This window comes from Micromonospora sp. CP22 (assembly GCF_009712475.1).
Classification (GTDB): Bacteria; Actinomycetota; Actinomycetes; order Mycobacteriales; family Micromonosporaceae; genus Micromonospora.
In genome coordinates this window covers 360,407-413,959 of the sequence record NZ_VCJO01000005.1, presented here as the reverse complement: position 1 = coordinate 413,959, position 53,553 = coordinate 360,407, and the positions used below count along the sequence as shown (strand labels likewise).

50 protein-coding genes, 1 pseudogene and 1 riboswitch are annotated in these 53,553 nt (G+C 71.2%); of the genes and pseudogenes, 21 read left to right on the top strand and 30 right to left on the bottom strand.

Annotated features, from left to right (window positions below):
• On the top strand, positions 1-490 hold a 490-nt coding region (locus FF096_RS12730), incomplete at its 5' end, for a transposase (RefSeq protein WP_155217541.1).
• A 199-nt stretch (positions 491-689) separates the two neighbouring features.
• A complete protein-coding gene (locus FF096_RS27280; RefSeq protein WP_155217539.1) occupies positions 690-2,306 on the top strand; it encodes an SGNH/GDSL hydrolase family protein in 1,617 nt (538 codons plus the stop codon).
• 145 nt (positions 2,307-2,451) lie between these two features.
• Here FF096_RS27280 and FF096_RS12720 read toward each other — a convergent pair whose 3' ends face one another.
• Positions 2,452-5,136 (bottom strand): LuxR family transcriptional regulator, encoded by a 2,685-nt coding sequence (locus FF096_RS12720; protein WP_155217537.1) that lies wholly within the window; start codon positions 5,134-5,136, stop codon positions 2,452-2,454.
• 142 nt (positions 5,137-5,278) lie between these two features.
• Here FF096_RS12720 and FF096_RS12715 point away from each other — a divergent pair, with 142 nt between their 5' ends.
• Genes FF096_RS12715 through FF096_RS12705 form a run of 3 tightly spaced genes read left to right on the top strand, consistent with a single transcriptional unit; the run spans position 5,279 to position 7,592 of the window.
• Positions 5,279-5,932, top strand: coding sequence for a hypothetical protein (locus FF096_RS12715; RefSeq protein ID WP_155217535.1), 654 nt, complete (start codon positions 5,279-5,281; stop codon positions 5,930-5,932).
• A gap of 56 nt (positions 5,933-5,988) precedes the next feature.
• A complete protein-coding gene (locus FF096_RS12710) occupies positions 5,989-6,558 on the top strand; it encodes an SdpA family antimicrobial peptide system protein (RefSeq protein ID WP_155217533.1) in 570 nt (189 codons plus the stop codon).
• A complete protein-coding gene (locus tag FF096_RS12705) occupies positions 6,555-7,592 on the top strand; it encodes a sporulation-delaying protein SdpB family protein (RefSeq protein ID WP_155217531.1) in 1,038 nt (345 codons plus the stop codon). Before FF096_RS12710 ends, FF096_RS12705 begins: the two co-directional genes overlap by 4 nt.
• Before the next feature lie 128 nt (positions 7,593-7,720).
• Here the strand turns inward: FF096_RS12705 and FF096_RS27070 are convergent, their stop codons facing one another.
• Positions 7,721-8,185 (bottom strand): MarR family winged helix-turn-helix transcriptional regulator, encoded by a 465-nt coding sequence (locus tag FF096_RS27070; protein WP_155217529.1) that lies wholly within the window; start codon positions 8,183-8,185, stop codon positions 7,721-7,723.
• Between the two features lie 58 nt (positions 8,186-8,243).
• On the opposite strand from FF096_RS27070, the gene FF096_RS12695 reads away from it, so the two are divergent.
• Positions 8,244-8,735, top strand: a complete 492-nt coding sequence (locus FF096_RS12695) for an SgcJ/EcaC family oxidoreductase (RefSeq protein ID WP_155217527.1) — start codon at positions 8,244-8,246, stop codon at positions 8,733-8,735.
• Positions 8,736-9,001: 266 nt separating this feature from the next.
• Positions 9,002-10,291 (top strand): GAF domain-containing protein, encoded by a 1,290-nt coding sequence (locus FF096_RS12690; protein ID WP_155217525.1) that lies wholly within the window; start codon positions 9,002-9,004, stop codon positions 10,289-10,291.
• A 137-nt stretch (positions 10,292-10,428) separates the two neighbouring features.
• On the opposite strand, the gene FF096_RS12685 is transcribed toward FF096_RS12690, so the two are convergent.
• The 3 genes from FF096_RS12685 to FF096_RS12675 are packed head-to-tail and all read right to left on the bottom strand — an operon-like array spanning position 10,429 to position 14,566.
• Positions 10,429-11,619 carry an ABC transporter substrate-binding protein gene (locus tag FF096_RS12685; RefSeq protein WP_309223182.1) on the bottom strand — a complete coding sequence of 397 codons (1,191 nt, stop codon included), beginning with the start codon at positions 11,617-11,619 and terminating at the stop codon, positions 10,429-10,431.
• Positions 11,616-12,020, bottom strand: coding sequence for a roadblock/LC7 domain-containing protein (locus FF096_RS12680; RefSeq protein ID WP_309223181.1), 405 nt, complete (start codon positions 12,018-12,020; stop codon positions 11,616-11,618). Before FF096_RS12680 ends, FF096_RS12685 begins: the two co-directional genes overlap by 4 nt.
• A 41-nt stretch (positions 12,021-12,061) precedes the next feature.
• Positions 12,062-14,566: a nitrate- and nitrite sensing domain-containing protein gene (locus FF096_RS12675; protein WP_155217521.1), complete on the bottom strand. Its 2,505-nt coding sequence runs from the start codon at positions 14,564-14,566 to the stop codon at positions 12,062-12,064.
• Positions 14,567-14,906: 340 nt separating this feature from the next.
• Here FF096_RS12675 and FF096_RS12670 point away from each other — a divergent pair, with 340 nt between their 5' ends.
• The gene (locus FF096_RS12670; RefSeq protein WP_155217519.1) at positions 14,907-16,964 is read left to right on the top strand and encodes a copper-translocating P-type ATPase; all 2,058 of its coding nucleotides are present in this window, start codon (positions 14,907-14,909) and stop codon (positions 16,962-16,964) included.
• A gap of 60 nt (positions 16,965-17,024) precedes the next feature.
• Here the strand turns inward: FF096_RS12670 and FF096_RS12665 are convergent.
• Positions 17,025-17,918: pseudogene (locus tag FF096_RS12665) on the bottom strand (ATP-binding cassette domain-containing protein); the annotation flags it as partial.
• Between the two features lie 133 nt (positions 17,919-18,051).
• Positions 18,052-18,387: a YnfA family protein gene (locus FF096_RS12660; RefSeq protein ID WP_309223180.1), complete on the bottom strand. Its 336-nt coding sequence runs from the start codon at positions 18,385-18,387 to the stop codon at positions 18,052-18,054.
• Positions 18,388-18,447: 60 nt separating this feature from the next.
• Here FF096_RS12660 and crcB (FF096_RS26640) point away from each other — a divergent pair, with 60 nt between their 5' ends.
• The gene (gene crcB / locus FF096_RS26640) at positions 18,448-18,906 is read left to right on the top strand and encodes a fluoride efflux transporter CrcB (RefSeq protein WP_309223179.1); all 459 of its coding nucleotides are present in this window, start codon (positions 18,448-18,450) and stop codon (positions 18,904-18,906) included.
• A complete protein-coding gene (crcB, locus tag FF096_RS12650) occupies positions 18,903-19,277 on the top strand; it encodes a fluoride efflux transporter CrcB (RefSeq protein ID WP_155217517.1) in 375 nt (124 codons plus the stop codon). Before crcB (FF096_RS26640) ends, crcB (FF096_RS12650) begins: the two co-directional genes overlap by 4 nt.
• Here crcB (FF096_RS12650) and FF096_RS12645 read toward each other — a convergent pair whose 3' ends face one another.
• Both FF096_RS12645 and FF096_RS12640 read right to left on the bottom strand, forming a co-directional pair.
• A complete protein-coding gene (locus tag FF096_RS12645; RefSeq protein WP_155217515.1) occupies positions 19,278-19,643 on the bottom strand; it encodes a sensory rhodopsin transducer in 366 nt (121 codons plus the stop codon).
• Positions 19,643-20,857 (bottom strand): D-arabinono-1,4-lactone oxidase, encoded by a 1,215-nt coding sequence (locus FF096_RS12640; protein WP_309223178.1) that lies wholly within the window; start codon positions 20,855-20,857, stop codon positions 19,643-19,645. Before FF096_RS12640 ends, FF096_RS12645 begins: the two co-directional genes overlap by 1 nt.
• Before the next feature lie 114 nt (positions 20,858-20,971).
• Here FF096_RS12640 and FF096_RS12635 point away from each other — a divergent pair, with 114 nt between their 5' ends.
• Positions 20,972-22,774: a glycoside hydrolase family 15 protein gene (locus FF096_RS12635; RefSeq protein ID WP_155217511.1), complete on the top strand. Its 1,803-nt coding sequence runs from the start codon at positions 20,972-20,974 to the stop codon at positions 22,772-22,774.
• Between the two features lie 69 nt (positions 22,775-22,843).
• Positions 22,844-23,668, top strand: a complete 825-nt coding sequence (locus tag FF096_RS12630; RefSeq protein ID WP_155217509.1) for a zf-HC2 domain-containing protein — start codon at positions 22,844-22,846, stop codon at positions 23,666-23,668.
• Between the two features lie 16 nt (positions 23,669-23,684).
• Here the strand turns inward: FF096_RS12630 and FF096_RS12625 are convergent, their stop codons facing one another.
• On the bottom strand, positions 23,685-24,260 hold the full coding sequence (locus FF096_RS12625) for a sigma-70 family RNA polymerase sigma factor (RefSeq protein ID WP_155217507.1): 576 nt from the start codon (positions 24,258-24,260) through the stop codon (positions 23,685-23,687).
• Between the two features lie 177 nt (positions 24,261-24,437).
• Between FF096_RS12625 and FF096_RS27170 the strand changes: the two genes are divergently transcribed.
• A complete protein-coding gene (locus FF096_RS27170; RefSeq protein ID WP_309223177.1) occupies positions 24,438-25,397 on the top strand; it encodes an anti-sigma factor RsbA family regulatory protein in 960 nt (319 codons plus the stop codon).
• 59 nt (positions 25,398-25,456) lie between these two features.
• On the opposite strand, the gene FF096_RS12615 is transcribed toward FF096_RS27170, so the two are convergent.
• From FF096_RS12615 to FF096_RS12600, 4 genes are all read right to left on the bottom strand, one after another.
• Positions 25,457-25,630, bottom strand: a complete 174-nt coding sequence (locus FF096_RS12615) for a CsbD family protein (protein ID WP_155217505.1) — start codon at positions 25,628-25,630, stop codon at positions 25,457-25,459.
• A 71-nt stretch (positions 25,631-25,701) separates the two neighbouring features.
• Complete coding sequence (locus FF096_RS12610) at positions 25,702-27,951, bottom strand: cation-translocating P-type ATPase (RefSeq protein ID WP_155217503.1); 2,250 nt, start codon at positions 27,949-27,951, stop codon at positions 25,702-25,704.
• A gap of 11 nt (positions 27,952-27,962) precedes the next feature.
• A complete protein-coding gene (locus FF096_RS12605; protein WP_155217501.1) occupies positions 27,963-28,946 on the bottom strand; it encodes a hypothetical protein in 984 nt (327 codons plus the stop codon).
• Between the two features lie 30 nt (positions 28,947-28,976).
• Positions 28,977-29,186, bottom strand: a complete 210-nt coding sequence (locus tag FF096_RS12600) for a heavy-metal-associated domain-containing protein (protein ID WP_155217499.1) — start codon at positions 29,184-29,186, stop codon at positions 28,977-28,979.
• A 111-nt stretch (positions 29,187-29,297) separates the two neighbouring features.
• Between FF096_RS12600 and FF096_RS12595 the strand changes: the two genes are divergently transcribed.
• The 3 genes from FF096_RS12595 (at position 29,298) to FF096_RS12585 (ending at position 32,541) form a co-directional block, all read left to right on the top strand.
• Positions 29,298-29,594 carry a metal-sensitive transcriptional regulator gene (locus FF096_RS12595; RefSeq protein WP_093408543.1) on the top strand — a complete coding sequence of 99 codons (297 nt, stop codon included), beginning with the start codon at positions 29,298-29,300 and terminating at the stop codon, positions 29,592-29,594.
• A gap of 282 nt (positions 29,595-29,876) precedes the next feature.
• Positions 29,877-31,223, top strand: a complete 1,347-nt coding sequence (locus FF096_RS12590; protein ID WP_155217497.1) for a YibE/F family protein — start codon at positions 29,877-29,879, stop codon at positions 31,221-31,223.
• Between the two features lie 166 nt (positions 31,224-31,389).
• Positions 31,390-31,521: riboswitch (cyclic di-AMP (ydaO/yuaA leader) on the top strand.
• Between the two features lie 3 nt (positions 31,522-31,524).
• Positions 31,525-32,541, top strand: coding sequence for a hypothetical protein (locus FF096_RS12585; RefSeq protein ID WP_309223176.1), 1,017 nt, complete (start codon positions 31,525-31,527; stop codon positions 32,539-32,541).
• Positions 32,542-32,654: 113 nt separating this feature from the next.
• Here FF096_RS12585 and FF096_RS12580 read toward each other — a convergent pair whose 3' ends face one another.
• Positions 32,655-33,356 (bottom strand): carbonic anhydrase, encoded by a 702-nt coding sequence (locus tag FF096_RS12580; RefSeq protein WP_155217493.1) that lies wholly within the window; start codon positions 33,354-33,356, stop codon positions 32,655-32,657.
• A gap of 197 nt (positions 33,357-33,553) precedes the next feature.
• Here FF096_RS12580 and FF096_RS12575 point away from each other — a divergent pair, with 197 nt between their 5' ends.
• From FF096_RS12575 to FF096_RS12565, 3 genes are all read left to right on the top strand, one after another.
• Positions 33,554-33,889 (top strand): helix-turn-helix domain-containing protein, encoded by a 336-nt coding sequence (locus FF096_RS12575; protein WP_155217491.1) that lies wholly within the window; start codon positions 33,554-33,556, stop codon positions 33,887-33,889.
• Between the two features lie 92 nt (positions 33,890-33,981).
• On the top strand, positions 33,982-34,368 hold the full coding sequence (locus FF096_RS12570; protein ID WP_155217489.1) for a hypothetical protein: 387 nt from the start codon (positions 33,982-33,984) through the stop codon (positions 34,366-34,368).
• A gap of 219 nt (positions 34,369-34,587) precedes the next feature.
• Positions 34,588-35,379, top strand: coding sequence for a hypothetical protein (locus FF096_RS12565; RefSeq protein WP_230462530.1), 792 nt, complete (start codon positions 34,588-34,590; stop codon positions 35,377-35,379).
• 39 nt (positions 35,380-35,418) lie between these two features.
• On the opposite strand, the gene FF096_RS12560 is transcribed toward FF096_RS12565, so the two are convergent.
• A complete protein-coding gene (locus FF096_RS12560) occupies positions 35,419-36,084 on the bottom strand; it encodes a dienelactone hydrolase family protein (RefSeq protein WP_155217485.1) in 666 nt (221 codons plus the stop codon).
• 163 nt (positions 36,085-36,247) lie between these two features.
• Between FF096_RS12560 and FF096_RS12555 the strand changes: the two genes are divergently transcribed.
• The gene (locus tag FF096_RS12555; protein WP_155217483.1) at positions 36,248-36,427 is read left to right on the top strand and encodes a hypothetical protein; all 180 of its coding nucleotides are present in this window, start codon (positions 36,248-36,250) and stop codon (positions 36,425-36,427) included.
• An 18-nt stretch (positions 36,428-36,445) separates the two neighbouring features.
• On the opposite strand, the gene FF096_RS12550 is transcribed toward FF096_RS12555, so the two are convergent.
• From FF096_RS12550 to FF096_RS12500, 11 genes are all read right to left on the bottom strand, one after another.
• Positions 36,446-38,821 (bottom strand): glycoside hydrolase family 65 protein, encoded by a 2,376-nt coding sequence (locus FF096_RS12550; RefSeq protein ID WP_155217481.1) that lies wholly within the window; start codon positions 38,819-38,821, stop codon positions 36,446-36,448.
• Positions 38,818-39,570, bottom strand: a complete 753-nt coding sequence (locus tag FF096_RS12545) for an HAD family phosphatase (protein ID WP_155217480.1) — start codon at positions 39,568-39,570, stop codon at positions 38,818-38,820. Before FF096_RS12545 ends, FF096_RS12550 begins: the two co-directional genes overlap by 4 nt.
• A gap of 133 nt (positions 39,571-39,703) precedes the next feature.
• Positions 39,704-40,285, bottom strand: a complete 582-nt coding sequence (locus tag FF096_RS12540) for a hypothetical protein (protein ID WP_155217478.1) — start codon at positions 40,283-40,285, stop codon at positions 39,704-39,706.
• Between the two features lie 323 nt (positions 40,286-40,608).
• Positions 40,609-41,073 (bottom strand): DUF4442 domain-containing protein, encoded by a 465-nt coding sequence (locus FF096_RS12535; RefSeq protein ID WP_155217476.1) that lies wholly within the window; start codon positions 41,071-41,073, stop codon positions 40,609-40,611.
• A 25-nt stretch (positions 41,074-41,098) separates the two neighbouring features.
• Positions 41,099-41,764 (bottom strand): DUF5753 domain-containing protein, encoded by a 666-nt coding sequence (locus FF096_RS12530; protein WP_230462529.1) that lies wholly within the window; start codon positions 41,762-41,764, stop codon positions 41,099-41,101.
• Between the two features lie 49 nt (positions 41,765-41,813).
• Positions 41,814-43,118: an ABC transporter ATP-binding protein gene (locus FF096_RS12525; protein WP_309223175.1), complete on the bottom strand. Its 1,305-nt coding sequence runs from the start codon at positions 43,116-43,118 to the stop codon at positions 41,814-41,816.
• Between the two features lie 148 nt (positions 43,119-43,266).
• Entirely contained in the window at positions 43,267-45,456 is a 2,190-nt protein-coding gene (locus tag FF096_RS12520; RefSeq protein WP_309223174.1) for a bifunctional glycosyltransferase family 2 protein/CDP-glycerol:glycerophosphate glycerophosphotransferase, read from the bottom strand.
• Between the two features lie 14 nt (positions 45,457-45,470).
• Positions 45,471-47,510, bottom strand: a complete 2,040-nt coding sequence (locus tag FF096_RS12515) for a DUF5941 domain-containing protein (RefSeq protein WP_375335328.1) — start codon at positions 47,508-47,510, stop codon at positions 45,471-45,473.
• Positions 47,507-48,253: an ABC transporter ATP-binding protein gene (locus FF096_RS12510; protein ID WP_155217474.1), complete on the bottom strand. Its 747-nt coding sequence runs from the start codon at positions 48,251-48,253 to the stop codon at positions 47,507-47,509. Before FF096_RS12510 ends, FF096_RS12515 begins: the two co-directional genes overlap by 4 nt.
• On the bottom strand, positions 48,253-49,080 hold the full coding sequence (locus FF096_RS12505) for an ABC transporter permease (RefSeq protein WP_309223173.1): 828 nt from the start codon (positions 49,078-49,080) through the stop codon (positions 48,253-48,255). Before FF096_RS12505 ends, FF096_RS12510 begins: the two co-directional genes overlap by 1 nt.
• A 59-nt stretch (positions 49,081-49,139) precedes the next feature.
• Positions 49,140-50,543 carry an L-serine ammonia-lyase gene (locus FF096_RS12500; RefSeq protein WP_155217472.1) on the bottom strand — a complete coding sequence of 468 codons (1,404 nt, stop codon included), beginning with the start codon at positions 50,541-50,543 and terminating at the stop codon, positions 49,140-49,142.
• Positions 50,544-50,934: 391 nt separating this feature from the next.
• Between FF096_RS12500 and FF096_RS12495 the strand changes: the two genes are divergently transcribed.
• On the top strand, positions 50,935-51,141 hold the full coding sequence (locus tag FF096_RS12495; protein WP_155217470.1) for a PspC domain-containing protein: 207 nt from the start codon (positions 50,935-50,937) through the stop codon (positions 51,139-51,141).
• A 50-nt stretch (positions 51,142-51,191) separates the two neighbouring features.
• Here the strand turns inward: FF096_RS12495 and FF096_RS12490 are convergent, their stop codons facing one another.
• The 3 genes from FF096_RS12490 to FF096_RS12480 form a co-directional block, all read right to left on the bottom strand.
• The gene (locus FF096_RS12490) at positions 51,192-51,944 is read right to left on the bottom strand and encodes a DUF4230 domain-containing protein (RefSeq protein WP_155217468.1); all 753 of its coding nucleotides are present in this window, start codon (positions 51,942-51,944) and stop codon (positions 51,192-51,194) included.
• A gap of 99 nt (positions 51,945-52,043) precedes the next feature.
• Positions 52,044-53,204 carry an acyl-CoA dehydrogenase family protein gene (locus tag FF096_RS12485; RefSeq protein WP_309223172.1) on the bottom strand — a complete coding sequence of 387 codons (1,161 nt, stop codon included), beginning with the start codon at positions 53,202-53,204 and terminating at the stop codon, positions 52,044-52,046.
• Entirely contained in the window at positions 53,201-53,506 is a 306-nt protein-coding gene (locus tag FF096_RS12480; protein WP_204002044.1) for a type II toxin-antitoxin system VapB family antitoxin, read from the bottom strand. Before FF096_RS12480 ends, FF096_RS12485 begins: the two co-directional genes overlap by 4 nt.
• Positions 53,507-53,553: the final 47 nt, after the last annotated feature.

Genomic DNA, 53,553 nt, shown 5'->3' with positions numbered 1-53,553 from the left:
GAGCGTGAAGACCTCCACCAACGTCCCACTGGCCACCCAGGGCACCGACGCCGGGAAGAAGATCGTCGGCCGCAAACGCGGCATCATCACCGACACCCTCGGCCTGCTCCTCGCCGTCATCGTCACCGCCGCCAGCACCAGCGACAACACCATCGGCATGGACCTGCTCGACCAAGCCACCACCGCCTACCCCACCCTGACCAAGACCTGGGTCGATACCGGCTTCAAGAACCGCGTCGTCGAACACGGCGCCGCCCTCGGCGTCGACGTCGAGACCGTCACCAAAGACCCGCAGGTCAAGGGCTTCAGCGTGGTCAAACGGCGATGGGTCGTCGAACGCACCATCGGCTGGCTCATGCACCACCGCCGACTCGTCCGCGACTACGAAACCCGACCCGACAACTCCGCCAGCATGATCACCATCGCCATGATCGACAACCTCGCCAAACGCCTCACCACCGAAACCACCCCAACCTGGCGAGACGACTAAACCACAACGCACGCAAAATACGTGAATCAGACGTCCTCTGAGGGCTGGTGACGCCGGAGCCGGTGAGCCGTACGACGGGTGGAGGTGATTTCCGCGCGCATCTTTGCGTAATTTCACGGATCTGCGCTCACCTACTCATTGCCTAGCATCCATATCACTGCCTGTCACATGGCGATCACCTCATGCTAGGAGGTTGGTAGTGACATCACGTGGAGTCGTGCCATCGGGACGGCGTACGCGGTTACTCGCCGTGGTCGCGGTCATCGGTGGGCTGCTCGTCAGCGGACAACCGGCGCTGGCCGCAACATCGACCGCCGACGACAACGCCGTGACCTTGCCGGTGGCGCGAAGTGAAGGTTGGCAGCCCGATATCCAGACGCCTGACCCGGTGACCCTTCCAGGCACCACCAAGAAGATCACGCCGTTCGCGACACCGCTGAAGCCGCAACAACCCAAGGCGCTGCCGGGTGCCACGAAGGGCCCCGGCGCCACGCTCAAGGTGGACAGCGCGGCCCGTGCGGCGATCCGCAAGGCGGACGAGCCGACCTTCCGTGGAGTTGCGCCGCAGGCCGGCCCCGACGACCCGCCGGGCGGGTTGTACTGCACCGAGGCGATCACGCGGAGCGGCTCCGTCAGCGGCGCGCCCAATCAGACCAACTACGCGGCGAACATCTCCTACCTGGCGGAGTTCGGTTGCAACTTCTGGCTGAGCGCGGCCTACATCGCCAGCGGCGTGATCGACCGGAGCCGCTTCGACGGCCAGTTCCTCTACACCACGGCACCCCAGTCGTACGGGCAGACCTACTACGGCGCGACCTCGGGCGGCCTCAGCATCCCCGGCGAGATGTTCGACGGTGGTCGCAGCGTGGAGATCGCCTTCGAGCTGTACCTGTTGGCACCGGCCGGTGTCTACTGGGGTGGCTGCTTCCCCATTCCCGGGCTGCGCTACCTGCTGTGTGAGGGGCTCGGCACCAACCTGCTGCACATCGTGCTGGGCACCGGGGCGTTCGGGACCGGGCTCCAGCCCCCGGTGATCCGGTATGTCGCACTCGGTGACTCCTACTCCTCGGGCACCGGCGCTCCGCCGTACTCCCATGAGGAGTGCCGGCGGTCGTCCTTGACCTACTCGAACCTCATCGCCGGGACGATCCTGTCCGGGCTGCCGGTGGACCGGCCGACCCTGGCGGCGTGTCACGGCGGGAAGATCGTCGACTTGTACGCGAGCCAGCATCCCGGCGTACCACCTCAACTGGACGCGATACAGCCACACACCCGGCTCGTCACGCTGACCATCGGCGGCAACGACCTCGACTTCTCGCTCAAGCTCACCGGCTGCTACCTGGGTGCTGATTGTTCCGGGTCGGGACCGTTGGTCACCCAGCAGCAGCTGGATCAGGTCCGAGTCCAGCTCACCGCCCTGTACCGACAGATCAGGGCGGAGATGCACCCCAACGGGAGGCTGATGGTGCTGAGCTACCCGGCCGTCGTGCCCAACCCGGACGACCCCGCGGACCCGCCGCCGACCCAGGACCGCTGCCCGAACCTGGGCGGCAATCTCATCGAGAGCGAACGACGAGCGATCTACACCGCGACCGCCCAGACCGATCGGATGATCCGGGACGCCGTGCTGGCCACCGGCGACTCGCGGGTCACCTACGTCAACGGCCTGGAGCTGTTCCGCGGCCACCGGCTCTGTAGCACCAGCGGCGTGTGGGCCCACGGCCTCACCTCACCGGTGAGCGACTCGTTCCACCCCAACGCCTCGGGCTACCAGGCGATGGCGGCCCGGCTGGCCCAGGTCCTTCCCCCGCTCTGACGCACCGCCGGACGTCCAGCGGCCGACCGACCCCGGCCGGGCCCTCCCGTCGGGCATCCCTGGTCCGCCAGGGGTGCCCGACACCGGTTTCGCCGCTCGCGCCCGGCGCTGGCTCGCAAGGTGGCCGGGGGCGGACGGGGTCTGATCACGCCTCCGGGTTGGCCGGTAACACCACACCGCCTCCGTCGCGCAGCAGGGCGGCCAGGGTGGCCCGTGAGCTGACCCCCAGCTTGCGGTACACCCGGGTCAGATGGGCCTCGACGGTTCGTTCGGTCACGTAGAGGCGCATCGCGACGGCGCGGTTGGTGAGGCCCTCGGCCACCAGGACAGCGACCCGGTGTTCGGCCTGGGTGAGGTCGGGTCCGGCGGCAGCGCTCCACCGCCGCTGTCCGGCGCCGTGTCGGCGTTGGGCGTTGACCACCTGCTGGAGCAGCCACGCGGAGGACAGGCGTTCCGCGAGCGACCGGGCGAGGTGGATGTGTTCCCGAGCGGGACCGCTTTCGCCCAGGGCTTCGAGACAGTCCGCCACCGCCACGTGTGCCTGCCCGAGTGACAGGTCGGCCTGCCGGTCGGCGAGGAGTTCGGTGGCGCGCTGGGCTGCGACCAGGGCGTCGGCGGGGTTCCGGCGGGCGAGCAGCACGCTCGCGGTGGCCAGGTGGGCCTCGGCCTGCCGGACCTCCAGGCCGAGGGCGGCGGCGGCCTCCTCGGCCCGCTGCGACCAGGCGTACGCCTCGTCGATGAGGCCACCGGCGACCAGGAACTCGGCGTGTCCGGCGAGCCACTTGGGTTGCATGTCCCGGCGGCGGAACTTCATCCGGCCGGGCTGCACGAGCACGCTGGTCAGGTGTCGGGCCTCGGCGTGTCGCCCCTGGGCGTACCGGATGTGTGACAGGACCGCCACCGCGATGTCGTACAACGTCGGGTCCTGGCGGGCCTCCCGGACGGCTTGCTCACCGACCGGGGCTGCGGCCTTCGGGCCCGCGTGCCAGAGCAGCGCCATCGCCCGGTAGGTGAGCGCGATCGTCACCGCTGGCCGGGCACCCACCGACCGGCCGGCCCGTTCCGCCTCGATCGCCACGCTGATCGCCTCGTCGAGTCGCCCGCTGGCGGCGGCGATCCGGGCGTGTCCGGCGAGCAGTCCGGGCAGCACGTGTGCCTGGCCGTGTTCCCGGGCCAGTGCGACCGCCCGGGTGAGGTGTCGCAGGGCGCCTTCCTTGTCCAGTACGGTGCCCTGCACCCAGGCCAGCCATTCCGGGACGTCGAGACAGCCGGCGAGGGCGCGATCCGACATGGCGTCGACGAGTGCCTCGGCGGCGCGCAACTCGCTGCCCGCGACGTCGGTGACCCCGTGCGCGGCGGCGCGCGCGGCGAGGGTGGTCCTGGCCACGGCGGCCAACGGTGGGTTCGTCTCCATTTCGGTCGCCGCCTGGATGTCGCTGACCAGGGGATTCAGGTCGTCCCACCGGCCGTGTCGGGCGGCGAGCCGCCCCTGTGCCACGGAGAGCTGGGGCCGTAGGCGCTTCACCGTCGTGGCGTGCTCCCCGGCCAGTCGGGCCAACGCCGGGACGCCGGTGCCGAGTCGGTCGGCCAGGTCGGCCCGCAACACCGCCGAGGCGAGCCGGGTGTCGGGCCCGGGTGGCGCGCCGTGTGCCGCCTCCGCGAGTCGCAGCGCCCCGGTCAGGTCACCGGCTGCCGCCGTGGCCCGGGCCTCGGTCAGCAGCACGTCACCGAGGGCCACCGAGTCGTTCGGCGGTACCACGGTGGCCGCGAGGCGAGCCAGCCTCGCCGCCATCGCCGGATCGAGCGTCAACAGTTCGTGGGCGGTGTTGTTGATGCCCCGGTGCCGCGTGGCGGCCCGGCCGGCCTGAAACAGGTGCCACCCCCGGATACGCGGGTCCGCACCGCGTCGGCGTAGTACCGCGTCGGCGCGCAGGTGTGCCCGGGCCCGCCACCCGACGGGAGCGTCCTGGTATGCCGCGGCCCGGACCAGGGCGTGTCGCGGGCGCAGGATGCTCTCGTCGGCGCCGTACCGGAGCAGGTCCATCCGGACGAGCCGGTCGAGCGCCTCGACGGCCGCCGCCCGGCGCTGTTGGCCGACCTCCGCCACCAGCGCCGGGTCGGCCGCTTCGCCGAGGACCGCCATGGCGTGCAGCGCCCGTCGGGTCGACTGGTCCGCCAGGTCGGTCTCCGGCCCCAGGAGCCCGGCCAGCAGCTTGGACGGACCGATCTCCGCAACCCGTTCGAGCGCGACGCTCCCGTCGGTGTCGACCAGATCCGGGTGGGCGGCAAGGACGGCGAGCAGCCCCGGCAGCCGTCCGCCCACGGCGGCCAGCGTCGCCCGTCGGGCTGCCGGCAGCTCGGAGGGGAGCAGCGCATCGGCCGTCTCCTCGGGCAGCGCCCCCAGCGGCACGGCCATCTGCCGTATCCCCGCGCCGAGATCGGAGAGCAGGTGGAGCAGGCTCCGGGACGCCTGTCGGGGCCGATATGCGCAGACCACGGCCAGCCGTCCGGGGGGTGCGGCGTCGCCCAGGAGACGCCGTAGTGCGGCCACCGCCGGTTCCGCCCGATGGGCGTCGTCGAGGACGGCGACGACGGGACGGACCCGGCTGAGCCGACCCAGCCGGGCGAGCGCGGCGGGCGTCCACCGGTGGGCGGTCAGGTCGACGTAGAACTCACTCGGCAGGTGACGGAGCAGGTGGGTCAGGAAGGCCGTCTTACCGGCGCCCGGATCACCGGTGATCTCGACGAGTGTGGGTCTTCTCGGTACGAGCACGGCCAGGACGGCTCGGACCATTGCGAGTTCCTCGTCCCGTCCCGCCAACATGGACATTCGCTCACCATAGGCCGTCCGGACAGGGGATCGAGGTACGGGATTTCCCCAATGCTCCCGGCGGCACGCGCTGGCAATCATGTGCGCGGTTCCCGCCCATCGGCGGGAATTGCAGTTACAGCTAACGGTGAGGAGTCCTGATTTGCCCAGGAAACGATGGCGTCGGCTGTTGGTGCCGGTGCTCGCGATGTCGCTGGTGGTGTCCGGAATCGGTGGTCCGAACGCGGCCATCGCCCGCCCCTCCGAGGACGGGGCGCCGGCCGCCGTGACGGCGGCGCAGACCGTGGGTACGGCTGCGGACGGCGCGGAACTGGTGCGTGGTGTCTTCTTCATGCAGGGCGAGGTGGGCCGGAAGCTGGAGCGGCTGCCGTACGTCTTCATGGACGAAGAACGCCTGCGCAAGAACCGGTCGCCGGAGGCGGTGGCGGCGGTCAGCCGGCTGATCGAGGCTGCTGAGGCGGCCCAGCCCGGCATGCTTGCCAGCGTCTCCACCCGGATGCGCAGCGGTGACCCGTACCAGGTCGAGGAAGCGCTCACCGAGGCCGGTGCGGCGCTGCAGACGGTGATGGTGGAGCAGCCCACGCTCATCGACGACGACAAGACCTCAATCGAGACCGTCGTGGCGGTGGTGAACGCCGGAGCCTATGCGGTCGCGGCGGCAGTGGTGGTCGCGATCGCGGCCGTGATCGTCTTGCTGGCGCTGATCAACACGCCGCAGTTGCCTCGGGACGGCAGCCGGTCGCTGGAGGTCGAGCGGCTGATGGCCCTGTTCGCCACCGAACTACGCACCATCTGAACCCGGTGCGGGTGGGCTCGTGCCCACCCGCACCACTTCTTCCACGAGGAGATGACATGGCGGACAACCGGAACCAGGTGGTCGTACCCCGCCGTCCCGTGTTCTGGATCGGGCTACTGGTGGGCCTGATCGCCCTGTTCGACCTACAGACGTTCCTGCCCACCAACGCGATCACGCTGCCCGGACAGCACCAGGCCACCTCGGTGTTCCGGGTGCTTCTGCCCCAGGGCTGGGCGTTCTTCACCAAGTCACCCCGCTCCCCCGACCTCGCCGTGCACGCGATCCGACCGGACGGCCGACTGGAGAACATCACCGCGGGCGCCAACGCCGAGCCCCGGTACGCCTTCGGGCTCGACCGGTCCGCCCGCGCGCAGCCCACCGAACTGGCCCTGCTGGTGTCCCAGGTTTCCGCAGATGCCTGGCAGCAGTGCCGGCAGCCGACCGAGGCGTGCCTCGGCGAGGGGGCGTCGACGTCGGCGAACCCGGTCCGCAGCCAGAAGGACACCCCGACGGTGTGCGGTCCGGTCGTCATCGCCCGTACCGAACCGGTGCCCTGGGCCTACCGGGACCTGGTCGCCGGTGAGTTCCGGTTCACCCACGTCGTCCGGCTGGAGGTGTCGTGTTGAGCCGCCGTCGTCCCGGCTTCTCCGTCGCGGTGCCCTGGGGGTCCTGGCTCGGGCTCGCCCGTACGCTGCTCGCCACCTCGACCGCCGCGACCCTGGTGTTCAACGACGTCGGAACACTGTTCACCCCCCTTGTCGGGGCGGGGCCGGGGCCGCACTGCGTCGGCCCGGGCAACATCGGCGCGTTCTGCCTCGCCGGGCCGGAGCACGCGGAACTGGTGCGCTGGGCGTCGGTCGCGGTGCTGCTGGTGGTGGCGAGCGGGTGGCGTCCCCGGTTCACCGCCCTGCCGCACTGGTGGATCGCCTTCAGCCTGAGCACCAGCATGTCCATTCCGGACGGCGGCGAGCAGGTGAACCAGGTGATCACCCTGCTGCTGATACCGGTCCTGCTGGCCGACTCGCGTCGCTGGCACTGGCAGCCGCCGCCCTCGGCGGACCGGGTGATCCGCCCCGGTGGCCGGGGCACGCTGCTGGTCGCCACGGCTGTGGTCCTGCTCTTCGCGATCCGTCTACAGGTCGCCGGGATCTACTTCCAGGCGTCGGTGGCGAAGTTCAGCAAGCCGGAGTGGGCCGACGGCACGGTGATGTACTACTGGCTCAACCACCGTGGTTTCGGTTCCCCCGGCTGGCTGCAACCCGTGACGGACGCCCTGGTGAACCAGCCGGTGGGGGTGGCCCTGCTGACCTGGACTCCGTTGGCGATCGAGTTCGCGCTGGCCGTCAGTCTGCTGGTGCGTCCCGCCGTCCGGTGGTGGCTGTTGCCGTTCGGGGTGCTGCTGCACATCTCCATCGCGATGCTGATGGGGCTGTGGAGCTTCTCGATCATCATGATCGCCGCGCAGATTCTGCTGCTCGTACCCATGGGGACGCACCTACCCGACACCTGGCGAACGGTCCGGGAAGCGGTCCGTCGGCGACCCGCCCGGAAACCGGAAGCCGATACGCCGGACGTAAACGTGCCGGACGTGGGCTCCCCCTCGACCGAGCGGCGGAAGAAGGATGAGGAACCGACGCTGGCGGGCCAGCTTGTCGGTTAGCGGTCACTCACAGCCCGCGATCTCCCTGCGGGCGGGCGCCCGATCCCGCTCGCAGCCCTCGTCCGAGCCCGGACACGCTGACCTCCCCGGACGGTTGGCGGGTCCGGGCTCGACGAGCGCCACGGCGGTCACGGCCGGATGTCCGCGATCCGGGTCACCTGCTCCTCCTGGACCTGCCGGGCGGTGCACAGGAAGTCGAGGATCGTGGTGAGTTGGTCGGTCGTGTACCGGGCCAGAGCCTCGGAACCGGCGACGCCCACCGGGGCGTAGATCTCGCGCTCGGCGTCACGGGCGGCGTCGGTCGTGGCGACGAGGACGCGCCGCCTGTTGTGCGGGTCCGGGATCCGTTCGGCGAGTCCGGCGCGCTGTAAGCGGTCGATGACCGTGGTCGTGGCGGCCGGGCTGAGCTTCAGCGCGTTGCTCAACTCACCGGCCGACAGTGGCCCGTCGTCCTGTAGCAGCAGATCCAGCGCCCGCAGGTCCGTCCGGTTCAGCCCGAGCGCGGTGGCTGCCGCCTCGTCGAACGCGTCGAAGCTCTGCTGGAGCAGCCGCAGGTGCGTGGCGACGACACCGACCAACTCATCTTTCGACATTCGAAACTTCCTGCTATCGTAATGTTCGATCAGCAAATCGTACCGGATTGGGGGCGGCATGAGTACCGACGACCAGGCGATCATCACCTTGTTCGACCGCCTGATGCAGGCATGGACCGACAATGACGCGGTGGCCTACGGGAGCTGCTTCACCGAGGACTCCGACTACGTCTCCTACGACGGCACCCGCGCGGTCGGCCGGGCACCCATGCAACACGCCCACGACCAGCTCTTCCGTGGCGTACTGGCCGGGTCAGCGCTGGTCGGCGAGGTCGAGTCGATTCGCCACGTCACCCCCGACGTCGCGATCGTCCACGGCACCGCCTCGGTCCTGATGCCATGGCGGTCGACGCTGCCCAAGCGGCGCCGGTCCCGGCAGACCCTGGTCGCCGTACGCACCCCGGACGGCTGGCGGTTCACCGCCCTGCACAACGGTCGAATCCGACCGGTCGGCATCCCCGCCCCCGACTCCGTACCGTCGCGCATGTCGCAGGCCATGGGGCGGTTCGCTCGCGGTCTCGGCCTCGGCCGTCGCGCCACGACAGCCTGACGCCGGTCAGCGCCGACAGCCTCACACCGGTCAGCGCCGCAGGACCGGATACCGGTCCTGCGGCAGTCGATTCCGGCGTCGAACGCCTTGCGGGCACGGTCACTCAGCCCGCACCAGGCGGCGGGCGGTGCACCGGTCGCCGCCTGCGCCGACTGCCGGTACGCTGCATCGGGCGACCTCAGCCCGCTCCTGCGCGGCCTGCGGCCACCGTCTCCGACTGGTACATCACAGTGATCGATCCCGACGGCACGAGAGGCGAACCGACGATGACGGCGGCACCCGGTGAGCTTCCCACCGCTGCGGACCCGGCCGTTTCGGGCCAGGCGGCAGAGGATCTGCGGACGTTGTTCGGGCACTCCATCGCCGTCTACGCATCGTTGATCGGGCCGCAGCACGTGGTGGAGACGGCGAACCCGGCGTTCTTCGCCGCCATCGGCGAGCAGCGGGCCCACACCGGCGTACCGCTCGTGGACGTGATGCCCGAGTTGACCAACCAGGGCTTCATCGAGCTGCTCGATCAGGTCTACCGCACGGGTGAGTCCTACACGGGCCGGGACGTCCGGGTCATGTTGGGCGTCGAGCCGCACGCCCGGGAGGCGTACTTCGACTTCACCTACGAGCCGCGCCGGGACACCGACGGCACCGTGATCGGCATCCGCGTGATCGGCGTGGAGACCACGCAGGTCAAGCACGCGCAGCGGTTGATGGCCGAGCACCGCGCCATGCTGGAACAGATCGCCCGCCAGGCACCGCTCACCGAGGTGCTCGACGGCATGGCGCGGTGTATCGAGAACCTCGCCCCGCAGGAGATGCTCGTCTCCGTGCTGCTCACCGACCCCGACGGCCAGCACCTGCGCCACGGTGCCGCGCCCAGCCTGCCGGACTTCTACAACCAGGCCATCGACGGGATCGCCACCGGCGAGGGGGTCGGCTCCTGCGGCACCGCCGCCCACCGGCGGGAACCGGTCATCGTCACCGACATCGCCACCGATCCGTTCTGGGTCGACTTCCGCGAGCTGGCCGAGCGTGCCGGGCTGGCCGCCTGCTGGTCCACGCCGATCCTGGCCCGCGACGGCAGCCTGCTGGGCACGTTCGCCATGTACCACCGCACCCCGCGCGTTCCGCAGGACACCGACCTGGCCCTCGCCCGAGTGTTCACCGGCACCGCCGCGCTGGCCATCGAGCGTCACCACATCGAGCAGGCGAAGCTCGAAGCGGAGGCGCAGGCCAAGGCGGCTCATGACGAACTCGCCAAGGCGATACGCGCGGAGCGGGAACTTCGAGCCGAGGCCGAGCAGCGCGCAGCCGCCGCCGCAGAGCTGAACGCCCAGATGCGCGCCGCCGCAGCCGCCCAGGCCGCCGCGCCACACCCGGAGCACTGCCAGCTCGGCGGCAGGCAGGGCTGCCCCGAACCGGCCGAGATCAAGATCGCCGACTCCTGGGGAGACTCGGCGTGGGGCTGCCCCCGCCATGTCGAGGAGGCCATCCTCAACGTACGGGCGGTCTTCATCGCGACCGAGGAACTCGGCGGCCTGGCCGCCTACGTAAACCGCTGACCGACGGTCCCACGGTGCCGTTCCCCGCAGCCTTGCGGGGTGGGGCGTCGTGGCCGGTGCGGGACCGGGCACCGGCCACGACGAGCTTCTGTCTCCCGCCGGGTCAACCTGCTCGGCTGACCTGCGGCATCGTCGGATCAACCGCCGAGGGTCGCCAACTCCGAGACGACGACGTTGGTCAGGGCCCGGCCGTCCCGGCGGACCTGGCGGAGGTACCACTTCTGGATCGGCGCGTGGGTGGCCTTGGCGAACTGCCAGGGCCCACGTGGGCTGTTGAGCTGCCCGAGGCCGGCGATCGCGGAGTTGATCTGCTCCGGGCTGGGGTTGGTGCCCGCTGCGGCGATCGCCCGGTCCAGCACGGCCGCCGCGTCGTACGACGCCATCACGATCGAGGTGGGTACCCGGCCCGGGTAGGCCGCGTTCCAGGCGGCGACGAATTCCCGGTTCGCCGCGTTGTCCAGGTCGGGTGAGTAGTTCAGGCCGTTGTAGATGCCCTCGGCCGCGTCGCCCTGCTCGGCCAGGCTGGCCGGCTCGGTCACGAAACCCGCCGCGTAGAGCGGCAGGTCAGCGACGGCGGACTCGGCGTACTGCTTGACGAACGTGATGGCGTTCTGCGCGTCGAAGAAGCAGTAGACCGCGTCGGCGCCGGACTCGGCGATCTCGTCCAGGTACGGCCCGAAGTCCTCGGTGACCGGGAACGGGCTGAACACGGCCTTGCCGCCGGGGTTGGCCAACCGGCCGCCGAGTTCGACGAACGTGTCGACGAATCCGCGCAGCTCGTCGCGACCGCTCTGGAAGTCGGGACCGATGGCGTAGACGCTGCCCTGCCCCACCTCCTGTTTGACGAACGGTGCCATGGCCACGCCCGGCTCGACGGAGATCAGGTTGGTGTGCCAGACGTACGTGACGTCGGTCAGCGCCGGTCGTCCCAGCGCGCCGACCAGCGGCACCTTGTGCTCGTCGATGAGCGGATGGATGGCCGCGACGCTACCGCCGTTGATGAGGCCGGTGATCGCCGAGACGCGGTCCTTTTCCAGCAGCTTGGTGGCGGACTCGACGGTCACGTCGCGGTCGTATCCCTCGTCGGCGACGATCAGCTCGGTCGGATGGCCACCCAACTGACCGCCGCGCATGTCCAGGTAGAGCTGGAAACCGTCGCGCAGCTCAGAGCCCGGCGCCTCAAGCGAGCCGGCCAGGACGGTGAGCATCCCGATCCGGATGGTCTGGCGCTCCGGCTCCGACCCACCGTCACAGGCGACGGTGCCGGCGACCAGAACGCCGGCCGTCAGGGCCGCGAGCAACCGGCGGGTGGGGTGGCCGGCGCTCACATCATCCCCAGCAGTTGGGACCGCACCGCCGGGGTCAGCACCTCACCCATCCGGTTGGCCAGGTCGGTCATCTCGTACGACACCTGACCCACGTCGCAGACCGGGGAGGCGAGCACGAGCAGCGACGCCCCGTCGCTGAACGACATGCAGAACATGAAGCCGCCGTCCATCTGGGTCACGTTCGAGATCACCGAGCCCGCCTCGAAGAACCGGGCGGCCCCGACGAGCAGGGCGATCAGTCCACTGCCGGTGGCGGCGAGCTGGTCGGCGCGGTCGCGGGGAAGGCTGTGGTTGTGCGCCAGGACCAGGCCGTCGGTGGAGATGGCGAGGGCATGGCTGACCTCCGGCGTACGGTTCACGAAGTTCTGCAACAGCCAGCTCAGATCGTTCGGGCTTGTCACGACGTTGCTCCAGATCGGGGAGGGGGGTTGGACAGTCAGCGTCAGAGGGGGTTGGGTGCGCGGCGTCCGGCTACGCCCTTGGCGTAGGCCGACATGGCTGCCGCCACGGCCGTCGGGTCCAGCTTCCGACGGGGGTCCGCGATCCGTTGGGGCACCTCGGGGACGAGATGCGGCTGGGGCACCCGGCGTGGCAGCCCGACCTGGGTGGCCAGCGGCGGCGTGGTGGTCGCCCAGGTCTCGCCGGCATCGACCGGCCAGATGACGGCCGCCGAGTCATCGTCCAGGGCGGTCTTGAACCAGCCGTTCACCGTCGGTCCAGCGGGTCGGCCCGAGCCGACCGGTTGGGCCTGGGTTGCCGGTTTGAACAGCGGTGCGGGCGCTGCGGGTCGGGCGACGGGGTTGGGCGACGGCGGTGCGCTCGACCGCCCGGCACCCGCCGTCACGGCACCGACCGGGGCCCGCCCGACGGTGGGCGTCGGGGTACGGGAGCCGGCCACCGGGAGGTCGGCGCGGGCCACCGTCGCGGCGACCGGGCGGGCCACGGCTGCGGAGGGCCGAGGGCGGGTCAACTCGGCTTCCACCGGCTGAAGCTGCTGAGCCGGTCGGCGCTCGACGATCGGCGCGGGCAGCGTGATCTCGGCGACCGTGCCACCCTTCGGCCCGGGACGTAGCTCCACCTTGACCGCGTGTCGGGCGGCGAGCCGGGCGACCACGGTCAGACCCATCGCCCGCACTCCCGACACGTCGATCGTCGACGGGTTGGCCAGGGCCGCGTTCAGGTGCGCGCAGCGTTGCACGGACAGCCCGACGCCCTGGTCGACCACCTGCACGATGGCCCGGTCGGAGAGCGCGTGGCCGGTGACCAGCACCTCGGCGTCCGGCGGGGAGTATCCGGTCGCGTTGTCCAACAGCTCGGCGACCAGGTGCACGATCTCGTCGACCGCCGTGCCGGCGATCGCCAGTTCCTTGTCCACCGTGCCGATCCGGACCCGGGTGTAGTGCTCGATCTGGGACAGCGCGGCCTGGAGCACGTGGTCGAGGGGAACCGGCTCCTGGCGTACCCGGGAGATGCCGGAACCGCCGAGCACCAGCAGGCTCTGGTTGATCCGCGCCATCCGGGTCGCGAGGTGGTCCAGCCGGTACAGCTGCTGGAGGCGCTCCGGGTCGGCCTCGTCCCGCTCCACCTCGTCCACCTGGGCCAGCATCGCGTCCACCAGCCGCTGCTCGCGTCGGGACAGGTGCACGAAGATCTCGGCGATGTTCGCCCGCATCACGGCCTGTTCACCGGCGATCCGGACCGCCTCCCGGTGCAGCGCCCGGGTCGCGGTGGCCACCTCGGCGATCTCGTCGGAGCCGGTGATCCGGAATTCCGCCACCGAGCGATCCGCCACCTCGTCGGGCTGCACGCTCCCGGGTGGGGCGGCGCTGAGTTCCCGCACCACGGCCGGCAGCCGGTCGTACGCCACCTTGGTCACGGTGTTGCGCAGGGACCGCAGCCGGCGGGTGATCCGTCGGGCAACCACACCGGTGAGTACGACGGTGAGCGCCAGGACCAGGAAGATGCCGGCGCCCTGCGCCAACGCGTTCCGCAGTAGTTGTCCGCGTTCGGTGGACACCCGCTCCGCCACGGCGGCGTCCACCTCGCTCTGGATCCGGAACATCTGGCTGACCCAGCCGTCGGTGGCCTCGACCCAGGCGTTCGCGTCGACCGCGAGTCGTCCACCGGGCAGTGTGCGGCCCACCTGATCCTGAAGGCGTTGCGCGGCGACGACCTGTGCGTCGGTGCCGATCTGTTCCCAGTTCGCCACCCAGCCGGGTTCGGCGAGGGCCAGGAAGGCGTTGGTGGCTTCGGCGTACCGGGCCTGTGCGCCGACGATCTCCTGCTGCCCGGCCGGGGTCAGCTCGCCCCCGGCGAGGCTACGCAGCACAATGACCTGGAGCTGGCCGATCGCCTCGCCCGCCTCGGACACCGCCACCGCGGCCCGGACGTCGTCGGCGATGCGCGTCGAGGTGTCGGTGGCCACGGACGCGCGGAAGGCGAGCAGGTCCGCGATGAGGATCCGGTAACTGAAGGCGATGGCGGACAGGGTGGCGCGCGGACTCGCCCGGACCTGCTGGCGCACAGTGCTGAGCGATATCAGACCCGCGTCGACCCGTTGCAGGGCGGAGTTCCCGCTGGACACCTCGGCCCGGCGGCGCTGGAACTCGACGATCTCGGCGTCGGTGCGGGCGACCTGTTCGTCGAAGGCGGCGCTGGCGGCCTGGCCCTGGGTGGTCACCTCGACCGCGGCGATCACGCGTTCGGCTTGGAGGGCGCGGGCGAGCGCACCGGCCTGGGTGGAGAGCGTGACGACGTCGTGCACGGTGCCCGCGTTGAGCACCTGCCGGACCGTGCCCTCAAGGGCCAGGCCGGCGAACCCCACGACGGCGATCAATGGTACGGCTACCAGCAGCCGCAGCAGCCGGACGATACTGCCCCGGGCCAGCCATCCTCGGCGCGCTTCGGCATGGGTGCGCACCGCGGCTGCCGCTGTAACACCTGTCACCGGCGTACTCCGCTCCCTTGCCTCATCGACGTTGATCTCAGCAGGATCCGACGCTCGCGCCGGGGCTACACGGTGGAGGGTGGGCGTACCTGCCCACGTCAGAGCGCATTCCTACCATGGTGTAACGGTTCAGCTCTAGGTCCTCACACGATCGCCGCAGGCTTGACTGGCGTCTCGGACATCAACCGGAAACACGACAGCGAAACTAGTTCAGCCGATCGTTGTGGACGAATGGATGAACGGGCGAGGTATGGCTGGCGGCGGCGCTGTTATGAGCCGAGCCGCGCACATCGCCACCTCATACCCCCGAGGGGTATATGGTGGCGTTGGAGGCGATGACATGTCCCACGCGCAGCACCACGCGAAGCAGCACGGAGACGACGAACACGCCGGGCACGACAAGCACGCCGGGCACGATCCGGCGGCGTTCCGCCGCAAGTTCTGGCTCAGCCTGGCGCTGACCGTGCCGATCGTGGCCACCAGCCACATGGTGATGGACTGGTTCGGCTACGAGTTGGACTTCCCCGGCATCGGCCTGGTGGGACCGGTGCTCGGCACGGTGGTCTTCGGTTACGGCGGCTGGCCGTTCCTCCAGGGCGCGGTACGCGAGATCCGAGACCGGGCACCGGGGATGATGCTGCTGATCGCGATGGCGATCAGCGTTGCCTACGTGGCATCGCTGGCCACCTCGCTCGGCGCGTTCGACCTGGACTTCTGGTGGGAGCTGGCCGCCCTGGTGACGATCATGCTGCTCGGCCACTGGCAGGAGATGAAGGCGATCGGCCAGGCCCAGGGCGCGCTGTCGGCACTCGCCGCCCTGCTGCCCGACGACGCCGAGCGGCTCGACCCGGAGGGGCAGCCGCAGCGGGTCGCGGTCACCGAACTCGGTGTCGGCGACGTGGTCCTGGTCCGGCCGGGCTCGCGGGTCCCCGCCGACGGCACCGTGGTGGACGGCCGCGCCGAACTGGACGAGTCGATGATCACGGGTGAGTCGCGGCCGGTGTCCCGGGCGACCGGCGACCGGGTGGTGGCCGGCACGGTCGCCACCGACGCCGCGCTACGGGTCCGGATCGAGGCCGTCGGTGACGACACCGCGCTGGCCGGCATCCAGCGGCTGGTCAGCGAGGCCCAGCAGTCCAGCGGCCGGGCACAGGTGCTGGCCGACCGATTCGCCGCCTGGCTGTTCTACATCGCCACCGCGACCGCCGTGTTGACCCTGGTGGTCTGGTCGCTGCTGGGCGATGTGGACGAGGCGGTCGTACGCACGGTGACGGTGCTGGTCATCGCCTGCCCGCACGCGCTCGGGCTGGCCATCCCGCTGGTCATCGCGCTGTCCACGGCCGTCGCCGCCAAGGCCGGCATCCTGGTCAAGGACCGGCTGGCCCTGGAACGGATGCGCACGATCGACACGGTGCTGTTCGACAAGACCGGCACGCTGACCCGGGGCGAACACGTCGTCACCGACGTCGCCGCCGCCAGCGGCACGACCGAATCGGACGTGCTCGCCATCGCGGCAGCGGTGGAGGCCGACAGCGAGCATCCGCTCGCCCGAGCGATCGTGGCCGCCGCCGAGCAGGGCGACCAGCGGGTGGCGACCGGTTTCCACTCGCTCACCGGCCGGGGCGTACGCGCCGAGGTGGATGGGGTGACCTACGCCGTGGGCGGTCCGGCACTGCTGCGGGAACTCGACGTGACGGTTCCGGAGGACCTCGACGAGCATCGGCGGGACTGGTCACACCGTGGCGCGGCGGTGCTCTACCTGCTGCGGCTCAACGACGGCGACGCCACCGTCCTCGGCGCGCTGGCATTGGCCGACCAAATCCGGCCGGAGGCCCGGCAGGCCATCGCCGACCTGCGTGGCCAGGGCATCCGCAAGATCGCGATGATCACCGGCGACGCCCGCCCGGTCGCTGAGGCGGTCGCCGCCGACCTCGGGTTCCGCTCCGGCGAGGACGAGGTCTTCGCCGAGGTGCTGCCCGCCGAGAAGGACGACACCGTGACGGAGTTGCAGCGACGCGGACTGCGGGTGGCCATGGTGGGCGACGGAGTCAACGACGCGCCCGCACTGGCCCGCGCGAACGTCGGCATCGCGATCGGCGCGGGCACCGACGTAGCCATCGAGTCCGCCGGGGTGGTCCTCGCCTCGTCCGACCCGCGCGGCGTGAGCGGAGTGATCCGGTTGTCCCGGGCCGCGTACCGGAAAATGCTCCAGAACCTGGTCTGGGCCGCCGGCTACAACGTGATCGCGCTGCCGCTCGCCGCCGGAGTGCTGGCCTGGGCCGGCGTGGCCCTGAGCCCGGCGGTCGCCGCCGTGCTGATGTCGGCCTCCACCATCGTGGTCGCGCTCAACGCCCAACTGCTGCGCCGCGTCGCACTGCGCCCACCAGAAGCCACGTAGGCGCTCGACGACGATCGCAACGAGCAGCGGTGACGGCCTTCGGTCGTACCGCCACGGTCGTCACTTCGCGTCGTCCGGGGCCGGGTGCGGATGCTGCCGGGGAACGGGCGGAGTCTCGGTGCTCGCGTAGCCGGCGGCCTGGAGGGCGAACAGTCCGGCGTAGCGGCCACCGGCGGCGACGAGTGCGTCATGGGTGCCCTCCTCGATCAGACGGCCGTGATCCAGCACGAAGATCCGGTCGGCGTGCCGGACGTTGGCCAGCCGGTGCGTGATCAGGATGGTGGTGGCCTGGCCCCGCCGGTCGCGGATGGCCTGGAACAGCGCGTCCTCGGCACGCGGATCGAGCGCGGAGGACGGCTCGTCCATCACCAGCAGTTCGGCGTCGCGGAGGAAACCGCGCGCGGCGGTGATCCGCTGCCACTGCCCACCGGAGAGATCCTGCCCCTTGGCGAAGGTGCGGTCGAGCAGGGTCTCGTACCCGTGCGGCAGTTCGCGGATCATCTCGTCGGCGACCGCCCGGTGCGCGGCGGCCTCGATCCGGTCCTGCCGGGCCTCGCTGTCGATGTCGCCGATGGCGATGTTCGTGGCGGCGGTGAACGGCCACTTGTGGTACTCCTGGGTGACCACGGCGATGCGTGCGCGCAACGCGTCGGGGTCCAACTCGGACAGGGGTCGTTCGTTCCAGCAGACCGCTCCGTCGCTGGGCGTACGCAGGGCGGCGATCATCGCGGCCAGGCTGCTCTTGCCGGAACGACGCCGCCGGACGGAGCCGGCCTCGCTGCGCGCCCGCATACCCGTCTCCCACCACATGGCCCGCATCTCGGGCAGGACCGACTTCCCGGCCGCTACCCCGGCCTGCTCCGCTCGGTCACGACGCCGGGTCGACGTGGCAGCCATGGACACCTCCTGGGGTCGACGACACGTGGCCGTCGCCCCACCCGTCGGCGACGACGGGCGACATCGTCGACATCGTCGACATTGCCCTAGGCGACCAACCAGCTACTTATGGTCACCGTCGATGGGATGGCGGTCCAGCCCTGTCGGCGCGTCGTGCCGCCGACACCCGGGTTTCCACAGTGGTGGACAGTCAGACGCCGCGCGGGGCGTACATGATGACGGCGACGCCGAGCAGGCAGATCCCGGCGCCTGTGAGGTCCCACCGGTCCGGGCGGAAACCGTCGAAGATCATTCCCCAGGCGAGTGAACCGGCGACGAAAACCCCGCCGTACGCGGCCAGGATGCGGCCGAAGTTCGGGTCGGGCTGAAAGGTGGCGACGAAGCCGTACGCGCCGAGGGCGAGCACCCCGGCGGCGACGAACCACAGCCCCCGGTGCTCGCGCCAGCCCTGCCACACCAACCAGGCCCCGCCGATCTCGGCGATCGCCGCCAGGACGAACAGCAGCACGGAACGCAGCACGGTCACCGCCGCACCCTACCGCCGCGTGCCCGCACCCCGGGTCGACGCGGCGTTACCCTCTGCACGGTGCACGTCGATCCGGATATCGAGCCGAACGCGCCGCGCGGACGGGCCGTCCGCGGCGGCACGGCCAGCCTGCTCGCCGTGATCGCCGTCGGCGGCATGATCGGCGCGGTGGTGCGACACGGGCTGGCCACTGCCTTCCCGCCCTCGCCGCACGGCTTTCCCTGGGCCACCTTCGCCGTCAACGTGTCGGGCTGCCTGCTCATCGGGGTGCTGATGGTGCTGATCACCGAGGCGTGGACCGCGCCGCGACTGGTCCGGCCCTTCCTCGGCGTCGGCGTGCTCGGCGGCTACACCACCTTCTCCACGTACGCCGTCGAGGTGCAACAGGCGGTGGCGGCCGGGGCCGCACGGACCGGCCTGCTGTATCTGGCCGGCACCCTCGTCGCCGCGCTCGCCGCCGTGTGGTCGGGCATGGTCCTGACCCGGCTGGTGACCGGCGTGCACCGGAGCGGCGGATGACCGTCGTGCTGGTGGCGATCGGTGCCGCCCTCGGCGCGCCGCTGCGCTACCTGGTCGACCGGGCGGTGCAGGCCCGCCACGGATCCGTCTTTCCGCTGGGCACCTGCACGGTCAACGTGGTGGGCTCGTTCGTCCTCGGCGTCCTGGTCGGGGGCAGCGCCGTGGGCGCGGTGTCCGGTTCCCTGGTCGCCCTGCTCGGCGTCGGACTGTGCGGTGCGCTGACCACCTACTCGACCTTCGGCTACGAGACGATCCGGCTCTTCGAGGGCGGCGCACGTCTTCATGCGCTGGTCAACGCGGTGGTCAGCGTCGCCGCCGCGCTGGTTGCCGCGTTCGGCGGGGTCGCCCTCGCCGAGGCGCTGTGGACCTAGCTACTCGACGGGATGGGCCATGGTCCCGGTGAGGGCCAGCCCGCCCGGCGACCGGGTGTCCTGCCGGAGGAACTGCACGATCACCGGCACCGACGAGCGCAGCAGGCAGCCGTACGGGCGGTCGAGGCGGACCGCCTCCGGATTGATCAGGTCGTTGACGCGTACGTGCCGGATCCGGCGGGCACCGACGCCGAACGGGTACGGCCCGACCGGCTCGGCGTCCTCGTAGTAGAAGTGGAGCGTCACCTCCGCCTCGGAGTCGGTGGTGTTCAGCACGCACAGCTGGTCGAAGCTGGTGAACTCCGGCTCGACGCCGGTGCCGCCGAACGGGACGTGCCCGCCCGGCACCGCCCACACCCGCGCCATCACGCCTCCTCCAACAGTCGGGCCAGGTCCGGGGTGAGGAACACCCCGTCCGGGTCGAGGCGGCGGCGGGCCGCCTGGAAGTCGTCCCAGCGGGGAAAGAGCGGACGTAGTTCGGCAGCGGTCAGCCAGTGCTTCTTGCCCCAGTGCGGTCGTCCGCCGTACTGCCGGAAGACCGTCTCCATGTCCCGGAAGTAGTCCTCGTACGGCAACGAGGCGTTCTGGAGGCAGGCGATGGTGGTGGTGCGGCGACCGTACGCGGTGCTGAGCCAGATGTCGTCGGCGGCGACGGTACGCACCAGCACCCGCCACCCCACGGTGCGCCGGTGCCGGTCGAGGATCCGTCGGCGTACCTCCGCGAAGCAGTCCGGAAACGCCTCCGACGGGATCATGTACTCGATCTCGTCGAACCGCAGCTCCCGGTGCCGGGGGAAGGTGTGGTGGGTCGGCCCGATCTCCAGTTCGGCGGGCGCGTACCACCCCTCGGACCTGGACATCCGGCTCGCCTCGATCGGCACCTCGGGCACCTCGTCGGCCCGGTTGATGATGCGGATCTTGGTCAGGTCGCTGCGCGGGTACCAGTAGAAGTCCATGTTGCGGTTGGCCTGCTGCAACTCGGCCAGATGGTCCAGCGTCCACCGGACCGGCGCGCACCAGGCCAGGCGGCGCAGGTCCTGGCGGGGTAGCAGGTCGAGGGTGAGCTGGGTGACCACCCCCAGCACGCCGAGCGAGAGGCGGGCCGCCGGCAGCAGGTCGCTGTTGCTGGTCGCGGAGACGTCCAGCACCTCGCCGGTGCCCGTGACCAGGCGCACCTCGGACACCTGGGTGGAGAGCACGCCGAAACGCAGGCCGGAGCCGTGGGTGCCGGTGGCGGTCGCGCCCGCGATGGTCTGGTAGTCCACGTCACCGAGGTTCTCCATCGCCAGCCCGGCGTCGTAGAGGCGCTCGCCCAACTCGCTGAGCCGGCTCCCACCCCCGACGGTGGCCCGGTCACCGGCCTTGTCGATCACACCGGCGAGCCGGTGCAGGCTGACCAGCGTCCCGTCGGTGCGTACCAACGGGCTCGACGAGTGACCCGAGCCGACCGGCCGCAGGGTGGTGCCCGACTCTCGGGCCCGCGACACCAGCTCCCGCACCTCGTCCTCGTCGGCCGGCTCAGCCTGCCCGGACGCGGTGAAGGTCAGGCTGCCGGACCAGTTCACGAACGTGCGGGACACCCACAACCCTCCTCGTGCCGAACCGACCGCGCGCGCTTACCCCCGGGCTGGAGGGGTAGTCATCGCGGGACCGTCCGAGACGGTGTCGGCGCCCACGTCCCTGCGGAGCTGCGAATGGCCTATCCCCCGATCGACTCCTACGCGTTCCTCTCCGACACCCACACCGCCGCGTTGATCGCCGCGGACGGGGCGGTCGAGTGGCTCTGCGTGCCGCACTTCGCCGGTGACGCCGTCCTGGCCCGGCTGCTGGACCGCCGCAACGGTGGCGTCCTCGACCTCACCGTGGCGGGTTGCGCCGAGCCGAGCAGGCGGTACGTACCGGGCACCCTGGTGCTGGAGAGCCGGTACGAGACCGCCGAGGCAACGGCGGTCGTTCACGACTTCCTCGCGGTCCGGCCCGGCGACACCGCCCGGCCGTTGCACGCGGAGAAGACGCTGGTCCGTCGGGTCGCGGTCGAGCGGGGCACCATCCGGCTGGGCATCGAGGTGCGGCCCCGGATCGGGTACGGCGCCACCACGGTGTCCTGGGCGGGAGGTGACGGGCGATGGTGGGCCGCCGACACGCCGCTGCGCGTGGACTGCGCGCTGCCCGGCGAGGTGGTCGACGGCACGCTGCGGTTCTCCGCCGAGCTGTCCGCCGGCCAGACCACCGCCCTGCTGCTCGGCTACGGCGACGACCCGGCCGAACCCGCCGACCCGGCCGACCTGTTGCGGCGGACCTGCCAGACCTGGGAGACCTGGACTCGGCGTACCGATTACCACGGCTTCGGTGCCGACACCGTCCGGCACAGCGCGCTGGTGCTGCGCGGGCTCTCCTTCGACGAGACGGGCGCGCTGATCGCCGCCCCCACCACCAGCCTGCCCGAGGAGATCGGTGGCGTACGCAACTGGGACTACCGCCACGTCTGGCACCGGGACGCGGCCCTGCTGCTGCTCGCGCTCTTCCGGCTCGGGCACGCCGAGGAGGGCCGGCGGTACCTGCGCTTCCTGATGTCCGTCTGCTCGGGTGATCTGCTGACCCCGCTGGTGGGCATCCACGGCACCACCGCGCGGGAGCAGGAGTTGCCGCACCTGGAGGGGTACGCCGGGTCGCGGCCGGTGCGGGTCGGCAACGAGGCCGCCGAGCAGGTGCAGTTCGACACGTACGGGCACGTGCTCGACGCCGCGCTGGCGTATCACCAGCTCACCGGCGAGTTGACCGAGGAGCAGTGGGCGCTGCTGCGTCGACACGTCGACGTGATGGCCGATCGTTGGCACGAGCCCGACCACGGCACCTGGGAGATCCGTGGGCCGCGCCGGCACTACGTCCACGCGAAGGTGATGACCTGGGTCTGCCTGGACCGGGGCATCCGCCTGGCGGAGTTGCTCGGCGACTCGTCGGCGGCGGACGTCGAGCGCTGGCGGCTGGCGCGCGACACGGTGCACGCCGAGGTGCTGGAACGCGGGTTCGACCCGCAGGTGGGCAGCTTCGTGATGGAGTACGGCTCGACCGAGCTGGACGCCTCCCTGCTGCGTATCCCCCTGGTCGGGTTCCTGCCCGGCGACGACCCCCGGATGCTGGCCACCATCGACCGGGTACGCGCCGGGTTGGAGATCGGCCCTGGCCTGCTACGTCGCTACCGGGCCGACGACGGCCTGCCCGGCACGGAGGGTGCGTTCCTGCTCTGCTCCTTCGAGCTGGTGTCGGCGTTGGTGCTGGCCGGACGGCGGGACGAGGCCCACGAGGTGTTCGCCCGACTCCTCGCGTACGCCGGTCCGCTCGGCCTGTACTCCGAGGAACTCGGTGCCGACGGCACCGCACTGGGCAACTACCCGCAGGCGTTCACCCATCTCGCGCTCATCGAGGCGGCGCTGAACCTCGACGGCGCGAGCAACCGGGACGCGTTGCACGCCTGGGCCAGCCGGGGTGGCCCCTGAGCTGGGCGTCCATCGTTTCCGCCGGGCCCGACCGGGAACCATGCCGGCCCGGCGAGCGACTATGGGTACATGCGGTGTGAGCAGTGGCGGGAGATTCTGTCGGCGCAGTTGGACGGTGAGGCCACCGCGGACGAGCAGCAGCGGGTCGGTGTGCACCTGGAGACCTGCGTCGGCTGCCAGACCTGGTTCGACGCGGCGGCGGCGGTGACCCGCCGGACGCGTACCCGGGTGGTGACCTCACAGCCGGATCTGACCGAGTCGATCCTCGCCGTGGCCCCGCCGCCACACCGAAGCCGTCGTACCCGCGTCGCCTCGGCGATCTCCTGGTGGCCGACGTCCCTCGGGCGACCCGGCCTGGTCAACGGGCTGCGTGCCACGCTGGGTCTGCTCGGCGCGGTGCAACTGGTGCTGGGGCTGGCTCAGGTCGGCCGGGGCGACGTCGGCACCCACCTGCACGCCACCGGGCAGCACCTGTGGCACGAGTCCGCCGCGTGGAACGTCGCGGTGGGTGCGGGATTCCTCTTCGTCGCGCTGCGCCGGACCTCCCCGTCGGGGCTGGTGCCGATGCTCGGCGCCTTCGTGGTCACCCTGGTGCTGCTGTCGGTCAACGACCTCGTCACCGCGCAGGTCGAGGTGGAGCGACTGGTGGGTCACGGTTTCCTGGTGGTCGGCTATCTGATCACCGTGTTGCTGGCCCGAAGCTCCCGCAGGCCGGACGGCTCGGGTGATCGACACCAGCCGGAGCGGTCCCGCTGGCGGTTGCGCATCGACGAGATCGACGAGCCCGCCCCGCTGCGGCTGCTGCCGCCACCCTCGGCCCAGGCCCGTTACGGCACCACGCACGCCCAGCACGGCCCGGTCCGGGTCAGCGATGCCCGGCGCTGGGTCGCCTGACGAGGCCCGGAGGACCTCAACCGGCGGCGTCGGGCCGCTCGGTCTGGCGCTCGGCCGAGCGGATCGCCGCGACCAGGTCCTCGCGGGCCCGCGCCACCCGGGACCGGATGGTGCCGACCGGCACGTCACACACCTGCGCGGCCTCGGCGTACGACAGGTCGAGCAACTGGGTGGCCACGAACGCGACCCGGCGCTCGGGTGCGAGACCGTCGAGCAGCCGACGGAGCACCACCTGCTCGTCCACCCCGGCACGTACTCCGGCCGGAATGCTCTCCACGGTGGCCTGCCAGTCGCTGAGGTTCGCGGTCCGTGGTCGGCAGGTGGCGGCGCGCACCTGGTCCACGGCGACCCGGCGGGCGATGGCGAGCAGCCAGGTCCGGGCCGTCGAGCGGCCGGCGAACGACGGCAGCGACCGCCAGGCCCGCAGGTACGTCTCCTGGACCAGGTCGTCGACGTCCCGCACCCCGGGCAGGTGGGCCAGGAACCGACGTACGTCGTGCTGGGTGGCCCGCACGAACGCCGCCGCGGCGGCGTGGTCGCCCCGGCCCGCGGCGAGCGCGTACCCGCTGATGTCGTCGGTCACGGCTGTCATCGCCGTATTGGTCGGCCGTACCCGACGATTGGTTCCCCCGGTGGGCGGACGATCGTAGGACCGGTGTCTCAGCCGCCCCGCGCAGCACGCCTTACACTGCATCGATGAGGCACCTGGGGTGAGCGTGTGGAACGCCGTGCTGGCTGATCTGCCCGCCCCGTGCATGGAGGTGGCCCGGTGAGGACTGGCCCGGCCGCCGGGCGCACCGGCTACTTCCACGAGGCGCTCTGTTACGCCTCGGAGGAGGAGCTGCTCGCCGTCGTGGTGCCGTTCCTGGTCGGCGGCGTCGCGGCGGGCGAGCCCACGTTCGTGGCGCTCGGTGAGCGCACCGGCAACCTGGTCCGGGCCGCGTTGCCCGCCGACACGAAGGTCGAGTTCCTGTCCGGCGGCGACGTCTACGGCCGACCCACCGCCGCCATCCGGATGTACCGCCATCTCCTCGCCGACCTGGTCGCCGACGGGGCCACCCAGATCCGGATCATCGGCGAGGTGCCCGCGTTCGGGCTCGGCCCCACCTGGGACTGGTGGGGTCGGTACGAGTCGGCGATCAACCGCGCGTACGACGACTGGCCGCTGTGGAGCATGTGCGCGTACGACACCCGGACCACCGCGCCGGGGGTGCTGGCGGACGTCGCCGCCACCCATCCGCACTTCGCCGCGACCGACGGGCGGCACCTGCCGAGTGCTGGGTACGTGCCCCCGGAGACCTTCCTGCGCCGGGCGCGCCCGGTGCTCCCTGATCCGATCCAGGCGGACCCGCCCCTGGTCGAGCTGCGCGACCCGACGGCGGCGCAGGCCCGCGCGGCCGTGCACCGGGTCGGCCAGGGCCGACTACGGGACGACGAGTTCGACGACTTCGTGGTCGCCGTCAGCGAGACGGTCACCAACGGGCTGCGCCACGGCCTTCCCCCGGTCCGTCTCCGGGTCTGGGTCGGCACGGACCGCATCGTGGCCACCGTCAGCGACGGCGGCACCGGCCCGGACGACCCGTACGCCGGGCTGCTGCCGTCGGCCGCCGGGGAGCCGGGCGGGCTGGGCCTGTGGATCACCTACCAGTCGTGCAACCACGTCACCCAGCACCGGGACTCCGAGGGCTTCACCCTGCGGCTCACCGGCGGTCGACCACCGGGTGCCTGAGCACGGACACGAAAGCGCCGGGCCGGTGGCAACCGGCCCGGCGCTGAGTCGCGTACCGGCTACTTGCGGAACGCGTCCTTGATCTTCTCGCCGGCCTGCTTGAGGTTGGCGCTCATCTGGTCACCCCGACCCTCGGCCTCCAGCCGCTCGTTGTCGGTGGCGCGCCCCACGCCCTCCTTCACCTTGCCGCCGGTGTTCTGCGCGGTGTTGTCGAACTTGTCTTCGATACCCATGTCGGCCTCCCGGGGTTCCTGTTGCTACGAACAGTCATGTACCCAGCCGGGCTGGGGCCAACCGGAAAAACTCAGGCGACCTGGCGAAACCGCCGCAGCCGCAGGCTGTTGGCCACCACGAACACCGACGAGAACGCCATCGCCGCACCGGCGATCATCGGGTTGAGCAGCCCGGCAGCCGCCAGCGGCAGGGCTGCCACGTTGTAGGCGAAGGCCCAGAACAGGTTGCCCTTGATGGTGCCGAGGGTGCTGCGGGCCAGCCGGATCGCGTCGACCGCAGCCAGCAGGTCGTCCCGGACGAGAGTCAGGTCGGACGCCTCGATCGCCACGTCGGTGCCGGTGCCCATCGCCAGGCCGAGATCGGCCTGGGCCAACGCGGCGGCGTCGTTGACCCCGTCGCCGACCATCGCCACCACCCGGCCCTCTCCCTGCAACCGGGCGACCACCTCGACCTTCTCCGTCGGCAGCACCTCCGCGATCACCTCGTCGACGCCGACCTCGGCGGCCACCGCGCGGGCGACCGTGGCGTTGTCACCGGTCAGCAGCACCGGCTTGAGTCCGAGGGCGCGCAGTCGCCGTACCGCCTCCGCGCTCGTCGGCTTCACCTGGTCGGCGACGGCGAGTACGCCACGGGCCCGACCGTCCCAACCGACCAGCACGGCCGTACGCCCCGCCGCCTCCGCGTCGACGGCCGCCCGCGCGACATCGTCCGGCACGACCAGACCTCGTTCGCGCAGCAGCCGGGCCCGGCCGAGCAGCACCTCCCGGCCGTCCACGGTGCCGACGACGCCCAGCCCGGCGACGTTGGCGAAGTCGGTGACCGGCGGCAGTTCGCCGATCTCGGCAGCACCGGCCACCACGGCGTGGGCGAGGGGATGCTCGGAGCCGTTCTCCAGGGCGGCGGCCAGCCGCAGCACCTCGTCGTGCTGCTCGCCCTGGGCGGGGGTCACCCCGATCAGGCTCATCCGTCCGGTGGTCACGGTGCCGGTCTTGTCCAGCACCACGGTGTCCACCCGCCTGGTGGACTCCAGTGCTTCGGGCCCCTTGATCAGGATGCCGAGCTGCGCGCCACGTCCGGTGCCGACCAGCAGCGCGGTCGGCGTGGCCAGGCCGAGGGCACACGGGCAGGCGATGATCAGCACCGCCACGGCGGCGGTGAACGCGGCGGCCGGGCCGGAACCGTTACCCAGCCACCAGCCCAGCGTGCCGACGGCCAGGGCGATCACGATCGGCACGAAGACCCCGGAGATGCGGTCGGCGAGCCGCTGGGCGGCGGCCTTGCCGCTCTGCGCCTGCTCGACCAGCCGGGCCATCTGGGCGAGTTGGGTGTCGGCACCCACCCGCGTCGCGGTGACCACCAGTCGGCCACCGGCGTTGACGCAACCACCGATCACGGCGTCGCCCGTGGCCACCTCGACCGGGACCGACTCCCCGGTGACCAGGCTGGCGTCGACCGCCGAGGAACCCTCCTCCACCGTCCCGTCGGTGGCGATCTTCTCGCCGGGCCGCACCACGAAGCGGTCCCCCACCGCGAGCTGGTCGACCGGAATCCGGGTCTCCACCCCGCCGCGCAGCACGGAGACGTCCCGGGCACCCAACTCCAGCAGGGCCCGCAGGGCCGACCCGGCGGTGCGCTTCGCCCGCGCCTCGAAGTAGCGCCCGGCGAGGATGAAGGTGGTCACCCCGGCGGCGGCCTCCAGGTAGATGTTGCCCGCGCCGTCGGTGCGACCGATGTCGAAGCTGAACGGGTGGGTCATCCCCGGGGTGCCGGCGGTGCCGAGGAACAACGCCCACACCGACCATCCCAGGGCGGCCAGCGTGCCCAGCGACACCAACGTGTCCATGGTCGCGGCACCGTGCCGCAGGTTGACCAGCGCGGCCCGGTGGAAGGGCAGCCCGCCGTAGACCACCACGGGGGCGGCCAACGTCAGCGAGAGCCACTGCCAGTAGGTGAACTGCCAGGCCGGCACCATGGCCAGCACGATCACCGGCACGCTCAGCGCCACCGACACCCACAGCCGGGTACGCAGGGCGGTCAGCGGGTCGGTCGGCTCGGCGGCGGCCGTCGGCGCGGCCGAGGTGGGCGGCGGCAGGGTGGCCCCGTAACCGGTCTTCTCGACCGTGGCGACGAGGTCGTCGGCGGTGACCGGGTCGGCGTAGGAGACGCTCGCCTTCTCGGTGGCGTAGTTGACGCTGGCCTGCACGCCGTCCATCCGGTTGAGCTTCTTCTCGATCCTGGAGGCGCAGGACGCGCAGGTCATCCCGCTGATGGCCAGCTCGATCCGGTGCGGCGCGGAGGTCAGGGGTCGGCTCGTGCTCATGGCTGGTCCCGTCAGTCGTGCCCGTGCCCGGGGCTGCCGTGCCCGTCCTCGGGCTCGGTGTCGTGCTCGGGCGCGGTGGTGGCGTGCTCGTCGGCCTCGGTGGTGGAGTCGCCCACGTGCACCGTGAACTCGGCGGTCCGCACCACGCCCCGGTGGCGGAAGTCGAGGTAGATCCGGTACGCCCCGGCCGAGGGGAACTCGGTGCCGAAGCTCACCTGCGGGCCGGGGGTGGTCCGCCCGTCTCCGGGGGTGCCCTCGGGGTGCACGTGCAGGTAGGCCAGGTCACCGCGGCGTAGCGCCACCAGGTGACCGTACGCGCCGAGGTACGGCTCCAGGTCGGTGACCGGTGCCCCGTCCCGGCTGACCGTCAACGTCAACGTCGCCTGACGTGCCGGTTGCGGAGTACCGGCCAGGGTGACGGTGTAGCCGTCGACGGTGACGCTGCTCGCCGGGGCGGGCAGCGGTCGTTCGACCAGCGCGCCGGGGACGGTCACGTCGACGCCGAGCGTCAACGGGACGCCGCCGGTCGGGGTGAAGTCGGCGAAGACGCGCCACGCACCGGGCGAGTCCAGCGGTGAGGCGATCCGCCAGGTGCCGTCGTCGGTCAGCTCGGGGTGGACGTGCCGGAAACCGGAGAGGTCGCGGCGGGCGACGATGAGGTGCATCCGCTTGTCGTGGGTGACGTCGTACCCGGTCACCGGACGGCCGTCGGGGCCGGTGATCCGGAACGCGAACTCGCCGGTCGGCGCACTGACCGGCACCAGGGTGAAGCCACGGTCGGAGACGAGCAGGCCGCCGGGCAGGTGCCCGGCCGCCTCCTCGCCGTGCCCGGTCGCTCCGTCGTCGCGGACGTCACCGCCATGGTCGGCGCTCTCGCTGTCGTGACCGGCTTCGGCCACGTTCACCGGGCCGGTCAGCTGCCCCACCCCGTACGTCGCGCCGAACACCGCTGTCAGGCCGAGTGCGAAGCCGATCAGCTTCGTCGCCGTGTTCATGGTTCACCCTTCGGTTCCGCCCGCCGGCCGTCAGGCGCCGGCCAACTCGTATCCGGCCTCGTCCACGGCGGCCCGCACCGCGTCGTCGGACAGCGGCTGGTCGCTGGTGACGGTGACCCGACCGGCGGCCAGGTCCACCTGGACGTCCTGCACTCCCTCGATCGCGCCGATCTCGGTGCTGACCGCGCTGACGCAGTGCCCGCAGGTCATGCCCTGCACCTGGTACGTCGTGCTGACCATGGAACTCTCCTCCACCTTCTCGGGCAGGCGAACGCCCACCCTGATACCCATAGGGGGTATACAGCGGATCGACCGTACCATACCCCCCAGGGGTAGGTTATCCTTGCCGCCATGAGCACACCCGCGCCGATCCGTGGCTACACCGCCAGCAAGGACCAGCTCCTCGCCCGGCTGCGTCGGGTGGAGGGCCAGGTGCGCGGCATCGAGAAGATGGTCGACGAGGACCGCTACTGCATCGACGTGCTGACCCAGATCTCCGCCATCCAGGCCGCCCTGGACAAGGTCGCCCTCGGCCTGCTCGACGGGCACGCCCGGCACTGCATGCACGAGGGCGCCGCCGAGGGGCGTGCCGACGAGATGGCGACCGAGATGATGGCCGCCGTGGGCCGCCTGATGAAGCGCGGCTGACCCCGACCCGACTCACCGACGCACCCCTCGCGACCTGCGTCGGAATACCGGGCTGGTTACCATTCGCACACGATGGCCAGCCGAAATCCGCGCCTCGCGGCCCGAGGTCGCTGTCGGGCGTACGCCCGCACGGCTGCCACGACTCCACCGGCACCTCACGGTACGCAGCCACCCAGCCACGTTCAGGCCATCCCGGCTGCCCTACGGAATCTGTCGTCGGGCGGCACTGAACCGTCTCGCCCATCGACACGTACTCAGCCCTGAATCGTTGGGAGACAATGAATGGGCGCCGACCACACCCGTTCCGCGCCGCCCACCCCGCCCGGGGTGCGGCGGATACTCGTCGTGACGGTGGTCCCCCTCTTCCTGGCCACCCTGGTCGCCGCCCTCGTGCTCTGGCCCCGGGACGCACCCCGCCCCGAGGCCGCCGACGACACCCCCCGCTACCACGGCACGGTCACCCGGGTGGTCACCGAGCCCTGCCCGCCCAACCCGGCGGTGCCCGAGGGCACGCCGACCACCGCGGCAGGGCCCTGCGGCACGGTCACCGTACGGGTGCAGACCGGCCCGGACGCCGGCCAGGAGGTGCAGACGCCCATCCCGACCGGACCCGGAGCGCCCCGGATCGACGTCGACGACGACATCATCCTGGTCTCGCTGAGCGATCCGGAGGATCCCTCGGTCAGCAACTACAACATCGCCGAGCACCAACGCGGAAAGCCGCTGGTGTGGCTGGCCGTCCTCTTCGCCGCCGCCATCGTCGCCTTCGGGCGGCTGCGCGGGCTGGCGGCGCTGGGTGGTCTCGCCGCCAGCTTCGCCATCCTGTTGACCTTCGTGCTGCCCGGGATCAGCGCCGGTAGTCCGCCGCTCGTGGTCGCCATCGTCGGCGCCTCGTTGATCATGTTCGTGGTGCTGTACCTGACCCACGGCATATCCGCCCAGACCTCGGTGGCCGTGCTCGGCACGCTCGCCAGTCTGGTGCTCACCGGGCTGCTCGGGCTGGCCGCGACCGGGGCCACCCACCTGACCGGGTTCGGTAGCGAGGACGCCACCACCCTGTCCATGTTCCGCGCCGACGTCGACCTGCACGGCCTGCTGCTGGCCGGCATCATCATCGGCTCGCTGGGGGTGCTCGACGACGTCACGGTCACCCAGGCCGCCGCGGTCACCGAGCTGCGCCACGCCAACCCGAACTACACCCGCCGGGAGCTGTACCGCTCGGCCACCCGGGTCGGGCGCGCGCACATCGCCTCGGTGGTCAACACCATCGTGCTGGCGTACGCGGGCGCCTCGCTGCCGCTCCTGCTGCTGTTGACCGCCGACTCCCGCGCGCTGGGTCAGATCGTGACCAGCGAGTTCCTCACCACGGAGATCGTCCGCAGCGTGGTGGCCACCCTCGGCCTGATCGCCGCGGTGCCGCTGACCACCGCGCTGGCCGTGCTGGTCAGCACCGCCGGGCGCGGTGCGGCCGACACCGACTCCGACAAGCCCACCCCCGTGGTTCCCCGACCCGCGCCGGACCGGGCCGAAGCGCTACACGCCCTCAGCACCCCACCCACGCGAAACACGTCCCCCGCCACCCCCTCGGGGTGGCCCGACCCGGACAGGAGCACGGACACCAAATGGTGACACTCCTCAACGTGACCGTCCCGACCCGTAGGGCTCGAAACCGTGTCGCTGGTCACTCAACGCGATTACGAAATGACGCATCTCGTCGGGTTAGGGACGTAGAAGCACAGTCGGACGGTCGGGTAACCTCACTGCCGGTCACCGCCGAAGGCGCGCACCGGCGCCTGCGGTACCACCGCCCAATCGCCGTCAGGCGAGCCGGGGACCCAGGTACGTGGGGTGAATCCGCGCAAGCGGTAGGGGCCACTTCCGTCCCGAACCCGTCAGCTAACCCGGTCGGCGGTCGATGGAAGGGAAAACAGTGACGGCACCCCTACGCCGCTGGTTGACACCCGTGGTGGCCGTGCTCGCCGCGTTCGCCGTGCTCGCCGGTCCGATGCCGGCGACGGCCGCGCCGAACGACCCCAAACCGGCGGAGCACGACGACGATCCGCCGATGCTCAACGACCTGATCGAGGCGACCACCCGGGACTACTCCAAGGCCAAGGCGAAGCTGGAGAAGTCCAAGAAGCGCCAGCTCAAGTTGGCGGTCGAGGTCCGCTCGGCGCAGGCCGACCTGGACGCGCTCGCCCCGCAGGTCGCCAAGATCGCCACTCAGTCGTACCGCACCGGCCGGGTCGGCGCGATCGCCATGCTGTTGCAGAGCACCGCACCGGACTCGTTCATCCACCGGGCCTCGGCGCTGGACGAGTTGAACCTCTTCAACGACAAGAAGCTGGGCGAGGTCAACGCGATCAAGCTCCGTGCCGAGCAGGCCAAGCTCGCGCTCGACGCCGAGGTGCGCGAGCAGAAGAAGCTGACCAACGACATAGCGCGCAAGAAGAGCGAGGCGGAGAAGTCGCTCCGGCTGGTCGGCGGTGTCGGCCTGACCGGCGGGCTGGTGGACGCCACCTCCCCGGTGGCCCGGGTCGCCCCGAACCGGGCCGCGGACGGCAGCTGGAAGCCCGAGTCGTGCAGCCAGAAGGACCCCACCACGTCGGGTTGCATCACGCCTCGGACACTGCACATGTACAAGGAGGTCAAGCGGGCCGGATTCAACAGGTTCGTCGGCTGCTACCGCCCGGGGGACAAGTTCGAGCACCCCAAGGGCCGAGCCTGTGACTGGTCCCTGCAGAACAGCGGCTTCCGGCCGTGGCACAACAACGACACCCGGATCTACGGCAACAACCTGGCGGCCTTCCTGGTCCGCAACGCCGACCGGCTGGGCGTCTACTACGTGATCTGGAACCGGCAGATCTGGTTCGCGGCGACGGAGCGTTGGAGTTCCTACAGCGGCCCGTCCAACCACACCGACCACGTACACGTGTCACTGCTCTGACCGCTCGATCCCGACCACCGAGGGCCGTTCCGCTGGCGGAACGGCCCTCGTCGTCAGGCATGAGGGTCAGCGGGTCCGCCGGCGGTGTCACGCGGCGGCCCCGGCGGTCGCGGTCAGGGAACGGCTGCCACCGCCGCCTCGGCCAGCTCGGCCGGTTCCGCGGCCACCGTCCGCACCTCACCGGCGGCCAGCCGGTACGACATCCCGACCACCGCGCACCGCCCGGCACCCACCTCCGCCGCGAGGGTCTCCGAGGAGGCCAGCATCGTCTCGACGGTCCGCGCGATGTGGATGTCCACGATCCCGTCCAGGTCGCGCACCCCGACCTCCCGTGCCCGGTGCAGGCTCGGCACCACCGCGTCGACCACGGCACCCAGGTGACCCGGGGGCGCGGTGGCGGTGGTCAGCGCGTCACAGGCCGCCCGGACGGCACCGCACGAGTCGTGCCCGAGCACCACCACCAGCGGCGTACGCAGCACCAGCACGGCGTACTCCACGCTGCCCAGCACCTCCGGCCCGACGGTGTGCCCGGCGGTGCGGACCACGAAGAGGTCACCCAGTCCGCGATCGAAGATGATTTCGGCGGCGAGGCGGGAGTCGGAGCAGCCGACGATAACCGCGAAGGGGTGCTGTTCGTCCGCGACCGCGGCCCGCCGCCCGGCGTTCTGGTTCGGGTGCCACAGGGTGTCGGTGACGAACCGTCGGTTACCGGCGAGCAGTTCGGCGAGGGCCTGCTGCGGAGCGCCGGGAAGATCTGCGGTGAGGAACTCGCGTTCCGGTCCGGGCTGTGGGCCGAGTGTTCCGGGTCGACTCATTCGGCTGCACCTCTTCACTGGGAGGAATGCCTGGTCATCCCGGGCCGGCGCTGGTCACGGGCTGCTCTCACCGTCACACGCGGGGAGAACGTGCGTCAAGCTATACGTGATATGGATTTCATGCATTCGGGTATCCCTTGCGCACCGACCGGGCGCCACCACCAGCACGACAGAAAACGTGAATGGCAGGTCATACGATGGCGAGCATGGCGAGCACTGACAACCGAGAACCCGCGCGTAACTGGACATTCCTCACAAACCACGCGCATGTCCTGCTCGCCATCGCCCGCAACCCCACCGCCCGGCTGCGGGACGTCGCGACCGAGGTCGGCGTCACCGAGCGCGCCGCCCAGGCGATCGTCGCCGATCTTGAGGCCGGCGGCTATCTGCGCCGCACCCGGGTCGGCCGGCGCAACGAGTACACCCTCAACCCGGCCGGGCGGTTCCGTCACCCGGCCGAGGCCGACCGCCAGGTCGGCGACCTGCTGGCCCTCTTCACCGAGGTGGAGATGACCGGCACCGCCGACCGCTGAGCCGCCGTCCACACCGGACGAGTGGCGCGCCTCACCCGACCCCGCCCGATCGCGGCGCTGCGACGACGCCGAGGGCGGGATAGGTTGGGATGATGCCGTCGCCAGCGATCGCCCGTCCACTGTGGCCGGCGACGCTGCGCGCACTACGCGAGCTGACCCGGTTGGCGCTGGCCTCTCTCGTGCTCGCCGTCGGTCTCGGTGCCGCCGTCGCGGCCGATCCGGCGGCCCCTCCCGCCACCGTCCCGCCGCCGAACGCAGCGGTCGCGGTCGTCCCACCAGCCGGCCCGGTGGCGACGGTCCGGGCCGCCGCCCAGTCCGGCCCGGCGATCGACGCCGGTCACCAGCGACGGGAGCCGGCCCGCAACGCGCCGACCCGGCCCGCAGGCGACGCGGCCACGACGGCCGGTGCGGCCCAGGTCGAGCACATCTCCGCCGTACGCGCGGGCGAGCCGACCCGCCGTGGCCCACCCACCGGCTGACCCACGGCAGCCCCGACCGGCCGAACGAGCCGGTGACGTCGCCACCGGTCGCTCGCTGGTCAGCGGCCGACCGACCACGCCACGTCGCCGCCTCGGGCCGGTGAGCCCCGGACCATCCCGGCGATCCTGATCAGCCGGCCGGACGCACCTGCCGGACCACCGACCAGCCGTCACCGGCGTCCACCACAGTCGACGATCCATTCCGACCGCGAGGTGTTGATGATGCGTACCGCCCTCTCCACCGTTCTGCTCGACGCGCCCCGCGCCGCCGCCATCTGGCTCGGCCTGCTCGGCGTGGTGACCCTCGCCATCGCCGGCCTGCTGTTGCGCCCCCAACTCTTCCGCTTCGACGCCGGTGCCCGCATCCGCGAGGCCGCGCTGCCGAGCCGGTCCGAACGCATCGAGCTACGACGCGACCAGGAACGCTGGGCCGAGGAGGTCGCTGTCGCCGCCAGCCGGGCCGAGGCCACGGCCCGGCACCGCCGCGAGGAGTGGCTGACCGCTCAGGACGAGGCCGAACAGTCCTGGCGGGCGTACGAGGCGGCGGAGGCGAACGTCCGTCGACTCTCCGACGCCGCCGCGATGCCATTGCCGCAGACCGACCGCACCCCCGCCGAGTACGCCGACCGCGAGCGCTGGCTGCACCGGGCCGCACTGGCTGCGTACTGGCGACGGGAGCTGTCGGTGGAGCAGCTCAGCGACGTCTTCGCGCACCGTGGCTGGGATCCCCGGCTGCATCCGGTCGAGCAGGAGTTGGTGCTGCGTCGCGCGGTACGCGACCACCTCTTCGCCCAGCAGCGGGCGGCCCGGGAACGGGAGCAGCTCGCCTGGCGAGCCGCGGAACTCGCCACCGCGGCGGCCCGCAGCCTGCGTGCGGAAGCCGCTCGCGCGCTGCTACCGGTGGTCGAGGAGCCCGATTCCGTCCTGCCGCTGACCGCGCCGGGTGCCGCCGAGCAGACCCGGGAGATCCCGGCGGTCGTCGTCGGTCGGGCACCGGCCGCCGCCTACTGAGGGATTTCCTACGCCCTAGGCGGCGGGCTGAGGGCTGCCCTAGGCGGCGGGCTGGGGGAGCAGGTGCTCGCGGAACCAGGCGACCGCCGCCTCGGCGACCTGGTCCAGGGTGCCCGGCTCCTCGAAGAGGTGCGTCGCACCGGGGATCACCCGCAGTTCGGCCTGGGACGTCAGCTTGCCGAGCGCCAGCTCGTTGAGGGTGATCACCTGCTCGTCGAGCCCGCCGACCAGGAGCAGTGTGGCGGCGCGTACCCGGCCCAACGCGTCCCCGGCCAGGTCCGGGCGACCGCCCCGGGACACCACCGCGCCCACCAGTTCCGGCCGTTGCGCCGCGGCGACCAGCGCGGCGGCGGCTCCCGTACTCGCGCCGAAGAGACCGATCGGGATCGCCCCGAACGGCCGCTCGGTGGCCAGCCAGTCCACGATCCCGGCGAGCCGGTCGGCCAGCAGCCCGATGTCGAAGCGCAGCTCGGCGGTGACCGCGTCCTTCTCCTCCTCGGCGGCGGTGAGCAGGTCCACCAGGACGGTGCCGAATCCACCACGATTCAACGTGCGGGCCACCGCGACGTTGCGTGGGCTGTGTCGGGAGCTGCCGCTGCCGTGCGCGAACAGCACCGCCCCGACCGGCTCGGCCGGTACCAGCAGGTCGGCCGGAAGCAGCACCCCTCCCGTCGGGATCGTCGCCGTCTCATCGCGTACGTCCATCTCGCCTCCCCACCGCCCGGCTCACCGGACCGGACTACCCGGCCCGGTCAGCCGACACGCTCGGCCATCCGGAGGGTTTGTGGCCGGGAGTGCCGGGTAGCCGACCAGACGACCGCAGACGGACCGGCGTCACCGGCGCCGCCAGCAGATCGCGAGGACCGTCATGGCGCATCACCAGCGTGAGCCCGTGCAGACCGCCGCCGAACACAAGCGGCGGGAACAGGACGACCAGCACGGACGGGACTGGGCGGACGACGCGGCCGAGGCCCGTTCGGCCGACGATCCCCGGGCGAGGACGCCACACGACGCCACCGGCCGCCCCTCCCAGGGCGAGCCCATCTGACCCGGCGGCGCGACCGGGTCAGGCCCGGATCTCCGGCAGCCGGACCAGCGGTGCCCGGCCAGGTGCCTGCTCCGGCATCGGCAGATCGGTACGCGGCGGTGGGTTCGGCACGGTCACCGGCTCGTCGCAGACGACCCGCACCGCCTTGCCGTGGTGACGCAACTCGATCACCGCGTCCGGCTCGGCGTGGTGCAGGGCGTACGTCGTCTCGTGGTTGCGGACGTCGACCCGCAGCCGCATGCCGCACCACTGGAGCGAGAACGACAGGGCGTTGAGCCGGCTCGACAGGCACGGCGCGAAGGACAGCGTCCCGTCATGGTCCCGCAGGCCACCGAACCCGGCGACCAGCGCGATCCAGGCACCCGCGAGCGAGGCCATGTGCACCCCGTCGCGGGTGTTCTCGTTCAGGTCGTGCAGGTCCATCAACGCGGCCTCGCGCAGATAGGTGTGCGCCAGATCGGTGTAGCCGACCTCGGCCGCCAACACCGCCTGGGTGCAGGCCGACAGCGACGAGTCGCGCACGGTGCGCCGCTCGTAGTAGAGGAAGTTGCGCAGCTTCTCCTCGGCGGTGAAGGCGTCCCCCCGCCAGTGCATGGCCAGCACCAGATCGGCCTGCTTGATCACCTGCTTGCGGTACAGGTCGAAGTACGGGTAATGCAGCAGCATCGGGTACTTGTCGGGCGGGGTCTGCTCGAAGTCCCACTCCTGCAACCGGGTGAAGCCCTCCACCTGCTGGTGCACGCGGAGATCCTCGTCGTACGGGATGTGCATGGCTGCGGCGGCGTCCCGCCACGCGGCGGCCTCCTCGTCGGTGACCCGGAGGTGGAACGCCTCGTCGCGGTATCGCATCGCCACCTCGGCGGCGGCCCGCAGGTTCCGCTGGGCCATCAGGTTGGTGTAGACGTTGTCGTTCTTCACGGCGGTGTACTCGTCGGGGCCGGTCACCCCGTCGATGTGGTAGTTGCCGGCGCGGTCGTGGTGCCCCAACGAGCGCCACAGCCGGGCCGTCTCGACCAGCAACTCCAGCCCGATCTCCCGCTCCACTTCCCGGTCGCCGGTGGCCAGCACGTAGCGGCGCAACGCGTCGGCGATACCGGCCGCGACGTGGAACGCGGCGGTCCCCGCCGGCCAGTACCCCGAGGACTCCGGCCCCTCGATGGTCCGCCACGGGAAGGCGGCACCGGCCAGGTTCAGCGTCCGGGCCCGCTCCCGGGCCTGCTCCAACGTGGAGTGCCGCCAGTACAGCGCGTCCCGGACGGCGGCCGGATGGGTGTACGTCAACACCGGCAGGACGAACATCTCGGTGTCCCAGAAGGCGTGCCCGTCGTAGCCGGGTCCGGTGAGCCCCTTGGCGGAGATGGGCCGCCGCTCCGCCCGCGCACCCGCCTGGAGCACGTGGAACAGCCCGAACCGGACCGCCTGCTGCACCTCCGGATCCCCGTCGACCACGACGTCGGCGGCGTCCCAGAACTCGTCCAGGTATTCCCGCTGCTCACGGACCAGCCCGTCCCAGCCGTCCAGCTTCGCCGCGGCCAACGCGGCACCGACCTGGTCCCGCAGCGCCGGTAGCGACCGCCGACTCGACCAGCCGTAGGTCAGGTACTTGACCACCTGAAGCTTCTGGCCCGGCTCCAGCACACACGCCACGGTGGTACGCACCCAGTCCTCGTACCCCTCGGAGCCGACGGACGTCCGGGCGGGTGAGGTCACCTCGTGGTCCATGGCGGCGGCGACCCGCAGCCCGGAGACCTTGGTCTGGTGGATCAGCAGCCCGCCCGTGGCGGTGGTCAGCTCCTCCTCCGCCTGCAACGGCGACTCCAGCACGGCGGCGACGCGCGGATCACGGCTCTGCGGCGGCAACGTCTCGTTGGCCACCAACTCCGACTGGATGATCAGCCGCAGCGGCTTGCCGTCGGCCACTTCGACCTCGTAACGGATCGCGGCCACCGAACGTTGCCGGAAGGAGACCAGTCGGGTGCTGTTCATCCGGACCTCGCGCCCGGCCGGGGAGCGCCAGTGCAGCAACCGGTGCAGCGTGCCGGCCCGCATGTCGAGGGTCCGCTCGTGGGCGAGCACCTCGCCGTAGCGCACGTCGAGTGGCTCGTCGTCGACCATCAACCGGATGAGCTTGCCGTTGGTGACGTTGACGATGGTCTGACCGGACTCGGGGAAGCCGAAGCCCGCCTCGGCGTACGGCAGGGGTCGCAGCTCGTAGAACGAGTTGAGGTAGGTGCCGGGCAACCCGTGCGGCTCCCCCTCGTCCAGGTTGCCGCGCAACCCCACGTGCCCGTTGGACAGGGCGAACACCGACTCGGACTGGGCGAGCACGTCGATGTCCAGCCGGACCTCCCGGACGTGCCACGGATCGACCGGATACGCCCGCTCCCTGATCATTCGGGCCGTCCCGCGTCGAGCAGGTCGGCCAGATCGTCGACCACCACATCGGCACCGTGGGCGCGCAGCTCGTCGGCCTGCCCTGCCCGGTCCACCCCGATGACGTACCCGAAACCGCCGGCCCGACCGGCCTCGACCCCGGCCAACGCGTCCTCGACGACGGCAGCCTTCTCCGGTGGGACCCCGAGCAGCTTCGCCCCGGCGAGGAAGGTGTCCGGGTGCGGCTTGCCGCGCAGCCCCTCGGCTCGGGCGGTGAGGCCATCCACCCGCGCCTCCAACAGCGGCTCCAGCCCGGCGGCGGCGACCACCTCCCGGCCGTTTGCGCTGGCCGTGACGACCGCCCGACGCAGTCCCGCCGCCGCCACCGCCTTGAGGTAGGCCACCGAGCCCGGGTAGACGTCCACTCCGATGGTGCGGATCCGCTCCAGCACCAGGGCGTTCTTCTGGTTGCCGAGACCGTGCACGGTCTGGGCTCCCGGCGGGTCCTCCGGCGACCCCTCCGGCAGCGTGATGTCACGCGAGGCGAGGAAGCTGCGGATCCCGTCGAGACGAGGGCGGCCGTCGACGTAGCGGTGATAGTCCGGCCCCGGATCGAACGGCCGGTACGGCTCACCGGTGGCGGCCGATCGTCGGCGCAGGTAGTCGTCGAAGGTCTCGGTCCAAGCGGCGTTGTGCACCCGGGCGGTCTGCGTGAGCACACCGTCGAGGTCGAACAGCACTGCGGTCACGTGATCAGGCAGGCCGAGCATCGTATCAATCTATCCGCCGACACGTACCGGCAAACCACTTCCGCGAATACCGACGCGACAGGTCCACCCGGCGAGGTACGGGCGCCTCGCTCGTGCTGCCTGCCGGCGCGGGGTCGTGCGGCCTGCCAGCGGGTCAGAGTCCGGCGGCGGAGTCGTACCGGCGACGCAGGTCGGCCATCTCGGACGGCTCCAGCGCTTCCCGCTCCGCCAGTTGCGCGTACTTGGGCGGGAACATCTCGTGCAACCGGTCGATGAACCTGGTGTCCTCGGTCGCCTCCACCACCTCGATGCCGATCGGCTCGGTGGACATGTCCATGATCACCGGACCGGCGAGTTTGACCGCCCAGTCCCAGGTGCGGCCCTGCTCGGCGACTCCGCACAGGTGGAAGCCGTAGACCGTCTTCACCTCGTCCAGCACGGTGACCTCGGCCGGCTCGTAGCCGTAGACGTGGACTCCGCAGATGACCGGGGGCTTGACGTCCTCACCGTTGATCTGCTGGACCTCGTGCCCGGTGTGGTTGTGCTGCTCCGGGTCGGCCTGCTCCAGCGCGGCACGCATCCGGTTCATGATCTGCCCGCGCAGATCCGGCGGTCCCGACTTCGAGCCGGCCGTGTTGACCAGCACGACCGCACCGGCGGACACCAGCAGCACGATCGCCGCCGCCCACACGTAGCGGTGCCGGTACCACCCCGTGAAACTCTCCCGGGAAATCATGATTGCTTCTCACCTCGTCGCCGGTTCGGTGCGTTGCGGATCGCTGGGACGCCTCCGGCGCGTCGACGGTCATCCGTCGCGGAACACGTGCCGGTTCACCTGCGACGAGACGCCTGCCCGGGAGGTGCGCTCGTCGATGTGGCGTGGAGCCGACGACGCGGCGCGCGGCGCACCCCGAAGCGGCGCGCTGCCGGCACTGCGTGGCTCCCGTACTCACCGGTCTCAGCGCGTTTGCCCCCACGCTGCGGCGATATGAGCCATTCCAGCACGCGTGGACCCGCCCCGGCAACATCGACGGTCCTCAGCAGCGGACCGGCGGCGGGTCAGTTCGGGCGCAGCGTCCAGATGACCGTCATCTCCGAGGTGGGCTTACCCGCCTCGGTGGCGATCTCCACGCGTACCGGAAACTCGGGTCGCTCACCGGCCTCCAACTCCGCGACCACCTCGGCGGGCGGTCGGCCGAGCCGCGCCGTCGCGCGCACCGCACCCATGGCGAGCTTGCGGTACGCGATCTCCGCCCGCACGGCCAGCGGCGTGGCCCGGTCGAGCAGGTGACCGAACGCGGCGAGCGCCACCGCGCCGGAGGCCGTCTCGCCGAGGGTGAACATGGCCCCGGCGTGCGGACCGCCGATGTGATTGTGGGTGGCCGGTGAGTCGGGCAGCCTGACCACTGCCCGGACGCCGCCCTCCGCCTCCGGGGCCACCTCGACGAACTCGACGCCGAGCGTGCGGGCGAACGGCACCGCATCGAGCATCCGAGCCGCCACCTGCCGCGAGTCGATGGTCATGCCCAGACGCTACGCGCCGGTAATGTCACCGGCAAGGCGCGATCGTGGCTGCACAGATGGTCGACACGCCGACGCCGGACCACCTGCCCTGCCGCTGTCCGGGGTCAGCGCCGTTTGGCGTACGCCAGGAAGGAGCGCCAGGTGTCGGGGGTGAAGGTGAGCGCTCTGCGATGGCGCCCCTCAACTGGTTGTCCAGGTAAGCCAGGTCATCGCCGTCAGTAGTTGTGGCGATCACGAAGGCGCCGTTGAGCCCGGGATAGGCGCCGACGCCCCGGGGCACCACGTGCAGGTGCACCCGGGTCCGGTTGCCCACCGTCACCAGGTGCCGCAACTGCTCCCGCATCACCTTCGGTCCGCCGACCGGGCGCTCCAGCACCGTGTAGTCGAGCACCGCCACCAGCAGCGGCGGGTTGGGCCGGTCGAGCACCTTCTGCCGGTCCAGCCGGGCCGCCAGCGGTTGCTCCACCTGGTCACCGACGAGGTGACTCGCGCCCTCGTAGAGCGCGCGGGCGTACTCCTCGGTCTGGAGCAGGCCGGGGACCACCAGCGGCTGGAAGCTGCACAGCGCGGTCGCCTCCTGCTCGATCGTCACCCACTCCCGGAACCACGGCATCAGGCTCTCCTTGAGGCCGATGTGGTGCTGCCGGGCCTGCGGCCAGCCGTGGCCCTGCTCGCTGGCCCGCGATAACAAGGGGCCCTTCCTCTACCGGAGGAGTTAGCAGGGGGCCCTTCCTTGCACCTCAGCGCCAGCCGACGTCGATGCGGTCGCCGCGCTCGTCGAAGAAGTGCAGGGCGTCCATGCGCACCTGGACCGCGAGCGGGTGACCGGCGGTGACGGCGGGATACGGCGCGAGGCGCACCGCCAGTTCGGCCGGGCGGCGGTGGTGGCGACCCGGATCGTTCAGCACGCTGGTGCGGTTGCCGTTTCCGCCGGTCGTCGTCGACTCGTTGACGGCACGCCCCTTGATGCGTTGCATCATCTGGCCGAACCGGCGCAGGCCACGCTGACCGGGCTGGGTCTCCGCGTCCACCGGTGCGCCGATGTCGTCCACCATGATGGCGGTGGCCCCGATGTCGAGGAAGGCCAACGACTCGTGGCCGTGGTGTTCCAGGTAGCGGATCCGGCCCTGGAGCACGTCGCCGGGGGTGTCCGGGGCGACCGGGGTGAGCGCCTCGGCCCGCATCCCGACCACGATCCGCTCACCGTGGTAGTGCGCCACGGCCCGGCTGCGGATGTCGTCCCACGGCAGGTAGAGCGCCTGTTCACCGAGGGTGAGGGTGACATAGCGGTCGAGGTGGACGTAGACCGACGCCTCCAGCAGGTTCATCCGGGGGCTGCCCAGGAACGCGGCCACGTAGAGCGTGGCCGGTCGGCCGTACACCTGGGTGGGGGTGCCCACGTCCTGGAGGACACCCTTGCGCATGATGGCGACCCGGTCGGCCATGGTCAGCGCCTCGGCCTGGTCGTGCGTGACGTAGATGGTGGTGACGCCCAGCTCGCGGGTCAGGCCGGAGATCTCGGCGCGCAGTTCGGCACGCAGCCCGCTGTCCAGGTTGGACAGCGGCTCGTCCATCAGGAACAACCCGGGCCGACGGACGATCGCCCGACCCATCGCGACCCGCTGCCGCTGCCCGCCGGAGAGCTGGCTGGGCCGTCGGGCCAGCACGTCACCGATGCCCAGCGCGCTGGCCACGTCGGTGACCCGCTCGCCGCGCGGCACCGGCTCGACGCCGGCCAGCTTGAGCGGGAAGGCGATGTTGTCGTTGACGCTCATGTGCGGGTAGAGCGCGAAGTCCTGGAAGACCATCGCGACCCTCCGCTCCCGGGGCGGCAGGTCGTTGGCCAACGCCCCGTTGAGCATGACGGCACCGGAGGTCGGGGTCTCCAGGCCCGCGACCATTCTCAGCACGGTCGACTTGCCGCAGCCGGACGGCCCGAGCAACACCATGAACTCACCGTCGTTCACGTCGAGGTTGACGCTGTCGACCGCGACCGTGCCGTCCCGGAAGACCTTGGTGACATCCTTGAGCGCGACGGTGGTCACCGTCTCCTCCCCACCTTCGTTCCACGAAGCCCCGAATGACTGTGGCGAGGATCATGCGGACGGCACATCGGGTAAACGTGCCATGTTTGAAACGTGACAGACCTATTACGGTCCATCGACCAGCGGCGTCCGGGGCAGAACTTCCAACTCAATCCAGGGTCTCGCCGAGGAAGACCCGGCGTACCACCCGTTCGGCGGCACGTCCGTCCTCTAGGGCACAGAACCGCTCGCGGAAGCGCGCCCGCGCCCGCTCGGCGTCGGGCGACCTCAGCGCATCCGAGTGGAACACATCGAGTAACTCGGTGAAGGTCCGGGCCACCGGGCCCGGCGGCTCGGCGACGATGTCCAGGTAGACACCACGGGTCAGCCGGTAGGCGTCCCAGTCCGGGGCATAGATGACGATCGGCCGGTCCAGGACGGCGTAGTCGAACATCGCCGACGAATAGTCGGTGACCAGGACGTCGGCGGCGAGGTACAGATCCTCCACCCGGGGATGGGCGCTCACGTCCAGCACCCGACCACGCGCGGTCGGCGGCGGCGACCGCCGATCCCGGTCATGGAAGTAGTGGCTGCGCATCAGCAGCAGACCGGCCGGACCGAGCGCGGCGAGGAACCGCTCCGGGTCGAACGGCGGCCGGTACCGGGGCAGATGTTCCCGATGGGTCGGCGCGTACAGCACGACCTGCTCACCGAGGCCGGCGTCGAACTCCGCGCGCAGCCGCAGCACCTCATCGGGGGTCGCGGTCACCAGCCGGTCGTTACGCGGATACCCCACCTCCAGAGTGGTGTACGCGGCCGGATAGGCGCGTTCCCACATCTGCGTGGAGAAGCTATTCGAGGTGATGCTGTAATCCCACCGGTCCACCCGGCGCAACAGCCCGGCGAAGTCCATCCCACCCGCGCCCAGTGGATAACGCTGCTGGTCCAGGCCCATCACCTTGACCGGGGTGCCGTGGTGGGTCTGCACGTGCACCGTGCCCGGCCGCTTGCGTACCGAGTCGGGGAAGTTGACATTGTTGACGAACCATCGGGCCCGCGCCAGCACCCGGTGGTACGCGGCGGTGCCCGCCACCACGTACTCGACCCCGTCCGGCAGGGTGTGCACCCGGTCCCGCCGGACGATCCACACGCCCCGGACCTGCGGTGCCAGTCGACGGGCCGCCTCGTAGACCGCGGCGGGATTGCAGCTGTAACCGCGATACCAGTACGCGGCGTAGACGGCCAGGTTCTCCTCGACCGGCCGACGACGCTCGGCCCGTTGGTACTGACGCAGCACCACGTCACGGGTCCGCCGTACGCCGACCCGGGCCGACGGCAACACCCGTCGGCTGGTCCTGCCGGCGACCCGGCGGACGGTCTCCCCCGCCTGGCTCGCCGCCCGCAACGCGCTGAACGTACGCCACCGACCCGCCGCCACCAGCCGGTGCTTGAGCCCCGCCACCCCACCCGGCACCCGGTGCCCCTCGGGCGGCCGGAACCGGGCGTGTTCGGCCGCCACCCGAGCGAAGAAGGTCGGCCGCAGTTCGGGCCCGATCCGGTCGCCGTTGCCGAGCACGACCAGGTAGTGCCACATCATCCGCTCGAAGATCACCGGGCGCAGTTCCTCGGCCCCGAGCCGGTCCAGCTCCCGGAACACCCGGTGCCACTGCTCGAAGACGTCGAAGTGTCGCTCCCCACGGGTCCTCGTGATCGCCCCCGCCCGCCGCTGCCGGTAGTTCACACAGACCAGGTCCAGGACCCCGATCCGGTCGGCGGCCATCAGCGTCGGGTAGCTGAAGGAGACGTCCTCGTACCAGCCGGGCGCGAAGCGCAGCCCCACGTCGGCCAGGAATTGCCGACGGACCAGCCGGTTCCACGCCGTGTGCAGCAGGTTCACCGTCTCCGGCCGCTCGGCCAGGCGGAACGTCGCCGGTCCGGGTGGGACAGGGAAGACGTCGGCCATCGCGCTGCGGGTCGTCGTGTCGTCCCAGTGCGCGCGTACGTGGTCGACGATCAGCACGTCCGGCCGGGTCTCGCGCAGTCGGGCGGCCACCTCGACCAGGCAGTCCGCCGTCAGCCAGTCGTCACCGTCGACGAACCAGACGTACTCGCCGACAGCCCGGTCCAGACCGACGTTGCGGGCTGGACCGAGCCCCACGTTGTGGTCCAGGCGGACGGCCGTCACCCGGTCGTCCCGGTCGGCGTACTCGGCGAGGATCTCGCCACTGCCGTCCGGCGAGCAGTCGTCGACCCCGATCACCTCGATGTCGGTGACCGGTTGGGCGAGGATCGAGTCCAGGCACTCCCGCAGGTAGCCCTGCACCCGAAAGGCCGGGACGACGAAGCTGACCAGCGTCACCGTCCCGGACCTCCTCAGCGAGCCGCGCCACCTCCCGCGCCCACCGGCAGCTGCGCGGCGCGTACCGGCCGAACCCACGCCAACACCACGCTGGCCACGAACAGCGCCAACAGGTAGATACCGAGTGTAGCCAGACCAATACTCACGATTCCGGCGATCGCTGTCAGCGCCAACACCAGCGAACGCCCCTCCCAGCCGAGCGAGGCGGCGTGCAGCGGCGGTGCCGGCTGCCGCTTCTCCAACCGCGCCACCAGGTCGTAGTGGTGCAGGGTGAGCACGAAGACGTACCCGAAGATGAGCCAGGGCGGCGCATCGCCGAGTACGCCGACGGCGATGGCGAACAGGTACTCGGCGGCCCGCAACGCGGCCGGTACCAGCCAGTCCAACGGCCCGTTGTGCACCGCCGCCGAACCGGCCCCGGCGATCAGCAGGAGCAGCACCACCGGCACCACCGCCCAGCGCAGCCACGACGGCGCGGTGCCGTCGGCACCAGCAACCTCCACCAGCGTCACCACCAGCAGCATCGCCGCGCCGAAGGCCGCGATCGTCGCGAGCACCAACGGTCCCGGTCGCCGCAGCACCGGCAACCGGGCGGCCAGCAGCCCGTCGTCGCGGTGCAGTGCCGCGTCGAGCGTGTCCAGCACCGGCACCCGCATCCAACGTGCCCGCAGCGTACGCAGCCCACCGGTGTACGCGAACGCCAGCACGCCCCAGGTCAGCACCGCCAGCAGGGCGGCCCGCTGGTCGACCAGCGCCACCACCAGCGAGATCAACGCCCACCGCTCCCCGATCGGGAAGACCACCGTGCGCTTGAGCCAGTACGACACCGAGCCGGTGTCCGCCTGCACCCGCGTCGACGCCGCGTTGAGCCGGTCGCCGATCCCGCCACCCGCAGAGCCGACGGTCTTCGGCCGCCGCGCCGCCTCGTCGTGCAGCACGCCGTACCACGCGTCGGTCATGTGCCGCACGGTCTGCAACGTCATCGCGGCGACGGCCAGCGCCCAGCCGTACCGGAACCCGGCCTGGCTGGCGCCGAGGCCGAGACCGGCGTAGACCAGATACTCCTTCGCCCGGTCGGCCATGGTGTCCAGCCAGCCACCCCAGGCGCTGAAGTTGCGGGTGTACCGGGCCAGTTGGCCGTCCACACAGTCCAGCACGAACCCGAGGTAGAGCAGCACCGCGCCGACGACCAGCAGCGGTCGGCCACCGATGGCGAACATCGTCGCCGCAGCCACCGCGAAGGCCACCGAGATCATGGTGACCGCCGTCGGGCTCAACCCCAGCCGGGCACAGACCTTCGTGACGTACGGCGACCAGGTGCTGACGAAGAAGGTGGTGAAGAAGTCGTCCCGCTCCTTCACCGACAGCCGCAGCTCGGCCCGGTCCTCGTCGACCGCGGCCACCGCCGCCTCCGCACGGGCCAGCTCCGCCGCCTCGTCGACCCGGTGCGCCACGAGCAGGCGTACCCGGTGCGCGAAGACCAGCACGCGCTGCCGGGTGAGCGCGGCGAAGAGCCGATCCACGACCGGGGCCGCCGGGTCCGGACGGGAGACCGACCCGGCGGCCTCGAAGGGGTCGACCGCGACGCCGCCAGCCGGTATCCGCCCCCCGGCGACCGCACGGGCCGCCGCCACCAGCGCCGGCACGTCGGCCCGACCGACCCGCACCGCGCCGCCGAAGATGCCGGTGGGCGTACCCCCCGTCACCTCCTCCGGGGTGCCCGCCTCGACCACCTGGCCGCGCTCCTCGCGCAGCACCGTCCGCCCGTCGGTGGGCGGGTCGGTCAGCACCAGCGCCACGGTCGGCCCGACCGGGCTGGTCACCAGGTGGCGCAGCACGGCCGTGTGCGCGACCAGGTCGACTCCGCTGACCACCACCGGGCCCTCGGCCGCCCCGGCGAAGTCGGCCAGCTCGTCCAGGTCGGCGGCTACCCGCACCTCGGTCACACCGGCCCGACGCCACTGGGCGGCCAGCCGGTCGCCCATCGTCTCGCCGGTACCCGTCGGCAGGCTCGCGGCCGGTGAACCGGCGGCGAGCACGATCGCGAGGGTCACCGGGGAACCGCGTCGTGGTAAGCGGCCATCGCCTCGGCAATCGTGCCGTCGACGGTCAACCGGCCCGCGTCGAGAAAGAGACCGCGACGGCAGAACCGGGTCAGATCCTTTTCGTTGTGTGACACCAGCACCAGAGTGCGCCCCTCCCCGAGCAGACGGTCGATGGTCGTGTAGCACTTCTTGCGGAACTCGGCGTCGCCCACCGCCGTCACCTCGTCCATCAGGAGTATCGGGTGCGGCAGGTGCGAGATGATCGCGAACCCGAGCCGCACCTTCATACCCGACGAGTAGTGCCGGACCGAGGTGTCGATGGCCCGTTCCACCTGCTCGCCCGCGAACGCGACGATCTCGTCGAAGTGTCGTCGCAGGTAACCCGAGGACAGCCCGTGCAGACCGCCCACCAGGTGCAGGTTCTCCCGCCCGGTCAGGTCGTTGGAGAAGCCGGCGGAGAGTTCCAACAGCGGAGCGACCGCGCCGGAGACCCGGATCCGACCCTCGTCGGGTATCAACACCCCGGCGATCAGCCGCAGCAGGGTGCTCTTGCCGGTGCCGTTACGGCCGATCACCCCGACGGTCTCCCCGGGCTCGATCGAGAAGGAGACGTCGCGCAGCGGCCAGAACCGGCCGTCGGAGGCATTCCGCGTACCCCGGTGGATGAACAGTTCCCGCAGCCGCAGCTGTCGGCGACGGTTGCGGACGAACTGGATGCCGAGGCCCTCCGCCTCGATGATCGGCGCACCCATCACAGCTCCTTGAGCACGGCGGGTTCCAGCCGACGGAACGCCCACCAGCCGCTGACCAGCAGCAACACGCTGATGCCGACGGTGGTGGCGAGCAGCCGGGCATTGGGGAACTCGGCCGGGTACCACACCGCGTGGTGCAGCTGGAAGATGCCGACCAGCGGGTTGAGTTCGTACGCCAGTCGGAGCCAGCCCGGCAGGTCGGAGTCGCGGACCAGGCTCAGCGGATAGATGATCGGCGTGGCGTAGAAGAGCACCCGGATGACCAGGCGCATGAACCGCTCCACGTCCCGCATCAGCACGTTGAACGCCGACAGCAGCAACGCCAGCCCGATCAACAGGGTCGCCTGCACCAGCACCGCGAGCGGCAGGGCGAGCAGCGACCAGCCCGGGTCGATCCGGCCCTGCGCCGTGTACCAGATCGCGATGGCGGCGAGGATCGGCAGGCCGGCGGCGTACTCGGCGAAACGGCCGACGACCCGGCCGATCGGGAAGACCTGCCGGGGCACGTTCATCGTGGTGATCAGCCGGGACTGGCCGGTGAGCGCGTGGGTCGCCTCGCTCAGCGCCGAGCTGGTCCACATCCAGGCGAAGATCCCGGTGATCAGGAACAGCGGGTACGACCCGGCCGCCTCGCCGAGATGTCGGTTGGTGTCCCGGGAGTAGAGCACGCCGAAGACGAACCAGTAGATCGCGCCCATGCCGAGCGGCTCGATCAGCGACCAGAGGTAGCCCAGCACCGACTGCTGGTACTTGACCGCGAGATCACGCCGGACCAGGATGCGCAGCGAGTTGCGGTGCGACCACAACGCCCCCACGCCAGAGGTCACCGTCGTTCTCCCGCCTACTGAACGGACGACAGGTTAGCAGCCGGGCGGACGCCGCCCGTTCAACACTCGATCACGTTGACCGCGAGCCCGCCGCGCGCCGTCTCCTTGTACTTCACCTTCATGTCGGCGCCGGTCTCCCGCATGGTCTTGATGACCTTGTCGAGCGAGACGGCGTGCACCCCGTCGCCGCGTAGCGCGAGCCGGGCGGCGGTGATCGCCTTGATGCTAGCCACCGCGTTGCGTTCGATGCACGGGATCTGCACCAGGCCACCGACCGGGTCGCAGGTCAGCCCCAGGTTGTGTTCCATGCCGATCTCCGCGGCGTTCTCCACCTGGGCCGGTGTGCCACCCAGCGCCTCGGCCAGCCCGGCGGCAGCCATCGAACAGGCCGAGCCGACCTCACCCTGGCAGCCCACCTCCGCGCCGGAGATCGACGCGTTCTCCTTGAACAGCACCCCGATCGCGCCCGCCGCCAGCAGGAACCGCACCACTCCCTCGTCGGAGGCACCCGGTACGAACCGCGTGTAGTAATGCAGTACCGCCGGGATGATCCCGGCCGCCCCGTTGGTCGGCGCGGTCACCACCCGACCGCCGGCCGCGTTCTCCTCGTTGACCGCCAGGGCGAACAGCGTCACCCAGTCCATCACGTGCAGCGGATCCCCAGCGGTCGGCGTTGCGCCGACCGAGGTGTCCGGACTACCGGAGTCGGCCTCCAGGCTGCGCCGCAGTTCGGCGGCGCGGCGGCGCACCTTGAGGCCACCGGGCAGGGTGCCGTCCCGGGTGCAGCCGCGCTCGACACACTCACGCATGACCCGCCAGATGTCGAGCAGGCCCGCCCGCACGTCCGCCTCGGCGCGCCAGGACATCTCGTTGGCGAGCATGACCTCGCTGATCGAGAGCCCGGTCGCGGCGGTCACGTCGAGCAGTTGCGCACCGGTCAGGAACGGATGCCGGACCGGGGTGTCGTCCGGCTTGATCCGGTCCGCACCCGCCGCCGCCTCGTCCACCACGAACCCGCCGCCGACGGAGTAGTAGCTGCGGGTACGCACCTCGGCCCCACGCCCGTCGTACGCCGTGAAGACCATCCCGTTCGGGTGGTACGGCAGCGACCGGCGACGGTGCAGCGTCAGGTCCCGCTCCGGATCGAAGTCGATCTCGTGCGTGTCGAGCAGGGACAGCCGGTGCTCCGCCCGGATCCGGCCCACCCGGGCCTCGACGCCGTCCGTGTCGACCGTCTCGGGGGCTTCACCGGCCAGACCGAGCAGCACGGCCCGGTCGCTGCCGTGCCCGTGCCCGGTCGCGCCGAGCGAGCCGAACAGCTCGGCCCGTACCCGGGTGGTGTCCGCGAGTAGCCCGTCGGCCTTGAGCCCGGCCACGAAGGTACGCGCCGCCCGCATCGGCCCCACCGTGTGCGAGCTGGATGGCCCGATACCCACGCTGAACAGGTCGAACACGCTGATCATGACAGTGCCTTCTCGCCGTCGCCGGTGTCACCGGTCGACGGCCGGTCATGGGTCGGCTCCGGTCGTGGAGTCGACCCGGTCGTGGCCGGCCCCGGTACGGTCCAGCCCTGGTGGCGCGCCCGGGTGAGGGCGTCCGACCGGCGAGCCTACTACCCGGAGTGGGGCCGTGACCTGCGTGCGGGCACGACCGAGCCGACAGCGCCCGGACGAGGACGGCACCGGTTCGCCCAGCACACGAGCGGCTCATCGACGGTAGGCGTCGCCCCCGGGCGGGTAAGCACCTACGGGTCAGCGGTGTCACCGTCCTCCTCGGGACCGAGGGCAGGACGGCCATTCATTCCTAGCGTTGATCTCAGCAGCGGCGGATCGCCGCAGAGGGGAAGTGACACGAATGAGTCGCAAACTGGTCCGCCCCCGCGAGGGGCGCATGTTCGCCGGGGTCTGTGCCGGTCTGGCGCAGCGGTTCGGGACATCGGCCGGGTTGGTCCGGCTGCTGTTCCTGCTGTCGCTGCTGCTGCCCGGCACCCAGGTGGTCATCTACCTGGCGCTCTGGATCATCATGCCCAACGAGGACCGCTACCTCGTCGCCGGACGCTGAGTCACCCGCCGCCGACCGGACCTGCCCACCCGGCGGCGGGGACCGGTCGGTCAGGGAGCCGTGTAGCTGACGCTGACCTGCTCGAAGCCGAGCGAGCGGAGCAACCCCTCCAGCATCTTGCGAGTGTTCTCCTCGGCTCGGGCGTTCAGGCCGCTGTCCCGGGCGGCGGCGGTGATCCGGTCCTCGGCCAACCGGTAGACCTCCTGCTGCCGGTTCGGGTCACCACCGATCAGATCACCGACGCGGTTGAGCAGGCCGCGCTCCTCCGCGAAGACGTAGCTCTTGTCCAGGTCGAGGTTGGTCTTGGCCAGTTGCGGCGACGGCAGCGTGATCTCGACCGACTTCCCGTCGGCCGACTGCACGATCGCCCCCTCGGTGAGGGTGCCGAAGTCGACGTACGCCTCGACGCTGCCCGACCCGACGAACAAGGTCCGCTGGTTGAGCAGCCAGTCCGGCACGTGACGTCGATCGTTCTGTAGGTCGACCACGACCTGGAAGTTGCCCTCGGCGGCCACGTAGCGGCTGAGGTCCTGCATCGACTCAAGCAGCGCGGGCTGCGAACGGTCGGTCTGCTCCTTGGTGAACGGGTTACGGAACTCGGGCAGGATCCCGGTGGTCTGCACGCCGAGCAGCACCACCACCGCGAGCGCTGCGGCACCGAGCACCCACAGCAGGGCACGGGCCGCCCCGCCACCCGAGGGTGTGGCCTGCGGTGGTGCGTCCGGGGCGTCCGTGAGCACATCGCCCGACGGGTGGTCAGTCAACCTGCTGGTGGGCTCGTTGATGTCGCCGTCGCGTGCCATCGCCCTCACCGTCCTCGTCAGACGCGGTTTCTGTTGATGACGGTAAGCCCAACGTGCGACAGTCGCTCGCCGAGCCCGTCAGGTGAAGTGGGACAGGGTTCAGGTGAACGCCGAGACTCCGGTGAGCCGCTGCCCGATCACCAGCTGATGGATCTCCGAGGTGCCCTCGTAGGTCAGCACACTCTCCAGGTTGTTGGCGTGCCGCATCACCGGGTAGTCCCCGGAGACCCCGTTCGCGCCGAGGATGGTCCGGCACTGCCGGGCGATGGCCAGCGCCTCCCGTACGTTGTTCAGCTTGCCGACGCTGACCTGGTCGGGGCGCAGTTTCCCGGCGTCGGCCAACCGACCCAACTGGAGCGCCAGCAGGTAACCCTTGTTCCACTCGACCGCCATGTCGGCGAGCTTGGCCTGGGTGAGCTGGAAACCGGCCAGCGGCCGACCGAACTGGGTGCGGGTCGTCGCGTACGTCAGGGCGGTCTCCAGGCAGTCGCGGGCCGCGCCGAGGGCACCCCAGACGATGCCGTGCCGGGCCTCGGTCAGGCAGCTCAGCGGCGCCTTCAAGCCGGTCGCGTCGGGCAGCTGGGCGGCTGCCGGCAGCCGGACGTCGTCGAGGGAGATCTCCCCGGTCAGCGAGGCGCGCAGCGACATCTTCCGGCGGATCTCCCGGGCCGTCACCCCGGGCGTGTCCATCGGTACGACGAAACCCCGCACGCCCTCGTCGGCGCGCGCCCAGATCACCGCCACGTCGGCGATCGGCGCGTTGGTGATCCACATCTTGCTGCCGTTGAGCACCCAGTCACCGCCGTCACGGCGGGCGCGGGTGGCCATCGACGCCGGGTCGGAGCCGTGATCCGGCTCGGTCAGCCCGAACGAACCGATCGCCTCACCGGCGGCCATCGCGGGCAGCCAGCGCTGCTTCTGCTCCTCGCTGCCGTAGCGCCAGATCGCGTACATGGCCAGCGAACCCTGCACCGAGACCAGTGACCGGACACCGGAGTCACCGGCCTCCAGTTCCAGGCAGGCCAGCCCGTACGCGACAGCCGTCGAGCCGGCGCAGCCGTACCCGGTGAGGTGCATGCCGAGCAGGCCGAGCTTGCCGAACTCGCGGGCGAGTTCCCGGGCCGGCACCTCACCGGCCTCGTACCAACCGGCGACCTGCGGGCGCACCAGGTCGGCGACCACCTGGCGCACCACGTCGCGGATCTGTCGCTCGTCCTCGGTCAGCGACGCGTCGAGGTCGAGCAGGTCCACCTGGGTCACTCGACAGCCCCGGCGAGCACGAACACCCGAGCGTGGATCTGGTTGCGCTGTTGCAGTGCGGCACGCAACGCCCGGTGCAGACCGTCCTCCAGGTAGAGGCCCCCGTTCCACTGCACGACGTGCGGGAACAGGTCACCGTAGAAGGTGGAGTCCTCGGCGAGGAGCTTGTCCAGCGCGAGTTCACGCTTGGTGGTGATGAGCTGATCCAGACGCAGTGGCCGGGGCGGAATCTCCGCCCACTGCTTCAAGGTCAGGTTGTGTTCCGGGTAGGGACGCCCGTCCCGGACCGCTCTGAAGATCACGACGGCACGCTCCCCTCCCCTGGCCGGGCCGAACCACGACGCCGGGC

Coding starts and splice junctions, on each gene's coding strand:
- FF096_RS12545 (WP_155217480.1), bottom strand. CDS start 39,570: ATGCTCGGCCTGCCTGATCACGTGACCGCAGTGCTGTTCGACCTCGAC.
- FF096_RS12625 (WP_155217507.1), bottom strand. CDS start 24,260: ATGACAGCCGTGACCGACGACATCAGCGGGTACGCGCTCGCCGCGGGC.
- FF096_RS12570 (WP_155217489.1), top strand. CDS start 33,982: ATGCCGTCGCCAGCGATCGCCCGTCCACTGTGGCCGGCGACGCTGCGC.
- FF096_RS12605 (WP_155217501.1), bottom strand. CDS start 28,946: ATGAACACGGCGACGAAGCTGATCGGCTTCGCACTCGGCCTGACAGCG.
- FF096_RS12490 (WP_155217468.1), bottom strand. CDS start 51,944: ATGGCACGCGACGGCGACATCAACGAGCCCACCAGCAGGTTGACTGAC.
- FF096_RS12565 (WP_230462530.1), top strand. CDS start 34,588: ATGATGCGTACCGCCCTCTCCACCGTTCTGCTCGACGCGCCCCGCGCC.
- FF096_RS12590 (WP_155217497.1), top strand. CDS start 29,877: ATGGGCGCCGACCACACCCGTTCCGCGCCGCCCACCCCGCCCGGGGTG.
- FF096_RS12600 (WP_155217499.1), bottom strand. CDS start 29,186: ATGGTCAGCACGACGTACCAGGTGCAGGGCATGACCTGCGGGCACTGC.
- FF096_RS12630 (WP_155217509.1), top strand. CDS start 22,844: ATGCGGTGTGAGCAGTGGCGGGAGATTCTGTCGGCGCAGTTGGACGGT.
- FF096_RS12710 (WP_155217533.1), top strand. CDS start 5,989: ATGGCGGACAACCGGAACCAGGTGGTCGTACCCCGCCGTCCCGTGTTC.
- FF096_RS12720 (WP_155217537.1), bottom strand. CDS start 5,136: ATGTCCATGTTGGCGGGACGGGACGAGGAACTCGCAATGGTCCGAGCC.
- FF096_RS12510 (WP_155217474.1), bottom strand. CDS start 48,253: ATGGGTGCGCCGATCATCGAGGCGGAGGGCCTCGGCATCCAGTTCGTC.
- FF096_RS27070 (WP_155217529.1), bottom strand. CDS start 8,185: ATGTCGAAAGATGAGTTGGTCGGTGTCGTCGCCACGCACCTGCGGCTG.
- FF096_RS12540 (WP_155217478.1), bottom strand. CDS start 40,285: ATGATTTCCCGGGAGAGTTTCACGGGGTGGTACCGGCACCGCTACGTG.
- FF096_RS12555 (WP_155217483.1), top strand. CDS start 36,248: ATGGCGCATCACCAGCGTGAGCCCGTGCAGACCGCCGCCGAACACAAG.
- FF096_RS12635 (WP_155217511.1), top strand. CDS start 20,972: ATGGCCTATCCCCCGATCGACTCCTACGCGTTCCTCTCCGACACCCAC.
- FF096_RS12550 (WP_155217481.1), bottom strand. CDS start 38,821: ATGATCAGGGAGCGGGCGTATCCGGTCGATCCGTGGCACGTCCGGGAG.
- FF096_RS12500 (WP_155217472.1), bottom strand. CDS start 50,543: ATGATCAGCGTGTTCGACCTGTTCAGCGTGGGTATCGGGCCATCCAGC.
- FF096_RS12645 (WP_155217515.1), bottom strand. CDS start 19,643: ATGGCGCGGGTGTGGGCGGTGCCGGGCGGGCACGTCCCGTTCGGCGGC.
- FF096_RS12690 (WP_155217525.1), top strand. CDS start 9,002: ATGACGGCGGCACCCGGTGAGCTTCCCACCGCTGCGGACCCGGCCGTT.
- FF096_RS12595 (WP_093408543.1), top strand. CDS start 29,298: ATGAGCACACCCGCGCCGATCCGTGGCTACACCGCCAGCAAGGACCAG.
- FF096_RS12495 (WP_155217470.1), top strand. CDS start 50,935: ATGAGTCGCAAACTGGTCCGCCCCCGCGAGGGGCGCATGTTCGCCGGG.
- FF096_RS12560 (WP_155217485.1), bottom strand. CDS start 36,084: ATGGACGTACGCGATGAGACGGCGACGATCCCGACGGGAGGGGTGCTG.
- FF096_RS12535 (WP_155217476.1), bottom strand. CDS start 41,073: ATGACCATCGACTCGCGGCAGGTGGCGGCTCGGATGCTCGATGCGGTG.
- FF096_RS12670 (WP_155217519.1), top strand. CDS start 14,907: ATGTCCCACGCGCAGCACCACGCGAAGCAGCACGGAGACGACGAACAC.
- FF096_RS12615 (WP_155217505.1), bottom strand. CDS start 25,630: ATGGGTATCGAAGACAAGTTCGACAACACCGCGCAGAACACCGGCGGC.
- FF096_RS12610 (WP_155217503.1), bottom strand. CDS start 27,951: ATGAGCACGAGCCGACCCCTGACCTCCGCGCCGCACCGGATCGAGCTG.
- crcB (WP_155217517.1), top strand. CDS start 18,903: ATGACCGTCGTGCTGGTGGCGATCGGTGCCGCCCTCGGCGCGCCGCTG.
- FF096_RS12580 (WP_155217493.1), bottom strand. CDS start 33,356: ATGAGTCGACCCGGAACACTCGGCCCACAGCCCGGACCGGAACGCGAG.
- FF096_RS12575 (WP_155217491.1), top strand. CDS start 33,554: ATGGCGAGCATGGCGAGCACTGACAACCGAGAACCCGCGCGTAACTGG.
- FF096_RS12695 (WP_155217527.1), top strand. CDS start 8,244: ATGAGTACCGACGACCAGGCGATCATCACCTTGTTCGACCGCCTGATG.